The organism is Lentibacillus halophilus (assembly GCF_039522485.1).
Lineage (GTDB): Bacteria > Bacillota > Bacilli > Bacillales > Amphibacillaceae > Lentibacillus > Lentibacillus halophilus.
The window spans coordinates 109,377-167,047 of sequence record NZ_BAAADM010000055.1 but is presented as its reverse complement, the minus strand read 5'-3'; the positions used below and the strand labels follow the sequence as shown (position 1 = coordinate 167,047).

The window sequence follows — 57,671 nt, the reverse complement described above, 5'->3', positions numbered from 1 at the left end:
CAGTGGCATCCCGTAGGCTTTTTCCATATTCTCCATTTGAAACACCTGTTGTACTGGTCCGGCACCGTACAGTTCTTTGTTGATGAGAATGAGTTCATCGAAGTAATTTTCGACCTTTGATAAATCGTGGTGAACGACAAAAATGGTTTTTTTACGGTCTTGTAACTCCCGAAGTTTATTGATAATGATTTCTTCACTTCCTACATCAATCCCTACAAACGGTTCATCAAGAAAGAAATAGTCAGCATTTTGTGCTAATGCCCGTGCTAAAAATACCCGCTGTTGCTGGCCGCCGGATAACTCACCGATTTGTGATTGAGCAAATTCCGCCATGCCAACCTGTTCCAGACACTCCATAGCCCATTCTTTATCGGCTTTTTTCGGCCGATGAAACAGGCCAAGCTTCGGGTAAGTTCCCAGTAACACGGTGTCTTTGACGATAATAGGGAAGTCCCAATCGATATTGGATCGCTGTGGAACATACGCTATTTGTTTGCGCACCTTATTCAGCGAGCAGTCTCCAATAGTGATTTGACCACCGTCGTATGGAATCAATCCGAGCACAGCTTTCATCAATGTTGATTTGCCCGCCCCATTTGGTCCAAGGATGCCAATCAGATTGCCGGTTTTAAACGAAAAACTGACATTCTTGAGAACTTCCTTGCCGTAATAGGAAACGTGTAACCCATTTACGTTAATTGCCTGCTGCATCATTATTTTCCCCTCCTAAAAATAGTGTGTAATACAAACATCATTTTACGACTGATATAAAGTTTCCTATGTGCAACTTTTAGTTAGTATAGTACATTTTTAAGTGGAAGTAAACACATTTTTCAAATTTCTAATGGTTAGTTAATGCTGGAGGATGGCATTTGGTGAACGATGTTCTGATGAAACTGAAGAGAGGACGGTCGGCACATTGTAAAATAACGAACAATGTCGCACTGTTTGCTAACTGAAAAAATGTTTATGATGATAGTCATAATGTGACCGATAAGTGTCAAGTATGGAAGTTTAAACCATTCATCTGTGTTTCTTGTCTATAAACAAATGTGATAAACTATAAAACGTAACATAGAAAAGGAGAGAGACAACATGCTTTTAAAAAATGCAAAGCTGTATGGGCATGAAGGCAGATGGGATATTGCGATCAATCAAGGCATTATACAATCGATTACTTCCGCGGATCAAACGGCAACAATAGAGGATGAAACTCTGGATTTGCAAGGAAAAATGGTCTTGCCGCCATACGTGGAGCCACATATCCACCTCGACTATGTGCTTACTGCCGGTACGCCGAGATGGAACACATCAGGTTCGGTATTTGAGGGCATAGAAATTTGGGCCGAACGAAAACAATTAATACAAGAAACAAAAGAAGATATTAAAAAACGTGCGAAACAGGCCATCCGCATGCAGCTTAAACATGGTGTCCAGCACGTTCGAACACACGCCGATGTCAGCGATCCGTCTTTGACAGGTTTAAAGGCTCTGCTTGATGTGAAGGAAGAGGTTAAAGATTATATGGACATTCAGATTGTTGCCCTTCCTCAAGAGGGACTTTATACGAAACCGGAAGGCGAGTCATTGCTCATTCAAGCGCTGGAAATGGGAGCGGACGTTGTCGGCGGCATCCCGCATTATGAACTGACACGCGACGATGGCGTTCGTTCCGTTCATAAAATCCTCGATCTCGCGCAAGCATACGAAAAACGTGTCGACATTCATTGCGATGAAATTGATGATGACCAGTCCCGGTATTTGGAAGTGTTGGCCGGTGAAGCATGGAAACGAAAGATGGGGTCTCGTGTAACAGCCAGCCATACAGCAGCCATGGCCACCTACAGCAATGCTTACACCTATAAACTTTTCCAGACGCTGAAAAAAACCGGCATGCATTTTATCGCCCTGCCGAAAGCAAACCTGCATTTGCAGGGACGTTTTGATAGCTTCCCCGTTCAACGTGGCGTGACACGCGTGAAAGATATGCGTGAAGCGAACATTAACGTCTGTTTCGGTCTCGATTCCATTCAGGACCCCTGGTATCCGCTCGGTGACGGCAATTTGATGCGTGTCGTCGAGATGGGGTTGCACGCGTGTCATATGACCGATTATGAGCATATCGTAACGGCTCTTGACTTAATCACCATCAATGGTGCGAAAACACTTGGCATTGAGGATGGGTATGGTGTGGAAAAAGGCAACCGCGCCAATCTAATCGTCCTGGATACGGAATCCGAATATGAAGCGATCCGTACACAGGCACCGGTGTTGTATTCCATCCGGAATGGTGACATTATCGTCACAACTCAACCGTCTGAAACGACTATGGCTATTTAATTGGGGATTTCTTGATAACATTTCTAATGCCACATACTTAATGAGAGCAATGGAGAGATGCGACTCATTGTCGTGTCTCTCCATTTTTGTAATGGAAACGACGACGTAATCTTTTAATTCGTGGGTAAAACTTGATAAATAGGCATATATGTTTATTAACATTGGAAATTATCCAATAATTAAATTGAGCGATAATTAATGCAAGAATAGTGCTATATGCTCTTTATTCCTGTGGGATACTGATTTGGGTTGTACCAGCCCTTTTGTTATTATTAAATCTAGTTATTGCAAATTACTGGTTATTCCGACGTTAATCCTCGTCTGTGGATGATGGATGGTTTACTGGTAATTGCGCCATAATTGTCCCATGTCTTGTGCTATTAGGATCATAAAGGGCATGGCGATAAAAATACAAAGAATTTGGGGGGTTTCACTATTTTTACAAATAGTAAATTTAAGTTAGGATTGATAGCATTTGTTTTAATGCTTACGTTGTCGATGCTTTTAGCTGCATGCGGCGATGATGGTGAAGCGAACGGCGAATCGGATTCGTCAGGTGACGGCTCCGATAATGGCGAAGAATCAACTGAGGAGCCTGAGACTGAGGGGCCTGAGTTAGGTCAGAAAGAGCTCACCGAACCGTATGTTGCTTGGGCCAGAGAAACTGTCAGTACTGAGATGTTAAAACAATTGCTTGAGAAAGCCGGCTATACGGTTGAAAAGAAACAGGTTGAGGCCGGTGCCATGTTCTCGAGTATGGCTGATGGGTCTGCTGATTTCCAGACATCCACATGGTTGCCTGCGACGCACAAACCATACTGGGATAAATATGGTGATAAACTCGTTAAGGTGAATCAAGTGCTGGACGAAGCTCCATTGGCATTGACTGTTCCAAGCTACATGGACGATGTGAATTCCATGAAAGACTTGAAAGGAAACGAAGAACTTGGCGAATCTGTTGGATGGGAAATTACAGGCATTGATCCGGGCGCTGGCATTATGCAAAATACCCAGGATGCTTTCAAAGAATATGGACTGGAAAATTGGGAATTGCTGGAGAGTTCAGAAGCGGCTATGATTACTGAATTGAAGTCTGCCATCGAAAATAAAGAGCCAATTATCGTTCCACTTTGGAAGCCACATTGGGCGTTCGGTGTCATGGACTTGAAGATGCTTGATGATTCCAAGAAAGTCTATGGCGGGAAAGGTGACCAGATTTACACGGTCGCCCGCAAAGGGTTGAAAGAAGATGCGCCACGGGCTTACAAAGTTATGGAACAATATGATGAAAGCTACGATATGATTAACAAACTGATGCCTAAAGTCCATCAAGAGGACAAACCTGTTGAAGATGTTGTTAAAAACTACCTTGACAACAACCAGGATAAAGTGGACAAATGGCTAGACGGTATTCCAACCGAATAATCGATGACTGAAAACAGGGCTGTTGAATCAGCCCTGTTTTCGTTTACAGGGACTACGATATATGGAATAAATGAATCCCTTTCGTCCTGTGTTTTTATCAGGATTTTTGTGCCCATGAAAAGCTGCCGCCGAATACATCCCGGACGTCATGAACAACGACGAAGGCTCGCTCATCCACTGAATTAATGATGCGTTTCAGTTTCAACAGCTGGTATTTGCTAATAATGATGTACGCCATGTCAGCATTTTCTTTCATATAGCCGCCGTATCCCTCGAAAACAGTTGCACTTGTTCTCATATGTTGAACCACTTCATCAGTAATTTCCGGAGCATAAGCGGATATGATGCTGACAGCTTTACGTGTATCCAACCCTTCTATAATGAGATCTGTCGCTTTTTTTCCGACGAATAGCGATATAATCGTATACATGGTATTGAGCGGCCCTATAATAAACAGGCCTGACCCGACAATGATGGTGTCGAGCACAAAATTTGTTCGCGTTAAATCCCAGTCCAGGTTGTAATGAAGCATTCGGGCAATAACGCTTGTTCCTCCCATGGAACTGCCGGTGCGGAAGATCAGTCCTGTTCCAATGCCAATAAAAAATCCGGCAAATATGGCCGACACCAGCGGATCTCCCAGGGACTCACCAATCCCTTCTGTTATATAGATGAAGAAGGAGATGAGCGGTGACGTGACAATCGTTAGCATAACAGATCGTTTCGGAAGGACACGATACCCGATGAGAATGATAATGGATGCCAGTATGAAGTTCACGATACCGGGTGAAAAGCCGAATGCATAGTGGGCGATCACGGATATTCCGGTAAGGCCGCCATCAGCCAAATTGTTTGGAATAGCAAGAATCGTGAGTGCCAAGGCATACATAAGCGTGCCAACAATAATAAAAATGAGGTCCCTGAGGAGATGCGCCATGATTCCCCCTCCTTTTTCCTTAGTATTTCCATTATTTAAACGGTTTATTTGCCGTTTATGAATGATGGCTTATAACATGTGATATAGAGTTTACCGTTTCATTCGGTCTTACGCAAATAATTTAGGAACGGGATTCCTGATCTCGTTTTCCGTCCCTGAAAAGTGACGCTTTCGTCCAATGAGTGCCTATCTTGTCTTTGTTTAATGATCCGTTAAACAGGGTACAATCACAAAGAACACAATATGCCGCAGAAGGGAGTTGTGTCCACATGGCGGACTATACGATAAAATTGCTGAAGAAGGAAGAGATTGCTGACGAAACGATGGCGTTTCACTGGGAGATGCCGGACGATTTTTCATTTAAGGCCGGTCAATTCGGTGATTTTACATTAATTGAACCTTCCGAAACAGACGAGGAAGGAAATACGAGAGCTTTTTCGTTTGTGAAAGGGCCGTCCGAAAATGAGTTGGTGACGGCGACCCGCATGCGTGATTCGGCATACAAACGTGTGCTTGGGAACCTGGAACCCGGAAATGAAGTGAAATTGGATGCACCGCATGGTAATTTCACATTGCATAAAACCGAATCAACGCCGGCGGTATTTGTCATTGGCGGTATTGGGATAACGCCGGTGCGGAGCATGATTGCTGAAGCGCTTCATAAGCAAACCGATCATCCTATCACGCTTTTTTATTCGAATAAAACACCGGATAATGCCCCGTTTCTATCTGAATTGGAAGAGATGGCACAAAAACACGATCACTTTACATTAATCCCTGTCATGACAGGGGATGATATTGGTGAATGGAGTGGCGAAACGGGACACATCGATGAAGCCATGCTGAAAAGGCATGTAACGGATGTGGCTAACCCCATTTATTATTTGTCCGGACCATCCGATATGGTGCAGGATATGTATGAGTTGCTTGAAGATGCTGGCGCTAATGAGGATAATATTCGTATGGAAGAATTCTCCGGATACTAAAATAAAATAGTGTCTTTTATAGGAAAGCTCGCTTAGGATATTTCAGATGCAGGATCAATTGTTTGGCTCCTGCATCCGATATACAATACGCCGCTATACCTCATTCGGTTGTCGCATAAAAGGAGGGACATTTTGTGCGCCGATCATGCGGACGTAGGTAAAAAGCTGCCCCTTATGGTGAATTTCATGATCGATGGCGTTGGATAGCCAGTATGTACCCGGTGCCCGAACACTTTGGAACAAAATATAACCCTTAAGTTGAAAGTCAAAAATTGATTTAATTTCTTCTTTTGTATGTTCAGTATACCGTTCAACAATTGTGCGGACATCGGTCATCGTTTTATAATGATTTTCCGTGGCCGGTTCACTAAATTCTCCTTGCTTAATGCCTTGAATAAACATATCGGTTGACGTGACAATGTGAATCGCGAGTTCTCCGAGTGACATAGCCCCGTCCCATGGTCTGTAATCCACATCATCATCTGTTGTCTGTGCAAGCAAATCATCAAGTACCATGCGATGTTGCAGCCATCCCTGAGCCACATCATCCATACCACTGCTCATAGTAATCCCTCTTTTCAATTTGGTATTGGCTTAAGTATAACGTTTGTACTGGTCAATGCCTATTGTTTTGCACGGCCGGGATTTTATCTACTCGCGTCAGTATTCCCTAAGTGCTTTTCTTGCTAAATAATCGGCATGGGTGTTCTGTTTTTCTGGGATCCATTTCATGAAAACATGCGGGAAATGATCTGCTGCTTCCCGGAATTGGTTGAGAAAAGGAAGGAAAGCCCTGTTTTTTGTAAAATTCTTTTCCACAATGTCGGCAACGATCTTGGAATCAGATCGAAGTGAAATGATTTCGCCGTAAAAATAGTTGCTGCAAATCGTCATGGCACGTAAGACAGCATGAAATTCGGCCTCATGGTTGGACATTTTTCCTAATAAAAAAGAATGTTCGTACGTTTCACCATGTGCTTTGATGACAATACCGGCTCCGCTTAATCCTGGATTCCCCTTGGATGCGCCGTCTGTATAGACTTCTATCAATCTGCATCTTCCTTATTCGTATTTTAGGATATGTTTCGCTATCTTTCCCTTTTATCTTACCGTCTTTGTTCCGGAATGAAAAGATATGAATAACGTGGGAAGATACAACAAATAGTCGATAGAGTATGCTTCAGTCTGTCCCTGTTTGTCGGGGTATGCTATGATAATTATGTTGTAATTTTAAAAATCTGTAAACAACGGACATGGGATCAAGCACTGTCCGTTCGTCGTCTGAAGGAGTTTTGCAATCGTGGAATTGAATTTTGAGGAATCCTTGCCACTGCATGTTCAATTAAAGCATATTATAGAGAGACAGGTGGAAGACGGAGAGTTGACGGGCCAGATACCGAGCGAGCGCAGTTTTATGGAAGATTATAATGTCAGCCGGAGCACTGTTCGAGAGGCGATAAGTACCCTCGTCCGGGAAGGGGTTTTGGAGAAGCGGCACGGAACGGGAACGTTTGTATCCTTAAAACCAATTCATGAGTGGCTTGGCAATTTGAGCAGTACAACCGAGACGATTAAACAAATGGGCATGGAACCGGGGGCTACATTAATCACTTATTATAAAATGGTACCTTCCCCTGATATCCAGGAACAAACAGGGTTCGAGGAAGCGTATTTTATTAAACGCGTGCGTTATGCAGATGATATTCCGATCGGCGTTGAATGCCATTATTACCCTGTTTCGATCGGGGAAGCACTGGTGCAATATGATTTAAATGATACAACATTATACGAAATTGAAGAACAAGAGCTCGGTATTTGGTTTGCAGAGGCGAGCCAAATCATTGGTACAGCCGCCATCACTGAAGCGGATTCTATTTACTTAAATGTGCCCGCACACACCAATGTATTGCACGCCAAACGCATCATCAAAGATTTGGAAGGTCATATTATTGAACTGGAAAACGCTTATTACCGTAGTGATATGTATAATTTCAAAATTAATCTGTCACGAAAATTCGGCTGACGACGCTTCATAGACGGCATCAGCCCGTGACAGCTCCCAACCCTTGTTCTTCTCGGTATGGATTTTTACGCCGTGCGGAAAAGCATGGTGGAATCGAATCGAACAATTTATGAAAAAGTATAATAAGTCTCATTATATTTTCAAATTAAAAAATTAAGAAAATGGTTGAAATCATTTGGTTTATTATATACAATTAAATTAAATCGAATCACTGGTACGGACGTCATGATCTCGAAACGCTTTCATAACGACGTCAACTCTTGCCTATCGTTGGTTCGATGAATCGGCTTCATGATTCTGTGGTAGAGCCGGGAGAAAGACATTGGAAAAGGGGTTTTGCTTGTCAATCGGCTGTAAGCAGTTACCATTCGATTCATGAAATAAGCAGGGAAACAGGTTCTGTTCATTTCTTAGGGGGACAGATAACCTTTTCCATACGGTTGAAATAAGATTAAACAAAGGGGGATGGAATAATGAAAACGGAAGAAGAACTGAACAATGTGTCAGCAGCAAAAGACTCGCATCTTTGGAATGCCATGCATAAATACGACCCTGACGCTAAAGCCATGGTCGCAGAATCGGGGGAAGGGTCGTGGTTTAAAGATGAAGATGGAAACGAATACCTTGATGGGGTCTCTGGTCTTTGGTGTGTGAATATTGGGTATGGCCGGCAGGAAGTTGCTGACGCAGCTGGAGAACAAATCAAACAGTTGTCGTACTTTCCGCTCACCATGAACCATAAACCGGCTATTCGGTTGGCTAACAAAATAAGTGAATTGCTCGGTGCGGATTACCAGACCTTCTTCTCCAACAGTGGATCGGAAGCAAATGAAACAGCTTTCAAAATTGCCCGGCAGTATCACATTCAGACAGACAACCCGATGAAGTATAAAGTCATTTCCAGATACCGCGCTTATCATGGGGCAACCCTTGGTGCGATGAGTGCAACGGCTCAAGCTAATCGCCGCGTTAAATATGATCCGGCTGCTCCAGGATTTATGCATGTGGCACCGCCATACAGTTATCGCTCACTGTATCCAGGCACACCGGAAGAAAAAGACTTGGCCGCTGCAGATGAGTTGGAAGAGAAAATTAACTGGGAAGGCGAAGAAACTGTATCCGCGGTGATCATGGAACCGTTCATTTCAGGTGGGGGCGTCATTATTCCTTCCGTGAAATATATTGAACGTGTCTCGGAAATCTGCAAGAAATATAATGTTCTGCTCATTATGGATGAAGTCGTTTCCGGTTATGGACGAACAGGTAAAATGTTCGGGTTTCAACATGCGGAAAACGTGGAACCGGATATTGTAACACAGGCAAAAGGATTGACAAGTGGTTATTTGCCGTTGGGGGCAACCTCGGTTAAGAATGACATTTACAAAGTCTTTAAACAAGAAGGCAAAGATAATTTCTTCCGCCATGTATCTACGTATGGGGGTCATCCCGCAGCTTGTGCAGTGGCTCTGGAGAACATCAGAATCGTTGAAGAGGAGGATCTTGTCAATCGCGTCGATCAACTTGGTAAAACCAAACTGGCAGAGTTGCATGACCTAACGGAGCACAAAAATGTCGGTGAAGTTCGTCAAAAAGGCTTTTTGCTCGGTATTGAACTGGTTGAGGACAAAGAATCCAAAACACCATTATCCGAAAAGAAAGTCGGTGATGTTGTCGGTCAATGTAAACAAAAAGGACTGATTATTGGTAAAAATGGAGCCACCGTCCCGGGAGGCAATAACATCCTTATTATTGCACCACCATTTTCCAGCACCGAGGATGATTTGGATTTTATCACTAAAACGGTCAAGTCAGTCATTCATGGTTTGTAAATAACAATACTTGACTGCATAACAAATCACCCGGATGGGCGGGTCATGTATATGAATTATGAACGATTGAAGACCTTTATCACGGTTGCGGAAAGAATGAGTTTCTCAGAAGCGGCTAAGTTATTGTTTGTAACACAACCAACGATTACGTCACAAGTGAAAGCGCTCGAAGAAGAGTTGAACACGAAACTGTTTGAGCGAACGACGAAAAAAGTGGAGATGACGTCATCAGCGAAGGTTCTCTTGAAATATGCCAGGGAAATAGTGCAGATGAATGAATCGGCTCATAAAGAAATCACGCAAATGGAAAGCGATTCTTACGGTGAGTTAAGCATGGGTTGCAGCCTGACCATTGGGGACTATTTTCTGCCGTCATTCTTAAAGCGTTTTAAAGAGACTTATCCATTGATACAGGTTCAAGTAAGTATTGCCAATTCCCATTCCATTGGAAAACTCATTAAGGATCAATGGATTGATGTTGGATTGATTGAAACGCCAATTCAGGATGACCAGCTGCAAATAAATCCGTTTTTGGAAGATGAACTGGTTTTGATTGCTCCACCTGGTTATTTCTTGACCAATGAGCCATTGTCTTTGCAACAAATCCAGCAGGCTCCGATGATTTTTAGAGAGGAGGGGTCTGGGACACGTGCAGTTGTCAATGATTACATGGAACAAGCGGGGCTGACAGACAACAACTTGAACATTGTTCAGGAACTTGGAAGTACTGAGGCTATAAAAGCTGTTGTTGAATCGGGTTTGGGCGTTTCATTTCTATCAAAACATGCCATCCGAAAAGAACAGAGATTGGGGCTTTTGGATATCTATTCGGTTCATGGCCTGGAAATGAAACGGAACTTCTATATCGTTCACCGCGAACATCATGTGATGAAATCGACAACGGAATTGTTTCTGGACACACTGTGGACCATTGCTGGTAACTTGGAAAAAAGACACATGACCGATCCACTTGAAAAAATAGGGACACTGAACTCATAGAATTTATTTAGGAGGTATTAATAGTATGGTTAAACAAAAAGAGGAAATGAAGCAGGCAGCCAAGCAAAAACAAAAAATGACACCGAGTGAAGCCATCGTTGAAACACTTATCAAAGAAGATGTGAAAGAAGTTTACGGCATTGTCGGCTCAGCGTTTATGGATATGTTGGATTTGTTCCCGACCGCCGGTATTCGTTTCGTGCCGGTGCGCCATGAACAGACAGCCGGTCATATGGCTGATGCGCAGGAACGTGTTTCCGGCAAAGCAGGTGTTATTGTAGGTCAGAACGGCCCGGGTATTTCGAACATGGTCACGTCTGTTGCAGCGGCCAATCAGGCTCATAGTCCGATGGTTGTCATTTCTCCATCTGCAGGTAATCCGGCAAAAGGACTGGATGGATTCCAGGAAGCAGATCAAGTGTCGATGTTTAAAGACATTACAGTGGAAACGGTACAAGTTACACACACCAGCCGTGTTGCTGAACGACTGCGGACAGCTTTCCGTATTGCCTATGCTGAACGCGGCCCGGTCTTGTTTGATATTCCGCGTGATATGTTCTATGGTGAAATGGAAGACTATATCCTTGAACCGCATCAGTACCGTGTTGACAGAAAAGGAACGGGTGACCCAACCTATCTTGAACGCGCGGTTGACTTGCTGAAGAATGCCAAGAAGCCTGTCATTGTCTCCGGCCGCGGCACGGTTGATGCTGGTGGCATTGATACCGTTGTAAAACTGGCTGAATATCTGTCTGCTCCGGCAGCATGTGCATACATGCATAATGATGCGTTCCCAGCTGATCACCCGCTGGCGGTTGGTCCAATCGGCTATATGGGTTCTAAAGCAGCTATGTATTCGATGGAAGAAGCCGATGTCGTCCTGGCCATTGGTACAAGACTATCTCAGTTTGGAACGTTGCCTTGCTATGACATTGATTACTTCCCGAAGAGTGCAGACATCATTCAAATCGACATTAACCCGCGTCAAATCGGACGTACACATCCGGTTGAGGTCGGTATTATCGGCGATGCGAAGGCTGCCAGTGATGAAATCTATCGTCAGTTGCAAACCGAACTTCCGTCACCGAAAAAAGATGAAGATCGGATGAAGGCTGTCTCCAAGCGTAAAGAGGATTGGGAGCAAGAACTCGTCGATCTTGCAATGGAAGACGGTAATCCCATTAATCCACGCCGTGCGCTGTTGGAAATGACGAAAGCATTGCCTGAAAATGCGATCGTATCGTCTGATATCGGCAACGTATCTTCAACAGCAAATGCGTATTTGAAATTTACACAGCCACGCCGTCACATTGCTGCATTGACATATGGCAATACTGGATTTGCTTATCCTGCGGCTTTGGGTGCTCAAAGGGCAGAGCCTGACGCACCTGTGTTTGCCATTGTCGGCGATGGTGCTTGGGGCATGAGTCTGCACGAGGTCAGTACAGCGGTCGAGCAGAATATCCCAGTCGTTGCCTGTGTGTTTAATAACCAGTCATGGGCGGCGGAAAAGAAAAACCAAGTGGATTTCTTTGACGATCGTTATATCGGTTCCAATATCCAAGGACCGGACTTTGCGGACGTTGCCAAATCTATGGGAGCACTTGCTCATACCATTACGAAGCCGGAAGACATCGTTCCGGCCATTGAAGAAGCATTGAAACAACGCAAACCGGCTGTATTGAATATTTACGTTGATGGCACTCAGCTGGCACCACCTTTCCGTAAAGATGCTCTGAATATGCCAACACGTATCCTTGATAAGTATAAGCATCTTGATTACAGCGAATGGGGCAACTAAACCCGTTAAGGATAAATCTCTCTGGCGGCATGTGCTGCCAGAGAGATTTTAACAAGAAAGAAACGGAGTACCTCATCATGACAATGTAAGCGGTATCAACAGTGAGAGCTCATTACCCCATGATTCGTCAATATGTTGTCAATAGATATTTGATCACGCATGAATGGTATGTCATAGGAAATATGTTGAGCTTAAGTTGATTAAAAGCGGAAATACATTTGGAGGGAATAGTTGCATGAAGGAAAGGGAACAACTTACTAAAACGTTAAAACCTCATTGGGTATGGGCGATCGCTTTGGGATCAGCCATTGGTTGGGGAGCATTTGTTCAACCTTCCATTTGGATGGAAGGGTCTGGTCCACTTGGTGCCATTATTGGATTTGGTATTGGCTCTGTCCTAATGATGATAATAGCGGTCAGTTATGGTTTCCTGATTAAGCATTTTCCGGTATCAGGCGGTGAATTTGCCTACGCTTTTCTCGGTTTCAACCGCAATCACGCGTATGTGGCTGGTTGGTTTCTGGTGTTGGGCTATATTTGCATTGTTGCGTTGAATGCATCGGCGTTCTCACTGTTAATTAAATATATTGTGCCGAATATTGCTGAGCAGGGTTATTTATACAGCATGGCGGGGTGGGATGTTTATCTCGTCGAAGTTCTGATTGCAAGTGCTGCATTAGTGTTGTTTGCTTATATGAATGTTCGTGGCGGCAGTATTTCCGGTCGAATCCAGTTTGTATTTGTTGTATGCATGCTTGTAGGAGTTGCAATTCTGACCATCAGTGCGTTTTTCCTTCCGTCCACATCCGCTGACAATATGCAGCCATTATTTCAGCCGGGTGCATCGATGTGGTCAAGCGTAATCGTAATTGTAGCGATTGCACCATGGGCCTTTATTGGTTTCGATAATATACCGCAAGCGGCGGAAGAATTTAATTTCTCACCTGCAAAAGGGTTTATGCTGATTATATTGTCGCTCTTATTTGCTGGTCTCGTTTACATTGCCATGATTACCGCAACATCATTGGCAGCACCTTGGCAAGAGTTAACAAACCGGCAGTGGGGGACAGGCGACGCTATGAGTGGCATTTTGGGGAGCTTTGGCGTTTTTGTTCTCGGAATATCGCTGACCATGGGGGTAGCCACCGGTCTGAATGGTTTCTATGTAGCAAGCAGTCGTTTGTTATTTGCTATGGGGCGTGCAAAAATCATCCCAGGTATTTTTTCTAAGCTTCATCCCAAATTTGGGACGCCTTATGCCGGCATTATATTCACTTGTGCGGTATGTCTGATATCTCCCTGGTTTGGCCGGCAAGTTCTGACATGGATCGTTGATATGTCATCGGTCGGTGTTACCATTGCCTATATTTACACATGTGTTGTCGCTTACAAATTGTTTAAATGGTCGAATGAAAAGTCCTTGAGCGACCAATACCAATCGCTTCCATCTTTTGCTGCTCCAATCAAAAAAATATTCAGTCTGTTGGGAGCATTGATCGGGATGATGTTTATAGTGCTGTTGCTTATCCCGGCGTCACCAGCATTCATGGGGCTTCCATCGCTGATTGCCTTAATGATATGGATCGCACTCGGTACGATTTTCTTCATTTTCAAAGGACCTGAATTTAATAAGATTGAGTACCAAGAACTTGAACATCTGATTTTAGGGAAAAATGAAGATAGTGACGATGCCAAGGTAAGCGGTTGAAGACCTACATTGGACAGGTCCTCGATGGGTGTTTTCCCCAAATGAGAGACCTGTCCTCGTGTTTTTGAGCGGCTGTTTACATCGTTTGCAAAAGCAATTTTTTCAGAAGAGGGGAGAAGTGCTCCGTCAGCTCAGTGGCTGCTGGGACCATCATGCGGTCATGTCCGTAAATGCTCCGCATGAGATGGTCATCCTCTTCGCTTATTTCCCCCTCAGCAATAAACATACCGATAACGTTGATGTTTTTGCGGCGTGTTTCATAAACCGCTTGATTGGTGTCGATAATGCCGTTTTCTGTGTAATCCGAGGCTGCCGGTTGCCCATCGGAAAACACGAGCAGAAAGCGGTTTTTTTCATTGCGGGCTTCGAGCTCGGCGGCTGCTTTCCGGATGCTGAATCCGTCACGGTTATCTTCTTGTGCTTCCAGTTGCATAATGTTAGCTCCGTGTTTCTGATAAAGCGAATCATGGAACGAATGCACGATATGGGAATAATTTGGTTTATATTTGTCTTTGACTTCCGTGGCTTCTTCCCAAAAACCGATAATCGAATGCGGAATACCTAATTCTTTAAGCACGTCATGGAACAGAATGACGCTTTTTTTCGTTTCCTCCATCTTGTTCATCATCGACGCCGAACAATCAATCAGCAAAGTGAACGCCGCATCGATCTCTTTGGATTCATTATCCTTCTTATAAAAAAGTCTAGGAAAATCATCTGTCGCCGTCGATATCAATCGTTTTGACAGTCGCCCGGCGACGAGATTTTGACGCGCAGCTGTTTGTTTATGCGCCAGCACTTTTTCCATCGTTTTGGACAGACGTTGCCGGTAAGGAGCAATTTCCTCTTTGTACATCCGGTACTGTTTTTCTTGATCGTCAGACGGTGGTTCTGCATGTTTGATGACGTTCACGGCATGTTTGTTTTCATGACCGAATGGTTCCCCTGTTGCGGATGTGCCTTGCTGATTGGTGCGTTTCTCCATCGCTTCCATATTTGAATAGTCATTTTGCTCACTTTCTCCGGAGTCCCCTTGAATTGAGGCGGTTGCTTGATCACCTTCCTCTGTTTCACGTGCGCCTTCTCCCAACAGGCTGGACCGGGTGCCTTGCTCCAGCTCAAACTGCATGAAATTCTGTTTCTGCTCTGCGTTTTCATTTTCACTGTGCCAGGTGGAAAAGGACTCATCGAACGTGTTGCTGTCATCGTCGCTTACATCGTCTTCAAGACTGTCATTGGCCAGTGGATCGGTGCGTGTCAGTTCATCAAAAGCGGTTTCTGCGGTGTAATCAGCATAATTGGCAATTGGAACAATGAAATAGTTATGAACCATGTCCGGCATGGTTTCATCGATCCGGGCAACAACGGATTCCGCGGCATGAGCGGTCTCACGTGTATTATTGGTTTCATAGGCTCGAAAAATGGCTGATTTTATATTATCCAGCCGGTTTATTTGCTGCTTCGTCGCTCCCGGAAAGGAAGGATCCGGTTGATCGGATTGAATGAGCAGGCAAATGAGGCAGTAGAGCTCATCCATTGCATAGCCGCGCGTCACGTTCATCCTCAACTGTTGGGTGAAATAACGGCGTTGGTATTGTTGTCGAATGCGAAAAAGTTCCGCTGTGCCCGGACGTTCTCTTTTAACGATTTCTTCCAATCGTATATCTTCAAATAACGTGAACAGTTGTGATGCAAACTTTGGATGACGGGTTTTCGCTGCATGGTCCATGTATGCTTGCATCGCCGGGACAGTGGTATGATAAAGCGTACCGCGTGTCCGCAAAAGAATATCCGTTTTTAAACCGGTTTCCTGGGCTGCTTTGTTGCCAATGCCCCAATTGGCACTTGCTGTCAGGCGGCGGTTTTGGCTGTCGATAGCTGACCCGTAAGCATAGGCAAATCTCAGGTCGGGAATGCCTGTTAAAACGGCGGCCAAGTCCTGCATCTGCAGGAAAAGGCGAGTATCAATGGTTGTGTCGCGAAAACGATACATAGATATGCTCCTATCCGAATAATGTGTCAGCCATCGTAAGGACGAGTGTTTTTTCTCTGTCTTCTTCCAGTTTATCTGCGATGGCGCGACGGATGGCCCGTTTTGGCGGAATCATGGCACTTAAGTCGCACGCATCAAGCAGTGCACGTATGGAGGCTGCGTCTTCTGAAAGTTTGCCTTGGTCCACGGCTTGAATTAAATCACCGGACAACCGGACAAACAAATCAAGAATGGTGCCGTCTTGCAGCTGGCTGTCACTTTGGAGCAGTTGTTTCAATTGATCTCCCTGCACATACGGAATATCAATGACAACGAAGCGATTTTTCAATGCTTCATTTAATGGGACAGTGCCCACATAGCCTTCGTTTATAGCCGCAATGACCCCAAACCCTTGCTTAGCTGTAATGATTTCTTCGGTGAATGGATTTGTGATGGTGCGCCGGTAATCGAGCACCCCATTGATTAAAGGCAACGTTTCCGGTTTAGCCATATTAATTTCATCGATATAGAGAAATGTTCCGTTTTTCACGGCGTTGGTAACCGGTCCAGGAACAAATCGGATCACTTGTTTACCGTCTTCGTAATCAAGTGTCTTAAACCCCATAAGGCTTTCTGCGTCCAGATCAACGGAGCTGTTAATTTGAAACATGGACTGGTGAAACAGATGCGAGAGTGTTTCGGCAAATCGCGTTTTCCCCGATCCGGTCGGCCCTTTTAACAAAATATTTTTCCCCATGCTCAGCGCTGTAACAGCATCAATAAGCATAGCATCTTCAGGAGGTTTATACCCGCCGGCGCGAACAAGATCGGCAAAAGCAGGGGAATCGTGTCTGTTTTCGTTTAATAATTGTCTCGTCTCTTCTGGCAGCTGAGTCATAACCAAACTCCTTTCCGATCTCATTGTAACCTTTTCCCGGTTGATAAGAAAATGTCATGGATGACGTCATGAAAACCGTTCATCGTGACATCCTAAGTCAAAAGGGAAAGGAGGTTCTTAATGATGGAAAATAAATATGCGACTATGTCTGCTGAAACGATAAAAGAGCAGAGTCGTCGTTCCGGCTTGTCGTACAACGAAGCCAAAGCGTATATTGCTAAAACAACCGGAGGACGTGGCACAAACATCTACAGTGATACAGATGCTGAAGTCGTCAAACGCAAGAATCGGCAATCGAGGGTAAATAAACAATAGAACGTCTTCGGATTATATGATGGCATTGTTTGTCTGTCATAAGGTCAATTTACGGTGGAAAACGTAAGGATAACACTCAATGAGGGAGGTCGTGTATATGTCTGAGGAAAATAAAAATCGTAATAAAGACAAGGGCAAGCAAAATAATAAAAACCGATTCACGAGACAAAAGCCGGATCCGGATATGGAACTTGCAGAGGATACAGAATTCCTCAATTTGGAAAATAAGCGGAACAAACGGCATCGTTAAAGATAGGACAGGCTCATTACCCAAACAGGTAATGAGCCTGTTTTTTATACACATACGTTTAAAAACAGCCGTTTTCCCATCTAACCGGTTAATTTTTTTAAACGAGTGTATTAAATTTTCTAACAATTTGTAGTATAATATATTCAGTCAGACATTGAATGCGGTTACATAAAAATGGGCTGAAGGAGTTTTAGGTATGACAACGATCATAAGGAACGTTTTCATCGGTTTATCCAACAGTAAATTTTTAAATAGCCAGGCCAAAAAATGGGGGTTCTTCCTGGGTGCTGATAAGTTTGTCGCAGGTACGACCATTTCAGGTGTCGTGGAAACCGTCAAAGAATTAAATGCGAAAGGCATTAGCTGTACACTGGATAATTTGGGTGAATTTGCAGTCGATAAACAGGAAGCAACTGAAGCGAAAGCACATATTCTTGAAATTCTGAATGCTATTGATAACGAGCAGCTGGATTGTCATTTATCAGTGAAGTTAACGCAGCTGGGACTCAATTTGGATCAGCAATTTTGCATCGACACTATGAAAGATATTCTTGAAGTAGCAGAGCGGTATGATATTTTCGTCAATATTGATATGGAACATTATTCATATTATGAAATGACACTTGATGTGTTGGATGCGCTCCGCGAGCAATACAACAATGTTGGAACAGTTATTCAGTCCTATCTTTACAGGGCGGTAGATGATTTGGCCCGATTAAATAATGTTCGAATCAGAATTGTAAAAGGGGCCTACAAGGAAGATAGCGATGTTGCTTATCAGGATAATCAGGACATTGACCGTCATTTCATCACCTTGGCTAAACATCGGTTGTTGGGGGATACGTTCACGTCCATTGCGACGCATGATCATCGCATTATCAATGAACTGAAAACGTTTGTTGATGAGCACGGCATCAGTACGGATCGGTTTGAGTTTCAGATGCTGTATGGCTTTCGGAACGATATGCAGGAGAAACTTGCCAGGGAAGGGTATCCGTTCTGCACATACATTCCGTTTGGCCGTGACTGGTTCGGTTATTTTATGCGCCGTCTCGCTGAGCGACCGCAGAATATCAATCTGATGTTGAAAGACGCTTTGTACACGGAGGACAATACGTTAAAGACATGGCCTGTTATTGCGGGATCAGCGATTGCAGCCACTGCCGCTGTCGTATTTTGGCGCAGAAAGAGGTAGAGGTTTATAAAAAACAATATGACCACAAAATAGCCCCCGGATTCGTTATGATGCCGGGGGTCACTGACGTCAGACGCGATCATGTTTGATTTGACTTCGAAGCATTGGCTGGTTCGTGTTACACCGTGGCCTTCAGGCTGGAGCTGTCTGTTTCCTCGATAGGCACAATCCAACCAAATGGATCAATGATTTCACCGTACTGGATGCCAGTTAGGGTATTATACAGTTGTTTGGCAATAGCACCGGTTTCTCCTTGGTTAATATCAAGGTGATGCCCACTCCAAACAAGCTGTCCGATCGGGGAGATGACAGCAGCGGTACCTGCACCGAATGCTTCTTCCAGTTTGCCTTCCTGGTGGGCCTGGTACAATTCATCAATGGATAGTTTCCGTTCGTCAACAGGGATCTCCCAATGCTTGAGAAGTTCGATCACAGAATCCCTTGTGACACCTTCGAGGATGCTGCCGTTTAATGCAGGTGTAACGACTTTGCCGTCGATTTTGAAAAACACGTTCATGCTTCCAACTTCCTCGATATATTTCTTTTCCATGCCATCAAGCCAGAGAACCTGAGCGATTCCTTCTTCAGCCGCCTCTTGTGCTTTAAGACTGGCTGCATAATTTCCGCCGGTCTTCGCTTCACCTGTTCCACCTTTCACTGTGCGGACATAGTCGTTTTCAACGGCGATTTTTATTGGGTTGATTCCCTCTTCGTAATAAGCTCCTACCGGTGATAAAATAATCATAAATTTATAATAGCGTGATGGTGCCACACCGAGAAAAGGTTCGGTAGAGATAATAAACGGGCGAATATATAGGGACGTTCCCATTGCTTTGGGGATCCATTCCTTTTCCAACGATACCAACTGTTTGAGTGCCTTCAGTGCAAAAGCTTCGTCAATCGGCGGTATGCAAAGGCGATCGTTGGAATGATTCATACGCTTAAAGTTACGTTCGGGCCGGAAAAGCTGCGCATCGCCTTCCGGTGTAAGGTAAGCTTTCATCCCTTCAAAAACGGACTGCCCATAATGAAAAACCATGGACGATGGCTCCATTGTCAATGGTTCATATGGTACAATCCGTGCATCATGCCAGCCTTGTGCTTCTGAATAGTCCATAACAAACATATGGTCAGCAAATGTTTTGCCAAATTCAAGCTCATCATCACGCGGTTTTTCTTTTCGTGAAGAACAGAGATCTATTTGAATGGCACGTTCCTTTTCCATGTCCCCATCCCCTTGTGTAAAAAGTTGTTATCCATCTTAGAATATGATGGCTTTAAAAGCAAGCCTAAATTTTATTAGCCTTACTATTATCCTAACATGGCAGTAAAGAACTTCCCAAATGTTTTAATTTATGTTAAAATACTCAAATATTTGTGTATCGCTTCATTCATTAGAACACAAAAATATTGAACGATTCGTATATCGGGTCTATAATAGCTCGAAAGGAAAGGTGGTCTGAAGGATGGGAAAAGATTTACGCATTAAAAGTCAAGTGTTCAGTGATGATACAATGCGTGCCCCTAACCGTGCGATGTTAAGAGCGGTGGGTGTCACGGATGACGATTTTAAAAAGCCGATGGTCGGTATCGCCAGCACATGGAGTGAGGTGACACCATGTAACATTCATATTGACGATCTGGCAGTCAGTGCGAAAAAAGGGGCACAGGAAGCCGGGAGTACCCCGCTTATCTTCAATACTATCACCGTTTCTGACGGCATATCCATGGGGACCCAAGGCATGCGCTATTCGCTGCCGAGCCGTGATCTCATAGCTGATTCGATCGAAACGGTCGTAGGTGCTGAAAATCTGGATGGGTTTGTTTCTATCGGGGCCTGTGACAAAAATATCCCAGGCTGTATGATAGCGATTGCTAATGCGGATGTTCCGGCTGTATTTGTATATGGCGGTACGATTGCGCCAGGTTCCTATAAAGGGAAAGATATTGACATTGTGTCGGTCTTTGAGGGCGTCGGCAAACATAACAATGGAGATATCAGTGATGAAGAACTAAAAAACATTGAATGCAATGCTTGTCCCGGTGCCGGTGCATGCGGCGGCATGTACACGGCGAACACGATGGCATCAGCCGTTGAAGCTATGGGAATGAGTCTGCCCGGAAGTTCATCGAATCCGGCTGAGTCCGACGCAAAAGCCGAAGACTGTGCCGCAGCGGGCGAAGCTGTTTACAACCTTCTGGAACAAGGCATTTATCCGAAAGACATTATGACGAAAGAGGCATTCGAGAATGCAATGACAGTCGTGATGGCTCTTGGCGGTTCAACCAATGCCATTCTGCACTTGCTCGGAATGGCGCATGCGGTTGGAGCAGACGTCACCATCGATGATTTTAACCGCATGCAGCAACAAGTGCCGCATCTGGCCGATCTTAAACCGAGCGGTCAGTACGTCATGCAGGATCTGCACTATGCCGGCGGTGTACAAGCTGTCATGAAGCTGTTGTATGACGCGGGTTACTTGCACGGTGATTGCTTGACTGTCACCGGAAAAACCATTGCCGAAAATTTGGCGGACGCTCCGTCACTTTCCGAAGACCAGGAGATTATTGCCCCGTTTGACCATCCGAAACGGGCAGATGGTCCGCTTATTGTGTTGAAAGGCAACCTGGCGCCACGGGGAGCCGTCGCTAAAGTGTCCGGCGTGAAAGTAGCACGTCATACAGGGCCTGCCCGCGTGTTTGACTCCGAACAGGAAGCCATAGATGCGATCCGGCAAAACAAAGTGCAAGAAGGCGATGTGGTCGTCATTCGCTATGTTGGGCCTAAAGGAGGGCCGGGCATGCCGGAGATGCTGTCGGTTTCCAGTCTTCTTGTCGGCAAAGGGCTCGGAGAAAAAGTCGCTCTCTTGACGGATGGCCGTTTTTCCGGGGGAACCCACGGACTTGTTGTCGGCCACATTGCACCGGAAGCTCAGACGGGCGGACCGATTGCCCTGCTTCATGAAGGAGACAATGTGACGATCGATTCCGATAAAAAAGAAATAGTTGCTGAGGTTTCCGATGACGAATTTGCTGAGCGCAAAAAAGCATGGACAGCCCCGCCATTGTACAAAAAGGGCGTCCTTGGCAAATATGCCCATAACGTTTCTTGCTCTTCCCAGGGAGCTGTCACCGATTATAAAAACAGTGAGGATGACTAGCTATCCATCAGATAAAAATGACGTCAGCGCCGCCGCTGAGGTCATTTTTATTTGTAACAGAAATGACATAATTTTACCATCTTTATTGTGCGGCTGATGTAAACGTATACATGATTTTGGTGGTGTGGAAAGTATCGAAAAAATTCCAAAATGCTGTTGACTCTTTGTTAAAACCGTTATATGATATCAACAATATCAATTTTATCATGCAAATGAATTCGAAATAATGTTTGAATAATTGCAACTGTCATTGATTAAAATAATGTTAATTCGACGATGGGAATAAAGGAGCATGTTTGTGCGCTACCAGAGATCCGGGGTTGCTGGAAGCCCGGAAGTGCATGTTGTTCCGACATCTTCCTTGAGTGCCCTGTTGAACAGGACGCCTTATTAGGCAGGGCCGGGTGTTTGGTGACACCTGTTATCAAAACACAGCTGGCAGAATGGTCAGCTGATAAGATAGTATTCGTGAGGATGCTATAAATCTGGGTGGTACCGAGGAAAGATGACTCTTTTCTCCCCAATGATGACTGCAGGGGAGCAGTTTCCGGGGAAGAAAAGGGTCTTTTTTAATCTGTCAGCCCATAGGCGAGCCGGCAGATTATAAAGGGCGGAACAATGCCCGGCGATTCCAACTTTTTAAAGGAGGCGAGCACAGTGAGTGTAGAGGCTAAACGCGACATAAAAAACGAACAGAAAAAGGTAACCGGTTCGGATGTGCTGATTCAGGCGTTGGCAGCAAATGGCGTTGATACTGTATTCGGTTATCCGGGTGGTGCCGTTCTCCCAATCTATGATGCCCTGCACAGGAACGAGACGCCGTTCACCCATGTGCTGACTAGACATGAGCAGGGAGGCGCGCACATGGCTGAAGGCTATGCGCGAGTGACCGGCAAGCCGGGCGTTGTTTTGGCGACATCCGGACCCGGAGCAACCAACGTGATCACAGGCATCACCGACGCCATGATGGACTCACTGCCACTGGTTGTTTTCACGGGTCAGGTTGCTACCAATGTCATCGGATCGGATGCCTTTCAGGAGTCGGATGTGATGGGGATCACAACACCGATCACAAAATACAATTACCAAGTCCGGAATTTGGAAGAGTTGCCGCAAATTGTCAGTGAAGCATTCCACATAGCGTCAACTGGACGTCCGGGTCCAGTGGTGGTGGATATTCCAAAAGATATTTCACAAACAATCACAGCCAGTGACGTTAATCCATCGGCATCATGCAGTTTGCCGGGATATCAGCCGAATTGGAAGCCAAATCCATTGCAGATTACGAAATTGGCTGATGCGCTGAGTCGTTCCCAGAAGCCACTGATTCTTGCGGGAGCAGGTGTTGTTTTCAGTGAGGCATCGGATGCGCTGAAAAGATTCGCTGAGAGGCACCGTTTGCCGGTAACCAATACCTTGCATGGATTGGGAAGCTTTCCAGGAACTCACGAACTGTCGCTGGCCATGGCCGGTATGCACGGCAGTTATGCAGCGAATATGGCTATATATGACTGTGACTTGCTCATTAATATAGGTGCACGATTTGATGATCGTCTTACCGGTAATTTGAAACATTTTGCACCAAACGCGAAAGTTTCTCACATCGATATCGACCCGGCGGAAATCGGTAAAAATGTGGAAACGGAAATTCCGATAGTAGCAGATGCCAATGAAACGCTACAAGCACTGCTTGAAAAAGACATACAGGCTCATGATCACGATGAATGGATGGAGACATTGGATGAAAATAAGCAACAATATCCATTCTGGTACGACCATGCCGAGGACCGAATTTCACCGCAATGGCTGATCAAAGAAATATACCGTGAGTCAAACGGAGAAGCGATTGTTACAACGGACGTTGGTCAGCATCAAATGTGGGCGGCACAATACTATCCCTTTGATAAGCCAAACCGCTGGGTGACATCAGGCGGTCTGGGGACCATGGGCTTCGGTTTCCCTGCTGCGGTCGGTGCTCAGATCGGTGCACCGGATGACCTAGTTGTTGCTGTTGTTGGAGATGGCGGATTTCAAATGACCAGTCAGGAGCTGTCGGTCATCAAGGAACGGCAACTGCCTGTCAAAGTTATGATCGTTAATAATCAGGCACTCGGCATGGTGCGGCAATGGCAGGAAAGCTTTTATGAAGAAAGATATTCGGAATCCATTTTTTCAGAAAATCCGGATTTCGTTAAAATGGCTGAATGTTATGGCATTCGCGGCATGCGGGCGGAAAAAGAAGATGAATTGCCCGACGTGCTTACCAAAGCCTTCCAGCATGATGGACCGGTTGTCGTGGATTGCCGTGTTGTTGAAATGGAATGTGTTTATCCAATGATCGCTCCGGGCAAAGGGATTCATGAAATGATAGGGGTGACCAGATGAGACGCGTAATAACAGCGGACGTACAGGATCACAGCGGAGTGCTTAACCGGATTACCGGCATGCTCCATAAACGTCAATTTAATATTGAAAGCATTTCGGTCGGTAAATCAGAGCGGGAAGGCATATCCAAGATGACGTTTGTGGTCCATGTCAGCGACAGTCAAAAACTCGAACAACTTACAAAACAGCTAAATAAACAAATCGATGTTCTAAAAGTGAAAGACATTACCGATAAAGCAATGGTGGCACGGGAACTCGCTCTCATTAAAGTGGTCGGAAATGCCCAGGTACGTGCAGAAATACAGAGTGTTATCACGCCATTCCGGGCGTCATTAATCGATGTCGCCAGGGATAGCCTTACCGTACAGGTCACCGGGAAACCGGATAAAGTGGAGGCGTTGATTGCTCTGTTACGGCCATACGGAATTAAGGAATTGACCCGGACAGGTGTGACAGCATTCCTGCGGGGGCAACAACCGCAGGAAGTCACCGATCTGAACACCCATCTCGGATGACATCGTACATGTTGCAAAAATTTTAAGAATTATCGCTATAAACAAAGAGGAGGATGAACATTATGTCAAAAGTATTGTATGAAAAGGATATTCAAAAAGAGGTATTGCAGGAAAGAACTGTTGCGATTGTCGGTTATGGATCACAAGGACATGCGCATGCTCAGAACATGCGGGAGAGCGGCTATCATGTCATTATCGGACTGAGACCCGGCAAGTCACAGAAAAAAGCAGAAGCCGATGGATTTGAAGTCCTTTCCGTTGCCGACGCAGTAAAAAAAGCGGACGTTATTATGGTTTTGCTGCCTGATGAGCTTCAACCGGCAGTGTATGAAGAAAGCATTAAAGCGAATCTGAAAGAAGGCAATGCACTGGCGTTTGCACACGGATTTAATGTTCATTTTTCCCAAGTCGTACCGCCAGATAATGTGGATGTTTTTCTCGTTGCACCGAAAGGACCGGGTCATATTGTACGTCGTGAATTTGAAAATGGCAGCGGCGTTCCATCACTTTATGGTGTTTATCAGGATGTCACTGGCAATTGCCGGGAGATCGCCCTTGCCTATGCACAAGGCATTGGATCGGCGCGAGCAGGTATTCTAGAGACGAGCTATCAGGAAGAGACAGAAACCGACCTATTTGGTGAGCAGGCCGTGTTGTGCGGCGGGATGACGAGTCTCGTTAAAGCCGGCTTTGAAACATTGACGAATGCTGGTTATCAGCCGGAAGTAGCCTATTTCGAGTGCTTGCATGAAATGAAAATGATTGTTGACTTGATGTATGAAGGCGGATTGGAAAACGTGCGCTACTCCATCTCCGACACGGCACAATGGGGTGACTTTGTTTCCGGATCACGCGTTATTAATGATGAGACAAAAGAACGGATGCAGGAAATTCTTGAAGAGATTCAGTCCGGTGAATTTGCTAAAGGGTGGATCCTGGAGAACCAGGCAAACCGTCCAGAGTACAATGCCATTAATGCTAGGGAGAAGAATCTCCAAGTCGAACAAATTGGAAAGGAGCTACGTGAATTAATGCCTTTTGTTAAAAAGCCGCTGCAGCAAGAAGAGCAAAATAAAGAACAAAAGGATGTGGATGCCCATGTCACCAATTAAAATATTTGATACAACACTTCGGGATGGGGAGCAATCCCCCGGTGTCAACTTGAATAAGCCGGAGAAGCTGGAAATTGCCAAACAGCTGGAGCGCCTGGGTGTTGACCGAATGGAGGCAGGATTTCCTGCTTCCTCCCAGGGTGACTTTGAAGCGGTCAAAGCCATTGCGGAGACGATCACGGAAACGTCGGTGACCGGGCTGGCTCGTACGAACAAAAAAGATATCGATACAGCCTGGGAAGCGCTGAAATATGCAGAAGAACCACGATTGCATCTGTTTTTGGCGACATCGCCGATTCATATGACCTATAAATTAAAGAAAACGCCGGAACAGGTTGTGGAAAATGCTGTTGAAATGGTTGGTTATGCACGGGAGAAATTTCCACAGGTGGAGTTTTCGGCCGAAGACGCATCCCGTTCTGATTGGCCGTTTTTAGCTCACATCATCGAACAAGTTATTAATGCCGGCGCAACGGTTGTCAATCTTCCGGATACGGTCGGCTATACAACACCGGCTGAATATGGCGAAATGTTCCGGTATTTGCGTGAGACTGTCCCGAACATTGAACAAGTGGAACTGTCATGCCATTGCCATAACGATCTTGGCTTGGCTGTTGCTAATTCTATTTCCGCTGTTGAAAATGGTGCAACACAGGTGGAAGGCACCATCAACGGCATCGGGGAACGGGCCGGCAACGCGTCATTGGAAGAGGTGGCTGTTGCGCTGCGTGTCCGTTCTGATTATTATCCGTACAGCACCAATTTGAAGCTGGATGAGACGAAACAGACAAGTGATTTGATCGCAAAACTGACGGGTATGTATGTTCAGGCAAACAAAGCCGTCATCGGCCGGAACGCCTTCCAACACGAGGCAGGCATTCATCAGGATGGTGTATTGAAGAACAAACAAACCTATGAAATTATTACGCCGGAAATGGTCGGTGTCAAAGCGAACGCCCTGTTTTTGGGCAAACATTCCGGACGGCACGCGTTCAAGGATCGGGTCAGTGAATTGGGTATTGAGTTATCTGAAGAAAAATTGTCGGAAGCTTTCAAAATGTTCAAGGAGTTAACTGATCATAAACGAGAAGTGACCGATGATGATCTATATACTATATTGATGGAAATACAGACCGAAACAACAACCATCAATAAGTACGAGTTAGAAATGTTCCAAGTACAGTATGGCACAGCAAATATTCCGACGGCAACTATTTCTCTTACCACGCCAAACGGCGATACTGTACAGACGGCTTGCACCGCTCACGGTAGTGTTGAAGCATTATATCAAACGTTGGATTCGTTGATTGAAGAAGAATTGCAACTCACGGATTATCAGCTTAATTCTGTCGGACGTGGCAAGGATGCTCTTGCTGAATCCCATGTTCAGCTGACTGTTGACGGTGAAATGATGAATGGCAGAGGAACGGCACAGGATGTACTCGAAGCTTCCGTTAATGCCTTTTTAAATGCAGTGAATCGCTATTTCATCCAGCAAACCACACCAAACGTAAAAGAATCAGTTAAATAGAAGCCTATATGAATGGAATTTAAGCGCAAAGGAGGGGAAGCACATGAATAAGCACATTGTTCTGCTTCCTGGAGATGGTGTTGGCAGAGAAATTACAGAATCAGCTGCAGAAGTGCTGCAAGCGGTGGCCGGAGACTTCGGCCATACGTTTACCATGGAGGAGCAAGCCATTGGTGGAGACGCCATTGACAACGTGGGGACACCGCTTCCGGATGCAACGATTGACGCATGCCGGAATGCCGACGCCATCCTGCTTGGCGCTGTAGGCGGCCCGAAATGGGACGGAATGTCTGCTGATAAACGGCCGGAAAAAGGACTGTTAGGTATTCGCAAAGCATTGGAACTGTTTGCCAACTTGCGTCCGATTAAAGGTTTCCCATCATTGTTGCATGCATCTCCCTTGAAAGAAACTATTATTGAAGACAGTGATATCCTCATCGTGCGGGAACTGACAGGCGGTATTTATTTCGGAACGCCAAGTGAACGGAGAGACAACGGCAATAAAGTTGTTGACACGCTTGTCTATGAACGGGAAGAGATGGAACGAATCATTGATAAAGCGTTCCAGAGTGCCCGTCTCCGCCGTGGACATTTGACGTCTGTTGATAAAGCGAATGTATTGGAATCAAGCCGGCTTTGGCGTGAAATCGTTGAAGAAAAGAAAAACGACTATCCGGATGTGACGGTGGAACACATGCTGGTTGATGCAGCTGCTATGCAACTTATCACCCAACCGAATCAATTTGATGTCTTAGTAACAGAGAATATGTTTGGTGATATTTTAAGCGATGAAGCTTCCGTATTAACCGGTTCCCTTGGCATGCTACCATCAGCGAGCATTCGAACAGACGGTGTCGGTCTATATGAACCTGTGCACGGATCCGCTCCGGACATTGCAGGTTGTGACACGGCTAATCCGCTTGGAATGATTCTCTCGGCAGCTCTTATGCTTCGTCACTCGTTCGGAATGGAATCGGAAGCTTCTTCTATTGAACGGTCTGTCCGCGAATGTCTCGATCAAGGGTATCATACAGCAGACCTTGGCATGAACGGCGGTCAGGAAGTCGGTACACGACAAATGACGAAAGCTGTATTGGATCATTTGACGGTTAAACGTGTCACAGACGGCATTTAAAAATCACGGTCAGCATTGGGAGGTGAAACCATGGGGAAACCAAAAACCATTATTGAAAAAATATGGAATAAGCACATGGTCCATGAAGAAGAAGGCAAGCCGGATTTGATGTATGTGGATTTGCATTTGGTGCACGAAGTGACGTCTCCGCAAGCGTTTGAAGGACTTCGTTTGAACAACCGCGATGTGCGGCGTCCTGATTTGACGTATGCCACGATGGATCATAATGTTCCCACGAAAAACCGGGACGTTATCAATGATGGTATTTCGCAAAAACAAATGGACACATTGCGTAAAAACTGCAGCGATTTTGGTATCACATTGGCGGATATGATGCATCCTGATCAAGGCATTGTTCACGTCATTGGACCACAGTTGGGTATGACCCAACCGGGCAAAACGATTGTTTGCGGTGACAGCCATACGTCCACACACGGTGCATTTGGAGCACTTGCTTTTGGTATCGGAACAAGTGAAGTGGAACATGTTCTGGCAACTCAGACGTTGTGGCAGAAACGTCCACAGACATTGAACGTCCATGTGGAAGGTGACCTTGGCACAGGGGTTACAGCCAAAGACTTAATATTGGCAATTATTTCTAAATTTGGTGTGCGTTTCGGTACTGGTTATATTATTGAATATACAGGGGAAGCGATTCGCAACTTATCCATGGAAGGACGGATGACAGTCTGCAATATGTCGATTGAAGCCGGTGCAAGAGCTGGTTTGATCAGCCCCGATGAAACAACGGTCGAATTCTTACGGGGTAGGCCGAATGTACCACAGGGGGAAGCATTTGATGAAGCGGCTGAGCAATGGCTGGCATTAGCAACGGATGAAGGAGCTGACTACGACAAGACAGTCACGATCCAGGCGGACGAAATTGAGCCACAAGTATCCTGGGGCACCAATCCCGGTATGTGTGTACCTGTAAGTGGCAACACACCGACTGTTAGCCAGTCAGATAATCCGGATGAAATAGCTCATGCTTTGGAATATATGGGACTGGAAGAAAACCAACCTGTGCAATCGATTGCTATCGATCATGTATTTATTGGTTCATGCACTAACTCCCGCATTACCGATTTGCGTAAAGCAGCCGGCATCGTTAACGGCCAACAAGTGAATGAAGGTATCCGGGCCATTGTAGTACCGGGATCATTTGGTACTAAAGAACAAGCGGAAAAAGAAGGGCTCGATGTTATTTTCAAGGATGCCGGTTTTGAATGGCGTGAAGCCGGATGCAGTATGTGCCTTGCCATGAATGATGATATTGTTCCACCGGGTGGTCGGTGTGCATCCACATCAAACCGGAATTTTGAAGGACGTCAGGGCAATGGAGCACGTACGCATTTGGTCAGCCCAGAAATGGCAGCGGCAGCAGCCATTGAGGGATACTTTGTTGATGTGCGGAAATTTACAGCCAATGTATATAGTTAGGAGGTGGCAATCATGGAAGCCATTCAAGAGCATCAGGGAGTTGTTGTACCACTGAACCTGTCGAATGTCGACACTGACCAGATCATTCCGAAGCAATTTTTGAAACGGATTGAACGTACTGGATTTGGACAGTTTTTGTTTAACAATTGGCGTTTTGATGATGATGGCAACATAGAGGAAGATTTTGTACTGAATAAGCCGGCGTATCAAGACGGTTCGATTCTGTTGGCCGGGGATAATTTCGGCTGCGGATCATCCCGTGAACACGCGCCATGGGCCCTTTTGGATTACGGGTTCCGTGTTATTATTGCCCCCAGTTTTGCAGATATTTTTTATAATAATGCCATGAAGAATGGGATTATTCCAATTGAAATGGGCAAAGAACAACTTCAACAGTGGATGCAAAAGGCTGAACAGGCAGGGCTGAAGCTTAAGGTTGATTTAGACAAACAGATCGTCCATGACGATGTACGGGAAGTGCCTTTTGATATTCCGGCGTATCACCGAGAAAACCTGCTTAACGGTTATGATGAAATTGCACTCACACTGAAGCATGAAGACAAAATCACATCGTTTGAACAAGCAGCTCAATAATTGAAACAAAGCGCATGTGACAATAACGATACAAAAAACAAGGAGCGTGAGTCAGTTGGGAATTACGTGCTAAGTGACGTGGCTGATGCGGCAATGGACCGTTTAGCAACGGTTGTACACCGCACACCAATCATGAGATCAGAGACAACCAATAAATTAGTGGGAAAACACGTTTATTTTAAGATGGAAAACCAGCAGAAAACAGGTGCATTCAAATTTAGAGGCGCCAGTTTTAAACTGACACAGTTGTCGAATGAACAACTGAAAAAAGGGGTTATCGCAGCATCAGCCGGCAATCATGCCCAAGGTGTAGCAAATGCAGCATCCAAACTAAATGTGCGGGCAACCATTTTCATGCCGGAGAAAACACCTGTTGCTAAAATCAATGCCACTCGAGCCTATGGCGCAGACGTTGTTCTCACCGGGGAATCATTTCAGGAAGCGTATGAAGCTTCTCTGAAACGTCAAATGCAGACAGGTGCAGAGTATATTCATCCATTTGATGATTATGATGTTATGGCAGGTCAGGGCACCATTGCAACGGAAATGTTGCAACAGGAGGACCGAATTGATACGATTCTTGTCCCGGTCGGCGGCGGTGGCTTGATTAGTGGGATAGCAACTGCTGCCAAGCAAAAAAATCCGCATATTAAAGTGATTGGCGTCCAGGCGGCTGGTGCATCAGCCATGTATACAAGTTATTGTCACAGGCAGGTCGCCCGTCTTGACAAGGTATCAACAATTGCTGAGGGAATTGCTGTGAAAAAGCCAGGAGAGCGCACACTTCCGCTGATCAGAAGATATGTTGACGATATAATGACGGTCAGCGACGAAGAAATTGCAGCAGCCACGGTTTATATGCTGGAACGGAATAAAACGTTGCTCGAAGGAGCCGGTGCAACCCCATTAGCCGCATTATTCGCACACAACAGTAAAATTAAATCCGACCATTGCGGCATGGTTATGAGCGGCGGCAACATGGATATCAGCACCCTCCCTATGATCCAACAACTTGCCAGCAAACACCATCATTCAGCATAAATGGTAAAAAGGGACAGATTCTGTCTCTTTTTTTATTGCGCTATGTGCCAATCTTTTTATTTGCCAAATAATAGACAAGAAATCAAAAGGTCAGGTTCTTTAGTCGATCAATATGTGGTAAGGTGGTATGAAAAAAGAACAGGCAGACTGGTATAGTAAACAGTTCTACCTGTTCGCTGTTCTTGAAAACGGAAGGAGATAGGGTTGTCTGTACATCAAAAGCTGTTATTGAAAGCTACCTTCCATGAGCGAATCTTGAACCGGACGGCGGTCGGAAGGTTTTTCACGTTCTTGCAGTTCCTGATCAAGGATGTCTTTTTCCCCTTGGTAGCCAATCGCTATAAGCGCTTGAATATCAAATTCATCTGGTATATTTAACAGTTCACGTGCTTTGTCTTTGTAGAAACCGGCCATTCCATGGGTAATGAGGCCTTCCTTTGCTGCTTGCAAGGACAGGTAACCCCAAGCTGTACCGGCATCAAATGCATGTGTGGCGGTTTCTTTATCTGAGATGATCAGAGTGAGAACAGGTGCCCTTTCACACCATTTCCTATTTCCATCCATAACAAAGGAATGAAATGTTTCTCTGTCTTCTTTCGTGCGTGCTAAAATGAACCGCCATGGCTGTATATTTCCGGAAGAAGGTGCCCAACGGGCTGCTTCAAACACCCTTAATAACACATCTTCAGGCACGTCTTTATCTAAAAATGACCGGGGTGACCAGCGATTTATGTAGATTGGGTCAATATCGTGGTCCGCTTGGCGAAATTGTTGTATATCAGTCGTCTTCATTCGTATATCCTCCTCTTAAAAAATTCAGTAATTTAATATTATAATCATTTATAGTTTTAAAATCAACTGATTTGTTCGTGTGAGCGCGAAAGTCAATATGTTAACGAAAAAAGGCACTTAAAACGTTTATATAAGCGTTTAAGTGCCTTAGCGTATTCATGATGGAGCATATCGGGCTCGAACCGATGACCTCATCGCTGCCAGCGATGCGCTCTCCCAACTGAGCTAATGCCCCGTTGATTCCAAAATTCATTATAACCACTTACACGCAGTTTTTCAAGAGGAGAATTTAAAGTTTTAATTTTCTGTTATAAAAGAAACGATATCATATTCTCTCGGGCATAGTTGTTAAAAGATGTCGATAGTCAAAGCAAATGATAATCATACAAATCCAAATGCCAATTATTAATGAGTACCATTCATTTGCATTTATTCATCGCCGTAATCTATTCTGTATATAACTATCAACTATTAGTGAAAAAGAATTAGTTTGTGGTCAATCATTTTCTGATACAGAACAACAACCACTTACTATGATAAAATAAGCATAATAGAGAGGAGATGATTTCATGGATCTTGGACTCAGCAATAAATCGGTATTAATACTGGCCTCCAGTAAAGGACTTGGAAAAGCAACGGCGGCTCAGTTTGCTGAAGAGGGTGCACGGGTCTATTTAGCGAGCCGAAGCAAGGATGCGTTGCAGCAAGCAGCTGATGACATCACAAAAGAGACTGGTAACACGCATGTAGCTTATTCGGTTTGTGATATGACCGATTACGATTCCATCAAACAGGTGGTTGACTATGCTGCCCGAGAAAACGGTGGAATTGACGTGCTTGTGAATAATACAGGCGGGCCACCAGCGGGAACGTTTGATGACGTGGATGATCAGGCGTGGCAGCAGGCGTTTGAATTAAATTTATTAAGCTTTACGCGGACGATCCGGGAAGTGCTGCCGTATATGCGCAAGCGCGGAGGCGGTCGAATTGTCAATTTTGCATCCTCATCAATTAAACAGCCGATTGACAATCTGATTCTATCCAACACGTTCCGGGCAGGTATCACCGGCTTGTCGAAAAGTCTATCACAGGAATTGGCTGGTGACCGTATTTTAATCAACACGATGGGTGCGGGGCGAATTTCAACTGAACGGGTGCAATCACTTGATGCCATCAAAGCGGATGCACTGAACATGGAAATAAACGACTTAAAAGCATCAAATGAAAAACAAATTCCAATGGGACGATACGGTGAGCCAGAGGAATTTGCCAAGTTGGCCGTGTTTCTTTGTTCGGAAGCAAATACGTATATTACCGGACAATCGTTACTTGTTGACGGGGGCATGGTTAAAGCACTTTAGCTGACTGCCTGTTTTCTGTTTGGGGAAGGTTGTGCGGATTTATCCACTGATCAAAAAGGGGCAATGGTATGATGGCAGAATCGAATGTATGCATTGTTGGCAGCATGAACATGGATTTGGTGGTAACAACGGAAACAATGCCGCAGCAGGGCGAAACGGTCATGGGCAAAGACTTTTCCAAGAATCCAGGTGGAAAAGGTGCCAATCAAGCTGTGGCCGCATCACGAATGGGAGCAAACGTCCATTTTATCGGAGCGGTCGGTGATGATACATTTGGTCAAACGCTTCTCGATAATCTGACTAATGAAGGCATTCAAACCGGCGGCGTGGAAATTATACCGGAAGCGGCGACAGGCACAGCGACAATCATTCTGTCCAATCAGGATAATCGCATCATTGTTGCCCCGGGTGCCAATAACGGTGTGACACCGGAACTTGTTGAGCGTCACCGCCGTCTAATTGCTGGCAGTGATGTCGTGCTCCTGCAGCTGGAAGTGCCAATGGAGACGGTGGTGTTCTCCGTGGAAGAGGCAGCAAAAAGCGGAGTCCCGGTCATTCTGAACCCAGCGCCATACCAGCGACTGCCTGATAGTGTTCTTCAAGGCGTCCGCTGGTTGACACCGAATGAATTGGAGGCTACTGAGCTGGCCAACGACGCTCCCGATGAAACCGTTCGGGAAAAGTGGATTGTTACCCGCGGTGCTCATGGAGCCACTTTTATGGAAAATGGCCAGGAGAAGCCGGTGGATGGCTATACGATGAAGGTCAATGATACCACTGGCGCCGGGGACACCTTTAATGGTGCTCTTGCTTCAGCGCTTGGCGTCGATGCATCGATTGATCGGGCGATTCAAATGGCGAATGCGGCAGCTGCTTTATCCGTGACAAAAACCGGGGCACAGCATGGCATGCCAACAAAACGCCAAACGGAAATATTTTTACAAGAAAATCATTAATAAGATTCGGAGCAAGAAAAAACAGCTGAATCCGGAAGAAGAATCAACTGTTATTTTCTTTGGTGAATACAGGAAGTCTTTCCAAGTAAGTGATGTCTTTGCGTTCGGCAGCTTCCCCTTCAGCCAAAATAGCCGCCTTAGCGGAAATGGTCCCACCGGCCTTGGAGACAATTTCTTCCAATGCTTGGATGGACCCGCCTGAACTGATAACGTCATCAATCAGAGCAATGCGTTTATGGTTGATATGAGCAGCGTCTTCATCACTAAGGCAAAGCGTTTGTTTTTCTTGTGTCGTGATCGATGTGACTTCATGGACAAGCGGACTATGCATATAAGGCTTCACACTTTTTCGGGCGACAATGTAACGATCCATGTTCAGCTGTTTGGACAGCTCATGAACAAATGGGATGCCTTTTGCTTCAGCTGTTACAAGCAAATCTACTTCCGGTAAATGAGGAATGATTTTTTCCGCAGCCGCTGCAACGAGTTGCGTATCGCCAAGGATAACAAAACTGGCGATCTTCGTATCGTTATTGACCGGAATAACGGGAAGTTGCCGCTTAACTCCGGCTACGTGCAGTTCATAGGTTTCCAAAACGGACCACCTCTTTCATACTATTTTCTAATCAAAACAATGCCAACAGTAACTCCATAACGACACCGGAGAGCATGCCGAGAAACGGATCAGATACTGCGGTGACGACAAGGGTAACCCCACCGATAATGCCAGTTCCGGCTCCATCGGCGGTAAAAGCTGCAGCTGCGTTATCCGGAAGAGTAACAATGGCGCCGAGCACAAATAAAAATCCGGCAATGGACGCACTGGGAACGTACTTTCCGATTTTTGGCAACAACTTAAAAAACAGAATGACGGCCATCAATGCCATCATTAAGACACCGGCTAAGACGGCATGCGGCGCACTGGCTGTTGCGGAAATGACGACTTCCACAGGTCCGCCGCCAAATAAAGACGACCCCATATCTGCAAGACTGCTGATGATTGTAATGGTGTCAATATTTACGTCAGTCCCCGCAATGCCGGCGTTAATTTTGCCGAATGCAATATTCGCCCCAATGTTTAAGCAAACCATGGCAAGCGCCCCGCGTATGACGGATGGATTTAATAGTGGCTTATGCAGGCTGAATGTTTCATCGGCAGCTGTTTTGTCGGTATCCGTTTGTCCCTTTTGACTGATGTAATGGCCAATGCTTGCCACGATGACGGATATCGTGATCGTATAGACAAGGTCTTGAGTAGCGGCATAAACGATCAGAGCACTGCCGAATGATATACCGCCAGCAAGTCTGTCGTTTCGCATCATATCCCACGCAACTTTAGCGAGCATAACTCCGACACCCGCCATCATGCCATTGGTAATAACGGGACCGATCCAGTCAATGATTTGTTCCATAAGACCGAACATAGCGATGATAGCTAACAGAAGTGCCCCATAAAAGATCATCGATAATCGTTCTCTTATGTTGTTGCCCATCGTTCCGGCGACTGTTATCGTTTCCGCTTGGAAGGAAATAACGGCCACATTGCTTGTAAGTGTATTGCCAAATGCGCCAATGACAAATGCGATAGCAGTGGGCAAGGACGCAAACCCGAACGACATAGCCAAAAGACCTTGTGGAAGCCCGTTCAGAACGCCGCTGATGGCTGCAAGCAGATCTTTTATAATATCCATTGGTTCAAATGATACCTCCCTCTGGGCAATAAAAAAAGCCGCTCGGGATGAACGGCTCTTTCAAAATAAGAATGCTACCGTCCATAGAAGGATGGTTTCCGGCCATCCAGTAGAAACTCCCGGACCTTATTACCGGGATTATATGGTACATCGCTGTATACACGAACAATTCTATCATTTAAACTATTAATATTCAACTATATATATCTTTTCTGCAATATAATAGATTTAAACAGGTTATTATATAAATAAAAACGAATGAAATGGTTTCGTTTGTGTTTACAAATCAATGTATAGTAAACTGTGTTTATGGATTGAATTTTTCGAAAATGGAGAAGGGGGTAGTCGTGTGGTATTGCCATATAAGCACGAACCGTTTACAGATTTTAACGATGACCAAAATCGGGCTGATTATCAAGATGCTCTCAAATATGTGACGAGTGAACTGGGTAAGGATTATCCGCTCGTTATCGGTGGCAAAAAAATTTATACAGACGATAAATTGGTCTCCGTTAATCCTGCGAAAAAAGAGCAGGTTATTGGAAATGCATCCATGGCGTCGACTTCGTACGTGGAGAAAGCCATGGATACCGCGGAAAACGCATTTGGCGAGTGGAAGACGTGGACGGCCGAAGAACGTGCGGAAGTGCTTTTCAAGGCAGCTGCCATTGCCCGCCGCCGGAAGCATGAAATTTCTGCCTGGATGTCCGTGGAAGCGAATAAGCCGTGGGGGCAGGCCGATGCGGATACAGCAGAAGGTATAGACTTTATGGAATACTATGCTCGTCAAATGCTGCGTCTCGGCGAGGGGCGGGAAATCAATGACCGTCCAGGTGAAAACAATACATTTTTTTATCAGCCGCTTGGCCCGGGGGTTGTGATTCCACCGTGGAATTTCGCATTTGCGATTGTATGCGGAACAACGGTTGGACCGATTGTTGCCGGAAACCCGGTACTGATGAAGCCGTCGGAAAACACACCCGTTATTGCGTATAAACTGGTTGAAATTTTGGAAGAGGCCGGCCTGCCACAAGGTGTCCTGAACTTCCTACCAGGCCATCCGGAAGACATTGGCGACTATCTCGTCGATCATAAAGACACGCATTTCATTAACTTCACAGGATCTCGTGGCACTGGTACACGCATTTACGAGCGTGCATCGGTAGTACAGGAAGGTCAGACCCATCTGAAGCGTGTCGTTGCGGAAATGGGCGGCAAAGATACTATCATTGTGGATAATGATGCTGATCTCGATCTCGCCGCTAAGTCGATTGTCGATTCCGCATTCGGGTTTCAGGGACAGAAATGCTCAGCATGTTCCCGTGCTATTATCCACGAGGATGTTTATGATAACGTGCTGGATAAGGCTGTTGAAAAGGCCAAATTTATCACAGTTGGCAACCCGGGTGAAGAAAACATCTATATGGGTGCGGTTGTCAACCAGAAGCAGTTTGATAAAATTAAACATTATATTGACATAGGCAAGCGAGAGGGCGACCTTATCTTTGGCGGGGAAACAGATGATTCCCAAGGGTACTTTATTTATCCGACCATTATTAAAGACCTTGATCCGGAATCCCGGGTTATGCAGGAAGAGATTTTTGGTCCGGTTGTCGGTTTTGCCAAAGCAAAAGACTTTGATGAACTGCTGGACACCGCTAATAATACCGAATATGCGTTAACCGGTGCGGTGATTTCTAATAATCGTGCCCATTTGAACCGTGCCCGTCACGAGTTTGAGGTCGGTAACCTTTACTTCAACCGAGGCTGCACAGGGTCCATTGTTGGTTATCAGCCGTTTGGCGGATTCAAAATGTCCGGAACCGACGCCAAAGCCGGTGGACCGGATTATCTCCTGAACTTCCTGGCACCGAAAACCATCTCGGAATCATGGTAAGGACCGAATCTTGATAAAAATGAGCGACAGCTAAGTCTGCCGCTCATTTTTATCTCTGATTGCTATTGGATAAAGCTTTTATTGACAAATCCGGTGAAATCCGGTTTTTCTTTAAGAAATTCCAGGTTGTGGGAGGAATTGCCAAATTGCTGGATGACGTTTTCATTCACTTTATAAGTGAAGTTGGTACGTTTCCAGGCGTTTTCGATCACGCTTTTATCTAATGTTTGACCGGTAATGTCGGCAATGCCGTTGATGGTGATATCAATGGCTTCATCTGGATTCTGATTGATATACTTAACAGCCTCTTTATGGGCGTCAATCAGTTTTTGGGTACGCTCACTATTGTTTTCGGCCATTTTAGACGATGTGACGAATACGGCAGCTGGTAACGTTTCACCAAAGGATACGTCACTAGTTGGGATGACAACGTTGGCGTCAATCTTTTTTTCCATAACAGATGCCCATGGTTCGGGAGCTGTCGCAACGTCCACATCTCCTTTTTCGAACATGGACTTGTATCGTGCAGGTTCGCCGGTCACATGCTTCATGGACCCACCAATCCGGTCTGAGGTGATTCCTTTATTCTTCATGTACGTCTCAAATTGAACATCATGGGTGCATCCGACCCGGGGTGAGATGAATGTTTTTCCTTTAATGTCTTTCCACGACTTGATGCCGCTCCCGTCACGCGATACAATAACGGTTCCACCGGTTGATGAAGCGCCAATAATTTGAACGTCTACGCCGGATATGAAGCTATTCATAGCAGGTCCCGGTCCGACTAATCCGCCCTCTATGTCACCCGAAGCCAGTGCTTTCATAAACGTAGAGCCATTCGGAAACGTTTTGTACTCAACGTTGACATTGTCCCCAAGGTGATCTTTATACATTTCTTTTTGCTTGGCTACCATAGCTGGTGCGTGATTCAAGTTTGGAAAGTAGCCGATGGTAACCGTTTCTTTCTCACCAGCGCCTGAAGCTTGATCATCGCCTCCACAAGCTCCCAGAATAAGGAGCATTCCGACCATAAGAATTCCTGCAAATTTTTTCATCTTAAAAATCCCCTTTCAGATATTTTGATGATGCAAATTAAGAAAATGGGCTGGATAGCCATTTCTACTTACTTATTGCTGGCTTAAGCTGCTTCTTCCATACCCCAGCGTTTCAGAACTTTATTTTCAATGCGTTGGAAAACAAGCTGATCGACAATAGAACCAATGACACCGATGATGATCATGATGCCGATCACTAGACTCATATTATTAAAGTCCGATGCATAGCTGAGTGTGTACCCGAGTCCTGGACCTGTGCTCAGCATTTCTCCTGCCATTAATGCCCGCCAGCTGAACGCCCATGCCAGCCGGACACCGGTAACAGCGTGCGGAATAGAAGCAGGAACAATGACGTTCATGAACAGGTCCATGCCTGTTGATCCCATCGTTCGTGCGGCTTTCAGGTAAATCGGGGCAACATTTTTGATGCCAATGCGCATGTTCATCGTCATAACAAATGTGCCCCCGATAATCACGACGAAAATAATGGACGCTTCGCTAAAACCAAACCAAATAATCGACAATGGAACCCAGACAATGCTTGGAACGCTCTGCAAGGCCAGAATCATCGTGCCGAGTGTTTCATCAGCTGTTTTTACTTTGGCAAGCAGAACCCCAAGCAGCGTACCGATCACCAGTGAAACGGTCAGACCGATAAGGAGATGCCGGAAACTGGCCAACATATCATAGACAAGCGTCATGTCAGCAAACCCTTGAAAAATAGCTGATGCGACCGAAAGTGGGCTCGGTATCATGGAATCAGGCCAAAAATCGAGCAGGAAAGCTACCTCCCACATTAAAATAAGTGACATGAAAAATATAATGCGTTTAATGATTACCGGCATACCGCAACTCCTCATTCATGACGTTGTCAATTTCTGTTTTCAAAATGGCCATGACGTCTTCCTCCAAGACAGCCATATCTTTCTGCTGTCGTGGTCGATCCAAATTCACCGTGACATCCGATATAACCGTACCCGGTCTGGCGCTCATAATAATGATGCGATCGGATAGTTTGATAGCCTCGCGAATGCTATGCGTGACAAAAATGATTGTCTTTTTCGCTTCCAGCCAGATGTTTTCCACTTCATCCTGGAGCACCTGGCGTGTCTGCTCATCCAACGCCCCGAAAGGTTCATCCATTAATAGTAATTTCGAATTCATAGCAAGGGCTCTAGCAATAGCCACACGCTGTTGCATCCCGCCGGAAAGCTCATGCGGGTAATTTCCGGTAAATTGGCTGAGGTGGACCATCTTCAAGTATTGGGCAGCAGCGTGTTCCTGTTCTTGTTTATTCATGCTTTTGCGCAACGGAAACGTGACATTTTGTTTGACCGACATCCACGGGAATAACGCTGGTTCCTGGAAGACCATGCTTTTATCAGGTCCCGGTTCCATTATTTCTTTATCATCCAGATAAACCGAACCAAATGAAGGTGTTGACAATCCGGCCATCATGGACAATAACGTGGACTTGCCACAGCCGGATGGCCCCAGTAAGGAAACAAACTCCCCGTCTTCAATGGCAAGATTAATAGTTTGTAACGCTTGAATCGACTGTTCCCCATGACGAAAAAAGCTTTTGCTTACGTTATTAATGTCTAAATGCATCATAACCCTCCTTCTCCAGAAATCCTCATTATTTTTATCGGAAATATATGTTTTAAGTATTTTAGCATGGAAAAACAAAAAATCCAATAGGAAAATTGCCTATTATTTTTCATTTTCGAAAATGGATGATAGTGTAGTAGCTATGACATGCAATCATAGAGTGGTGGCGCTGGATAACAAGACAGGCTCCCGTCCATGCCGGACAAGGAGCCTGCCTTGGTTTCACTGATTGATGTTTTTCTTTATATTACGTCACTTATACGTTCGTTGTTTGCAAGGATTCCAGTGCTTGGTAAAGGTCTTGGATTAAATCATCGGCATCTTCAATTCCGACCGATACGCGTACCAGCTGATTGGTTAAACCGTAAGAACTGCGGATCTCTTCTGGAATATCAGCATGTGTTTGCGTTGCTGGGTAAGTGATAAAACTTTCCACACCACCAAGACTTTCCGCAAATGTGAATAACCGTAATAATTTTAGAAAGGGGAGAACGAGTTCTTCGTCTTTTAGCAAAAAGCTAAGCATGCCCCCTTTGCCTGGATACAAAACGTTTTCCACGAGTGGATGCAACTTAAGAAATTGGATAACGTGCTTAGCATTATGTTCGTGCTGACGCATGCGCAGTGCTAATGTCTTCATCCCTCTTATAACAAGCCAACAGTCAAATGGTGAAAGGGTCGCTCCGATGGAATTATGAAGGAAGGCAAGTTCTTCATTGATTTCTTGTCCTTTAGAGACGACGATACCGGCGAGTACATCATTGTGCCCAGCCAAGTATTTGGTAGCACTATGAATGACAATGTCTGCTCCTTGGTCAAGTGGACGTTGGATGAGTGGTGTATATAGCGTATTATCGACAATAAGACAGATATCATGTTTGTTTGCCACTTCCGCACAAGCGGTAATATCAATATGTTTCATCAATGGATTGGTTGGTGTTTCGATAAATATAGCTTTCGTATTTGGCTGAATCCATTCGCTCAATGTGCTGCAATCATCTCCGTTCCAATATGTAAATTGGAAACCGTGTTTTTGCTCTAAAATCTCAAAGTAGCGGTAAGAGCCCCCGTATACATCACGGCAAGTAATAATATGATCGTCTTTTTCAAAAAGGGAAAACACGAGTTGAATGGCGCTCATTCCAGAGCTGGTTGCAAAGGCCGTGTCACCACCTTCCAGCTTTGCCACTGCCGTCTCAAGAACATCTCGTGTCGGATTACCTGTTCGCGTGTAATCGTATCCATTGCTGTTTCCGATATCGTCATGACGGTATGCAGTGGATAAATAAATAGGTGAACTGATGGCGTTGAGTGTTTCATCTTTCTGATTTCCGATTTGCGGAAGAACTGTTTCATCATGTAACGGATGATCTGTCATGGGTATCGCTCCTTAAATGTCATTAAATAATTAAAAAACCCTCTTCCAAATAAGAAGAGGGTCAACAACCTTTATTGAACTCTTCTTATCTTCTAAGCATAACGCTTAGCTGGAATTGGCACAGTGCTCGATAAGCCTGTTGCCGAGGTATCAAAGGGCCAGTCCCTCCACCTCTCTGGATAAGAAAATAGCGGTATTCAATTAAAATGTAATGTTTAATTTACAGGTAATACGAGTCGTTGTCAATGAAGAATTGAAAAAAGACGGTGCATCCCATTTAAAAGATGTATATGCGGCTATCAAAGAAATAATCGTTCCACGGATGGCTTTTTTAAACTGAATCGTTAACCAGATGAACGAACTGTTGCTATTATTCCGATAAAAAGCCTTCTTCCAATTTAGCTTTTTCCGGAATTTCCTGTATAATAGGAAAGCGGACAAGGGGGAATGTTTATGAATAAAAAAGCGATGGTCATGGCATTTATTACAATTGTTATTTGGGGATCCTCATTTGCAGGTATCCGTGCCAGTCTGCATGGCGGTTATAGTTCCGGTCATCTCGTCCTTGTTCGATTTTTGATTGCTTCAGGCGCCTTTGTGTTGTATGCGCTTTGGCCTAGGACGAGATTCCGATTGCCAGCGAAGCAAGATGTGCTGAAGATTCTGGTTCTCGGTTGGATCGGCATTACAATTTATCATACCGGAATCACCTTTGGGGAACAGACGGTGACAGCTGGAACGACCGCGATGATTGTTGCATCGGCTCCTATATTCACAGCCATTATTGCTGTTTTTGCCTTAAAGGAGTATCCAAGTTTATTTAGCTGGATTGGTCTAGGTATCGGCTTCATCGGGATTTTTTTGATAACAGTCGGTTCAGCGGATGCTGCGTTTGCGATATCAGGTGGTGCGCTGCTGATTGTTGTGTCGGCGATAGCGACGTCAGCATTCTTTGTTTTTCAAAAAACATTATTGCCTAAGTATCGACCAGTTGAACTGACGGCTTATTTTACATGGGCCGGAACATTGCCTTTGTTGATTTTTTCACCTGGTTTACTGGAAACGGTTCAGAGCGCAACCCTGGAGGCACATTTTGCAGCGTTGTATGTCGGTATTTTTCCGGCAGCCATCGGGTATGTAACATGGGCGATTGCGCTTTCGTCCGGGAAGGCCGGCGCGGTTACTAGCATGATGTATATTGAACCGGTGTTTGCTATCCTTATTGCATGGGTGTGGCTGCAGGAGCTGCCGAGCCTATTGTCCATCATCGGCGGTTTAATAGCGCTTTCCAGTGTTATTCTCGTCAATATGTTTGAACGAAGACGCCGGCGGGCTGGTTAAACGGCACTAGCATGATACGAATGAAAAAACGCGAATCAGGCCTATGGCGGCAGGTTCGCGTTTTTGTGTGAATCGTATATGTGTAAGAGGACCTTTACGTTGTGAGCTGTTGCAAAAAGCCTTCTGCAAATTTTTCGCAATGCTCGATTTCCTGATCATCCGGTTCCAATTCGATTTTCAGCTTTTCGCTATATACTGTGGCATTTCGTTCTTCCGATTTGGATGCCAAGGTATCAAGAGCCGGCCCGTATATGTCGTAATAGGAATCACAGGATCCGAATGTCCCGACTAATTTGCCGGTAAGGTCCAGATCGTCCATGTCCTGATAAAAATCTTCCACCTCAAACGGAATGTCATCGTCCCACGAATAAGACCCCAAAAGGATGCCGTCATAATTGACCATTTCTTTGGCATCGATGGGATCAAGATCAAAGGACTTAAAATCAACATCGTGATTATTTGCCTTTATAGAATCACTTATCGTTTCTGCCATGATTTCTGTGCTGCCTGTCAGGCTAGCATATAGTACGAGGACTTTTGCCATGATTTTCAACTCCTTTTGTTCATTCCTTATTTACAGTTTACAACTAAAAGAGAATAAAATTCAACGAATATACCATTCATACATGAAATGGTTGCAAGATGGACAGTTTTATACGTTTATATGACGATAATGCAACACCAGTTCTTATTTCCCGGGTAATATTTTGTCGATGATTCGAACAGTTCATCCGATGTTCTGTTCAGTGAACGACACCAGTGTAAAAATGTCATTCACATGGTTGTGTGGTTTATATAGATATATGGCCGGATGTGCAAGCAATTTTTAAACAATTTTGAATATTAATTGACATTTTTAAATCATAGTTCCTATAATATAGTAACAAAACTACAACAATCACCATACATTATAAGAGAATTGTATCATCATACGTATAGGTATATACCAAAAACTGAGGAGTCGCTTGCGGGTAAGGATGGTACAAATATACTTTTAACAAAGCGTTAAGGCAGCATCCATTAGGGCTTATTGATTTTAGCGAGTTTTAGTAAGCGCTTACAAATATGCTTAGGGAGGGGTGTCCGATGCTGACTTTTCCAATTTCGGAGTTTCAGGAGCGATTAAAAAAAACGAAACAGCGCATGGTGAATGAAGGAATTGATTTGTTGCTTGTAACGGATCCGGCAAATATGAATTATTTATCAGGCTATGATGCATGGTCGTTTTACGTTCAACAGATGTTGATTGTCATGCTTGAGGAAGAACAACCCATTTGGGTGGGCCGCGGTCAGGATGCTAACGCAGCACGATATACAACGTGGCTTGATGATGACCACATTATTAGCTATGGGGACCATTATGTACAATCTGATGTAAGGCATCCTATGGACTTCGTGACAGATGTGCTCAGGGAACGAAAATATGGGCATAAAGCAATTGCTGTGGAGCTTGATGCCTATTATTTTACAGCAAGAAGTTATATGCAATTAATCAAAGGATTGCCCAGTGCCACGTTCAAAGATGGCACCAATCTGGTTAACTGGGTGCGGATCATTAAATCTGAGCGTGAGCTTTCGTATATGCGAAATGCTGCCAAGATTTCCGAAAATGCGATGCAAGCAGCGATTGACGCCATTAATGAAGGCGTTCGGCAATGTGATGTCGTGGCTGAAATATCCCATGCCCAAATCAGCGGAACAGAAGACTTTGGCGGTGATTATCCGTCCATTGTACCATTGCTGCCGACCGGGGATAAAACATCAGCATCCCATTTAACCTGGACGGATGAACGTTTTCAGGATGGGGATCCAGTTATTATTGAAATAGCCGGCTGTTATAAACGGTATCATTCTCCCTTGGCACGGACGGCCGTTATTGGACGCCCGGATGAGTCAATGCAGTATGTTTCCGATGTTGTCTTGGAAGGGATCAACACAGTGCTGGACACGGTGAAACCAGGAATGACATGTGAAGAGTTGGAAGGTATCTGGCGCAGTGTCATTGAAAAGAGCGGCATCAAAAAAGAATCACGTATGGGGTATTCGATGGGGGTGAATTACCCGCCTGACTGGGGAGAGCATACAGCGAGCCTTAGACCAGGAGATAAAACGGTATTGGAACCGAATATGACATTCCATTTCATACCTGGCATCTGGTTGAATCAAATGGGCGTTGAAATCAGTGAATCATTTGTTGTGACAGAAAATGGATGTGATGTATTGGCTGACTTTCCGCGGGATTTAATGGTTAAACCAAATATCCGTCTCGCGTGAAATCAAAACCGGGGGATATAGATAGGATGAATGTACAATCGATGTATTTGCGAACCCCAACAACTTGGTAGCACCCCGTATCGTTTAGCTTAAAAATGATACGGGGCGCTTCTGTTAATATGCTCTTTGTCTATTCAGGCCAAACGCTTTCATCAACCAGATTCGGTGGTTTTCTGCCACTCAACCCCGCTTTTAGATTTTTGGCTGCGAGTTCGGACATTTTCCGTTCCGTTTCGTATGTGGACGAGCCAATGTGCGGCGTCGTCACGGTGTTTTTCAATGCTAACAGTGGATTGTCCGGTTCGACAGGTTCATTCGCAAAAACATCAAGCCCGGCAGCAGCGATTTCTCCGCTCTGAAGGGCATCTACCAAATCCGATTCAACTATTGTATTTCCGCGTGATCCGTTAATGAAGATGGCATTGTTTTTCATCAACTGGAATTCCCTTTTGCCGATAAGTCCTTCCGTTTCAGAAGTGAGGGGTGTGATTAACAGAACAAAGTCCGATTCCATGAGTAAATTATCCAGTGACCGGTAGCCCGCCTGGTAGGTTGTTTCCACATCCGGCTTTCTGCTGCGGCTGTTATACAAAATATCCATGTCAAAGCCGAAATGAGCCCGTTTGGCAATGGTTTGTCCTATGCGTCCCATGCCGATGATTCCCAGTGTTTTGTGATGCACGTCTTTTCCGAAAAGATCATTATCGGATGATTCGGTGCCCCATTGTCCATTTTTTACAAAATGGTCCAATTCCGGAATGCGTCGTGCGGTTGCAACTAAAATCCCGAAGATGGTATCAGCTACCGTATCATTCAGTACGTCCGGTGTATTCGTTGCCATAATGTTTCGTTTTTTCAAAGCTTGAAGATCGAAATTGTTGTACCCGACGGACACATTGCTAACAATTTTCAAATGGGGAGCACGGCTCAGCATGTCATCATTTGCTGGAATATCAAGGCCGATAATCCCTTCCGCTTGTTCCCATTGTTTCAGAAATTCGTCGTCAGTTTCCGGGTCAATATCCCTGAAAAACCGAACATCATATGTCTTTTTCAATTCGTCGAGAACGGGTTTCATCACCCGATTAAATGCAATTATTTTTGTCATTGCGCTCCCTCCTCATTTTTTTCACTTGTACATCTAATATTAAAATAGGTGCATTGATTAATAAAGTCAATTTATGAAAAAATATTAAAACTATTTGACAATAACAAAAATTTGAATTATGTTAACGTTAACGTGCTGTCGACAATCGACATAAAAGCGGTTAACGGTCTGTGGAAAGGGGCGGTTGGTTTGCACCAACAAGACAGCAATGGAATGACAAGGAAATCATTAAGTGGATTTATTGCCGATCAGCTGAAGTCAAGGATTTGGAATAAGGAGATTCAGCTCGGTGAACGACTGCTGGAATCTGATCTGGCGTATGTATTTGATGTGAGCCGCAGTACGATTCGAGAAGCACTGATAAGCTTGGAAAGCGAAGGAATCGCCGTCAGTCATGCGCGAAAAGGGACATATGTTGCATCCTTCTCGCAGCAGGATATTGATGAAATCATTGAATTGCGCACCCTGCTGGAAAAGCATGCATTCGCACAAGCCTACTACTTCTTGGAAAAGCACCATGTAAATGATTTGCAAGCTGTCGTCGACCAGATGAAAACGAAGGCGGATGAGAGCAATTGGAATGCGTTGTTCAATCTTGATATGCAGTTTCATAACTATGTTGTCCGGATGTGCGGTAATTCACGGATGATTAACATTTACGATTCGCTCCAAGTGCAAATTAGAACATACCTCATGCATATTGATCAATACTATTCCAGTTATCACTCATTCTATGATGAACATAAACAGCTGTTACAGGCATTAGTTTCCAATGACGTGAATAAAGTGAAAAGGGGAGTGAGACATCATATAAAATATGTTGAAACGAAATTGCTCGGCAAACGAAACAAAGAATTTGAGGAGGTATAACAAATGACTAAATCATTTGCTCAAGTAAAAACCGAATTACCGGGACCAAAGGCGAAGGAACTGCTTGAGCGTCGGCATGACATTGTACCGCATGGTGTCGGCTATGGCGCCCCAACATTCGTGGAATCCGCAAAAGGCGCTTTGCTTAAGGATGTTGATGGGAATCAGTTTATTGATTTTGCCGGTGCTATTGGTGTCAACAACGTAGGACATAGTCATGATAAGGTTGTCGATGCGTTGCAGGATCAGGTTGCCGATTACATTCATCCAGGGTTTAATGTCATGATGTATGACCCGTATATAGCATTCGCAGAAAAACTAGCCGCATTGGCACCGGGGCGTTTTGATAAAAAAGTCATGTTTCTGAACAGCGGGGCAGAGGCGAACGAAAATGCTGTTAAAATTGCCCGTAAATATACGGGAAGACAGTCGATCGTTTCCTTTACCGGCGGGTTTCATGGGCGCACGCTTATGACAATGTCAATGACCGGCAAAGTAAAACCGTATAAATTTGAATACGGCCCGTTTGCACCCGAGATATACCACGCCCCTTTTCCGTACAACTACCGTAGACCGGAAACAATGAGTGAGGACGCATATGCTGACTATTTGCTGCAGCAGATAGAAGATTTTTTCATTACGGAAGTGGATCCGAGTCAGGTCGCAGCGTTTATTATGGAACCGGTACAAGGGGAAAGTGGATTTATTATCCCGAATAAAACATTCGTAAACGGGGTATATGACCTATGTAAGCGGCATGGCATTCTGTTCATTGCCGATGAAATTCAGACTGGTTTCGGGCGTACCGGAAAGTATTTTGCCATGGAGCATTATGGTGTGGAACCTGATTTGGTTACCATCTCCAAATCGATGGCCGCCGGTTTGCCGATCAGTGGGATTATTGGACGCCAGGACGTGATGGATAGCGCGGCACCTGGTGAACTTGGTGGCACATACTGTGGCAGTCCATTAGGCTGCAGCGCCGGTCTGGCTGTTCTTGAAGTGATGGAAGAGGAAAATTTGAATGATCGTGCCCTCACCATCGGTCATAAGGTCATGAACACTTTTCAAAAGATGTATGACCGGTTTGACGTTGTCGGTGATTATCGCGGACTTGGTGCTATGTGTGCATTGGAATTCGTGAAAGACCGCAACAGCAAAGAACCGGCCAAAGAATTGACCGCTCAGGTGCTACAGGAAGCACGGTCAAGAGGTTTGATTGCCCTGAAAGCCGGTGTGCATGACAATGTTGTGCGTCTTCTCATGCCGCTTGTGATCACTGATGAGCAGCTGGAAGAAGGACTGACTATACTGGAAGAGTCGCTTGAAGCGGTACTTGCCGGTGAAAAAGTCAAATAGAAACATAGTCATCTTAGAGACCGTCTAATCAAATGATAGACTAGGGAGACATATAGTACAAAGTCGTTGCTGTATGGTATGGAAAAACTAATTTTTACAAGGAGTGTGACTGAAAATGGCAGTAAAAACAGAGCATTATTCAATGAGTATCGCAGGGAAGTGGGTTGGTGATGAACTCGACACACTGGATGTTACCAATCCGGCGAACGGTAAAAACATCGGCACGGTCCCGAACGGCGGTGAAAAAGAAGCGGATCAAGCTGTGCAAGCTGCTCATGAAGCATTTGCATCATGGTCGGAACGGACGTCGCATGACCGGGCCGGTTACTTAAAGAAACTGCATCAGCTCATGCTGGAAAATCAGGAAGAACTTGCTCAGACTATGACGTTGGAAATGGGTAAGCCGATTAATGAATCTCGTGGGGAAGTGAATTATGCTGCATCGTTTATAGAATGGTTTGCAGAAGAAGGTAAACGTATTTATGGCGAAACGGTACCAACGCACAAAGAAGGCAAACGTCTTCAAGTTTGGAAAAAACCGGTCGGGGTTGTCGCAGCCATCACGCCATGGAACTTTCCGGCCGCTATGCTGACACGGAAAATGGGGCCAGCACTGGCAGCTGGATGCACCGTCGTCATGAAACCGTCGAGCGACAGTCCGCTGACAGCCGTCAAATTGATGGAACTATGCGAACAAGCCGGCTTTCCAAAAGGTGTCGTTAACCTTGTCACTGGTTCGTCGTCCAAATTTGCCAACGTGATCATGTCCAATTCCAACGTGCGTAAAATTACGTTTACCGGTTCAACCGACGTCGGCAAAATTTTGATTAAACAAAGTGCCGAACATGTGAAAAATTTGTCGCTTGAGCTTGGCGGGCATGCGCCGTTGGTCGTTCTTGACGATGCTGATGTTGATCTGGCAGTCAAAGGGACTGTGGCTTCCAAATTCCGTAATGCCGGACAGACGTGCATTTGTGCCAACCGTATTTATGTGCATGAAAAGGTTTATGATACGTTTAACGACAAACTCGCCAAGGCTGTGGAAAACCTGAAACTGGGCGATGGCCAAGATGAATCGGTTGATGTCGGTCCACTTATTAACCAGGATGGACTGGATAAGGTGAAGCGCCACATGCAAGATGCGGTTTCCAAAGGAGCCACAGTCGTTACCGGAGGCGAACCGAACACAGAAGGCGGCGGTGTTTTCTATGAGCCGACGGTTGTGAAGGATATTGACGAATCGATGGTCGTTATGCAGGAAGAAACGTTCGGCCCTGTTGCTCCGGTCCAAAAAATTACCAGTGATGAGGAAGCGGCCCGATTGGCCAATGATACCCCGTATGGTCTGGCAGCCTATGTCTTCACTGAAAATGTTGCCAGAGGCACGAAGTTGATTGAAAAGCTTGATTTCGGTATCGTCGGTTGGAATGATGGTGGACCGTCTGCCCCTCAAGTTCCGTTTGGCGGCATGAAAGAAAGCGGGATCGGGCGTGAAGGCGGACACGAAGGAATCGATGCCTTTATTGAGTCTCAGTATGTTTCCATTGGATTGGAATAACGCACCAGCAGCTGTTGCTGTCAAACCGGGCGTGGCATCATTAAGCACGCTAGCCCGAAAAAAATGGTTTGAAGGAGGGATGTCGCTTGCCTGCACACTCCCTCACGCAGCGCAACGTCTGGGAGGCAAAAAAACGAATTGGCTCCAGTGCGGCCGAGACGCCGTTGATTTACTCGCCGGTTTTGTCGGATATGACTGGGTCTCGTATATATTTGAAACTGGAAAATATAAATGAGAGTGGTTCGTTTAAAATCAGGGGAGCATTCAATAAGATACGATGTCTGACTCAAGAAGAACAGCAACGCGGTGTGACAACATTCTCCACCGGCAATTTCGGTGTAAGTGTCGCAACCGTTGCCAATCAATTGGGGATTAAGGCAGTTATATGCCTGTCTAAACGGGTTCCCAAGGCTAAAGTTGATGTATTGAAACGCACTGGCGCACATATTGAAGTAATCGGTGAATCGCAGGATGACGCAGAAGAACACTGCTATCATCTTGAACGGGAACAAGGTCTTACCGTTGTTCATCCATTTGATGATCCGTTTATTATTGCCGGGCAAGGCACTATTGGATTGGAAATATTGGATGAATTGCCGGAAGTGGATACGGTGATTGGCGGTCTTTCCGGGGGCGGGTTGCATTCTGGCCTTGCCAAAGCGCTCAAACCAGCTGATTCCCGTATTCGTCTCATCGGTGTATCAACGGCGAAAGGCCCGGCAATGTATGAAAGTATCCAAGCTGGAAAGCCGGTTATGGTTAAAGAACGGGACACCCTGGCGGACAGTCTCTTGGGCGGAATCGGCCTCAACAATCAGTATACCTTCAGCATGGTGCAGCAGTATGTTGATGATATGGTACTGCTTGAGGAAAAAGACATTGCAAAAGGGATGGCCTTTATGCTTGAGACACACCGAATGGCAGTCGAAGGTGCAGCAGCTGCGGGTATCGGTGCCATTTTGCATAAGCATATCCAGCCGGGATCTCATACGGTTGTTGTTATCAGTGGCTCCAGTGTTGATACATCAACCATATGTGCTGTTGCACAAAACGATCAATCATTGGGATGGAACGGTTCATAATATCTGAAGGGAAACCGCAACACAGAACAACAATAGATATTAATAGAATATCTAAATGTTAAGCGTTCGGCTTCTTGGAACGAGAGCAGAAGCCGAACGTTTTACTAATGAACAGGGAGGGGTTTTCTTATGGATAGTATGTTATATAATGATCAACTTGTTAAGCGAGATCGTATCATTGACATTGAGGATCGCGGCTATCAATTTGGAGACGGTGTTTACGAAGTCATTGGTGTTTATGACGGGCAGCCGTTTCTGTTGGATGACCATATGCATCGGCTGCAGCGGAGTGCCCGTGAAATCAGGTTGACGCTACCGTTTGAAGTAAACTCGTTGAAAACGAATTTGCAGAAGTTGATTGAAGCAAATGGACTGAACGAAGGGGTCATTTATTTGCAAGTATCGCGTGGCGTAGCACCACGATTGCATGATTTTCCCGGCGGCAAAACACAAGCTGTCACCATTGCCTATACACTGGAAGAAGAACGGAAGACAAAATTGGAAGACAATGGTGGAACGGCCATGCTGACCGAAGATATCCGCTGGCTTCGCTGTGATATAAAAACCCTCAATTTGCTTCCGAATGTCCTTGCCAAGCAGGAAGCCGTGGAAAACGGTGCTGTCGAAGCCATCTTGCACCGTGGTGATACGGTAACGGAAGCGAGTGCCTCCAACGTGTTCATCGTCAAGAACGGTGAACTTTATACCCATCCGGCTAATAATTATATTTTAAACGGGATTACGAGACAAACGATAATACAGCTATGTGGCGAACTTGGATTGAACGTACATGAAGAAGCTTTTACTGTTGAGACGTTGCTGAAGGCGGATGAAGTATTTATTTCTGCCACCAAAATGGACATTGCGCCCATTGTAGAAGTTGATGGCCGGACAATCGGCAAAGGAAAACCAGGCAGCGTCACACGACAACTGGTGAAATCTTTCCGTGCACTGTATGATAAAAAGAAAGCATAACTGACAAACAGGGAGATGATGGTTTGGCTCACCTACCGCAATGGGTCTGCCGTGGTCCGACGAAAGCGGAAGTGAATCTTGCCAATTTCAGGGAGAATGTCAAGACATTCAGACGTATAGCCGATGACGCCGGTACGCTCCTTATGGCTGTTATTAAAACAAATGCTTATGGCCACGGACTGGTTCCAATTGCTCATGCTGCTATTAAAGCCGGCGCTGACCGTCTTGGTGTAACAACAATGGAAGAAGGGGTCCTGCTCCGTGAAAATGATATCGATGCTCCCATTCATCTTTTGAGCCCGATCATTCCGGAACAAGCAGAAGACACTGTCACCTATGATCTGACCGCTTCCGTTTCCTCCTGCGAACAGGCCAAGGCGATTCATACAGCAGCCATTAGTCAGCAAAAAATCGTACCGGTTCACCTGAAAGTTGATACCGGACTGCACCGATTCGGCATTGCCCCGGAATATGCGCTGGATTTTTGCCGTTGGTGTTATCATCTTTCTGGGTTATATTGGGAAGGGATCTATACACACTTTTCCACTGCGAATAATAAGTACCGGAAAACAACAGAGGCACAATTCACGTTGCTCATGGATACCATAACCGGATTAAATGACTATGGTTACCATTTTCCGATCCGGCATGCGGGAGCGTCAACAATTGCTTTGAGAAGGCCGGATATGCATTTGGATATGATCAGACCCGGTATTGCCTTGTTCGGATATACACCTGACATTCAACATCAGGCGTTGACGTCGATACGTCCGGTTATGTCTCTTAAATCGCGGATTTTGCAGGTGCGGAGCTTACCGCCCGGCACACCGGTTGGATATGGGGGGAGCTATATCACCACTGAGCGTGAGACGTTGGCCGTTGTCCCGGTCGGTCACGGGCACGGTTATAAGCGGGCACTCTCCAATAACGGGGAGGTGCTCATCCGTGGCATGCGGGCAGCCATAGTCGGAGAGATTTCATTGGATCAATTGATCGTTCGCATCACTCATATTAATGGCGTTAGTGAAGGCGATGAGGTGGTCTTAATAGGTGAGCAAGGAGCGGATGAGATTTTCGCTCGTGAAATAGCGGAACATGCACAAACCATTGTGGACGATGTTTTGTCGAGTCTGATGGAACGTGTGTATCGCGTTTATAAATGAAAAAGCGGACATAAATGACTTGGGACGTGTTTATTTGAAGAAGGGATGATTGTACGTGAGTCATCAAACGATTACCCTTGTTGCTAGATGATGAATTCATAATGACAATTTAAAGATGGTGACGCCCGAAAACCTGCTTTTCTTAAATGAAAAAGCAGGTTTTCATTTAAGCGATGGTGTAAATGGAATGGGATCTATACAATAACATCATGCGGATGTTTTGATAAGCATTCGTCATATCAGTTCATGGAGCTTGGACTCTTGGTCAATTGAACGTAAAGCCAACGTTTTCAATTCCTCTTGCTGCTGACGTTGGCTATTTTTTAAGACATGTAATTGATTGTTGATTTTAGTTGATTGTTCCATGTTTTGGCCAATTTGGTTTTTATTTTCATTAATGAGATTCTTGTTTTCTACGATGAGTTCGGAATTTTGTACAATCTGTTTTTCATTTCTGTCGATTTTTTCTTCCAGCCGTTTAATATCATTCGTTAAATTCATCTGCACCGATTGTAATTCGTCTTTGGTAGCCATGCTCGCTTGTATCGATTGTAATTCATCTTTAGTGGTCATGTTCGCTTGTAGCGTTTGTAACTCGTCTTTGGTAGCCATGTTTGTTTTAATGGTTTGCAATTCATCGAGTATTTGTTTAATTACTTGCTCGCTCATTTCGTTCCACCCTCCTTTGCCTCTTTCTATTTGCTTAAAAAAAGTATACCATCAAACAAGGTCATAAACAACGTTGCCAATTATTCGCAAGCCGCTTCAAATGTCCATTTTATGAATGATTTGATATGCAAAATCACATTTCGTCTTGGGTTATACGAAATAGACCGGCATGTATGAGGGTGGAAATAACATTTTCATTATTTTGTGTCTCAATGGCAATGTCATGTATAGTAAAATAAGATGATATAATGAAGGAGGATAATCGGATGATTCATCATCTGCAGGATACGGTAACATTGAATAATGGAGTGGAGATGCCCGGATTTGGATTGGGTGTTTACAAAGTCGAGGACGGGCAAATAGCTGCGAATTCCGTTGAAGCTGCACTGAAGAATGGTTACCGCAGCATTGATACAGCTTCCTTTTATCAAAACGAACGTGGTGTTGGACAAGGCATCCGAGCATCTGGAGTACCAAGAGAGGACATTTTTGTCACGTCCAAGGTTTGGAACGATGAGCAGGGTTATGACCAAACATTAAAGGCGTTCGAGACGAGCCTGGAAAAGCTTGGTCTTGATTATTTGGATCTTTACTTAATCCATTGGCCTGTGCATGGTATGTATCAGGAAACGTGGAAGGCAATGGAAAAATTATATGAAACAGGAAACGTCCGGGCCATTGGTGTCAGTAATTTTCATATCCATCATTTGCAGAATTTGATGCAGGCCAGTCATGTAAAGCCGGTCATTGATCAGGTTGAATATCATCCGCATCTGACCCAGGAAAAGCTAAAAGCATTTTGTGACTATAAGAATATTCAGCTGGAAGCATGGTCGCCATTAAAACGGGGGCGCATTTTTGATGAGCCGGTGATTGCCAACATGGCTACAAAATATAGCAAAACCCCCGCCCAAATTATTTTGCGCTGGAATATTCAGAATCATGTTGTGACTATTCCAAAATCTACACACGAGCAACGCATTAGGGAGAATGCGGATGTGTTTAATTTTTCTTTGACAGATGAGGAAATGGGTCAAATCAGCAACTTAAACATAAACGATCGCGTGGGTTCCAATCCGAACAGTTTTGATAAAGTATGACGATAAGGGGGAACGGGAAAAGCTTCCGTTCTCTTTTTATTGGTTGTTTTTCAAGTTTAGCGTTTCACCAGAGCTAAATATCGTCTGTGAAACAAGTTAAACGATTTCAATACAGGAAGAAACATGGTATAATATAAAATCGTGAGCCGAGACTCTATCACTTATTATACCATGACTGTCATAAAGGGGTTTTAATATTGTCGCCAGAACAGATTGGTTTTACACTGCTTTACCTTGGTGTCTTTCTACTTATCGGTAAATGGATTCGCGTTAATATAAAATGGACTCAAAAACTATTTTTGCCCTCGTCGATCATTGGCGGATTTCTAGCATTACTGCTCGGCCCCCAGGTGCTGGGCAACATTTTAGAAAATGTCGTTGACAGTGGTTCGTTTTTGACGAATGGGCTTATACCTGAACACGTGATAGATGTATGGACAACATTGCCGGGACTTATGATCAATGTTGTTTTTGCATCCCTGTTTCTTGGTACCACTATTCCTGGTGTCCGAAAAATTTGGCGCTTGGCCGGAGCACAGCTTTCGTTCGGCTGGACCATGGGCTGGGGACAATACGTGTTAGGCATACTGCTCGCTCTCCTTGTATTATCGCCTGTTTTTGGACTCCCGCCGATGACCGGTGCTTTAATTGAAATTGCCTTTGAAGGCGGGCACGGTACAGCAGCAGGCATGGGAGAGACGTTTAAGGATCTTGATTTTGCCGAAGCATATGATATGGCTATCGGTTTAGCAACGGTCGGTTTGCTTTCCGGAGTCATCGCAGGCATTATTTTAATCAATTGGGGTGTCAGACGAAAAAAGACAGAAGTCATTAAGGATGTCAAAGGCTTCTCGGATTTGAGAAAACGAGGAATTATGGAATTTCAAAACAGAGAACCAGCTGCTAATATGACGGTCAGGACCGAATCGATCGAACCACTTTCCTTGCATTTCGCTCTGATCGGACTTGCTATATTGGTCGGATACCTTATACTGCAAGGTCTGATTTGGCTGGAAAGCGTCACTTGGGGCGCGGCTACAGATTCGGAATTTATGACGTATATACCCCTATTCCCTTTAGCTATGATAGGTGGTATTATCATCCAGATTGTTTTTAGTAAAATCGATCAAAATCATATAATGGACCGGCCGATGATTACCCGCATCCAGGGATTTGCACTGGACATATTAATCGTAACGGCTATTAGTACGATTTCACTTGATGTCATTGGCGATCATATTATTCCATTTCTGCTGCTGGCAGCATTAGGGATATGTTGGAATGTGTTCGGTGTGCTTGTGTTAGCACCACGCATTATTCCGTCTTATTGGTTTGAACGCGCCATGGGTGATTTTGGGCAGTCCATGGGGGTCACCGCAACGGGGCTGCTACTTATGCGTGTTGTTGACCCGGAAAATGATTCACCGGCATTTGAAAGTTTTGGATACAAGCAGTTGGTCTTTGAGCCGCTTCTCGGTGGAGGACTTGTGACGTCACTGTCCGTACCATTAATTTTTGAGTTTGGCCCAATTCCATTTCTGATCATTTCAGCCGTCATGTGCCTTCTCGGATTACTCCTCGGGTTGCTGTACTTTGGCAGGAAGAAAAAAGCATAAAAGTTACGTTAAAATAATGGTTTAAAGTGGAAAAACCTCTCATTTCTTTTTCAGGGAATGAGAGGTTTTTAATTATCTGCCTTTGTATCCTTTCCTGAAAATTTCCTGTACGGGGTGGGTCGTTACATAGGCATCAGGATCGATATCAAGGATGATTTTTTGAAAAGGAATGATTTCGTACTTGCTGATAACGAGATACAAAACTTCCTGGTTTGACCGTGTG

At 45.0% G+C, this 57,671-nt stretch carries 51 protein-coding genes, 1 tRNA gene and 2 riboswitches (1 of these 54 only partly in view); of the genes, 33 read left to right on the top strand and 19 right to left on the bottom strand.

What is annotated here, in order from left to right:
• Positions 1-711 carry the 5' portion of a metal ABC transporter ATP-binding protein gene (locus tag ABDZ72_RS13565; protein WP_343754220.1) on the bottom strand. Its footprint begins 24 nt before the window's first position, so 711 of the gene's 735 nt are visible here — the first part of the coding sequence; the start codon lies at positions 709-711; its stop codon lies beyond the left edge, outside the window.
• Positions 712-1,095: 384 nt separating this feature from the next.
• On the opposite strand from ABDZ72_RS13565, the gene codA reads away from it, so the two are divergent.
• Both codA and ABDZ72_RS13555 read left to right on the top strand, forming a co-directional pair.
• A complete protein-coding gene (gene codA / locus ABDZ72_RS13560) occupies positions 1,096-2,340 on the top strand; it encodes a cytosine deaminase (RefSeq protein WP_343754053.1) in 1,245 nt (414 codons plus the stop codon).
• Between the two features lie 483 nt (positions 2,341-2,823).
• Positions 2,824-3,765: a glycine betaine ABC transporter substrate-binding protein gene (locus ABDZ72_RS13555; protein ID WP_343754051.1), complete on the top strand. Its 942-nt coding sequence runs from the start codon at positions 2,824-2,826 to the stop codon at positions 3,763-3,765.
• A 97-nt stretch (positions 3,766-3,862) separates the two neighbouring features.
• On the opposite strand, the gene ABDZ72_RS13550 is transcribed toward ABDZ72_RS13555, so the two are convergent.
• Positions 3,863-4,702 (bottom strand): YitT family protein, encoded by an 840-nt coding sequence (locus tag ABDZ72_RS13550; RefSeq protein WP_343754049.1) that lies wholly within the window; start codon positions 4,700-4,702, stop codon positions 3,863-3,865.
• Positions 4,703-4,971: 269 nt separating this feature from the next.
• Between ABDZ72_RS13550 and ABDZ72_RS13545 the strand changes: the two genes are divergently transcribed.
• Complete coding sequence (locus ABDZ72_RS13545) at positions 4,972-5,688, top strand: FAD-dependent oxidoreductase (protein ID WP_343754047.1); 717 nt, start codon at positions 4,972-4,974, stop codon at positions 5,686-5,688.
• Positions 5,689-5,781: 93 nt separating this feature from the next.
• On the opposite strand, the gene ABDZ72_RS13540 is transcribed toward ABDZ72_RS13545, so the two are convergent.
• The gene (locus tag ABDZ72_RS13540) at positions 5,782-6,252 is read right to left on the bottom strand and encodes a DinB family protein (protein ID WP_343754045.1); all 471 of its coding nucleotides are present in this window, start codon (positions 6,250-6,252) and stop codon (positions 5,782-5,784) included.
• A 96-nt stretch (positions 6,253-6,348) separates the two neighbouring features.
• A complete protein-coding gene (locus ABDZ72_RS13535) occupies positions 6,349-6,738 on the bottom strand; it encodes a reverse transcriptase-like protein (protein WP_343754043.1) in 390 nt (129 codons plus the stop codon).
• A gap of 250 nt (positions 6,739-6,988) precedes the next feature.
• On the opposite strand from ABDZ72_RS13535, the gene ABDZ72_RS13530 reads away from it, so the two are divergent.
• The 5 genes from ABDZ72_RS13530 to ABDZ72_RS13510 all read left to right on the top strand — a co-directional run bounded on the left by ABDZ72_RS13530 (position 6,989) and on the right by ABDZ72_RS13510 (position 14,048).
• Entirely contained in the window at positions 6,989-7,711 is a 723-nt protein-coding gene (locus ABDZ72_RS13530) for a GntR family transcriptional regulator (protein ID WP_343754041.1), read from the top strand.
• A gap of 473 nt (positions 7,712-8,184) precedes the next feature.
• The gene (locus ABDZ72_RS13525; protein WP_343754039.1) at positions 8,185-9,540 is read left to right on the top strand and encodes an aminotransferase; all 1,356 of its coding nucleotides are present in this window, start codon (positions 8,185-8,187) and stop codon (positions 9,538-9,540) included.
• A gap of 45 nt (positions 9,541-9,585) precedes the next feature.
• A complete protein-coding gene (locus ABDZ72_RS13520; RefSeq protein WP_343754037.1) occupies positions 9,586-10,539 on the top strand; it encodes a selenium metabolism-associated LysR family transcriptional regulator in 954 nt (317 codons plus the stop codon).
• Between the two features lie 25 nt (positions 10,540-10,564).
• On the top strand, positions 10,565-12,340 hold the full coding sequence (xsc, locus tag ABDZ72_RS13515) for a sulfoacetaldehyde acetyltransferase (protein WP_343754035.1): 1,776 nt from the start codon (positions 10,565-10,567) through the stop codon (positions 12,338-12,340).
• Between the two features lie 235 nt (positions 12,341-12,575).
• Positions 12,576-14,048, top strand: coding sequence for an APC family permease (locus ABDZ72_RS13510; RefSeq protein WP_343754033.1), 1,473 nt, complete (start codon positions 12,576-12,578; stop codon positions 14,046-14,048).
• Positions 14,049-14,124: 76 nt separating this feature from the next.
• Here the strand turns inward: ABDZ72_RS13510 and ABDZ72_RS13505 are convergent, their stop codons facing one another.
• Both ABDZ72_RS13505 and ABDZ72_RS13500 read right to left on the bottom strand, forming a co-directional pair.
• Complete coding sequence (locus tag ABDZ72_RS13505; protein ID WP_343754031.1) at positions 14,125-16,041, bottom strand: vWA domain-containing protein; 1,917 nt, start codon at positions 16,039-16,041, stop codon at positions 14,125-14,127.
• 10 nt (positions 16,042-16,051) lie between these two features.
• The gene (locus ABDZ72_RS13500; protein WP_343754029.1) at positions 16,052-16,918 is read right to left on the bottom strand and encodes an AAA family ATPase; all 867 of its coding nucleotides are present in this window, start codon (positions 16,916-16,918) and stop codon (positions 16,052-16,054) included.
• A 120-nt stretch (positions 16,919-17,038) separates the two neighbouring features.
• Here ABDZ72_RS13500 and ABDZ72_RS13495 point away from each other — a divergent pair, with 120 nt between their 5' ends.
• The 3 genes from ABDZ72_RS13495 (at position 17,039) to ABDZ72_RS13485 (ending at position 18,678) form a co-directional block, all read left to right on the top strand.
• On the top strand, positions 17,039-17,233 hold the full coding sequence (locus ABDZ72_RS13495) for a hypothetical protein (RefSeq protein ID WP_343754027.1): 195 nt from the start codon (positions 17,039-17,041) through the stop codon (positions 17,231-17,233).
• A 97-nt stretch (positions 17,234-17,330) separates the two neighbouring features.
• On the top strand, positions 17,331-17,483 hold the full coding sequence (locus ABDZ72_RS13490; protein ID WP_343754025.1) for a hypothetical protein: 153 nt from the start codon (positions 17,331-17,333) through the stop codon (positions 17,481-17,483).
• A gap of 196 nt (positions 17,484-17,679) precedes the next feature.
• Positions 17,680-18,678 (top strand): proline dehydrogenase family protein, encoded by a 999-nt coding sequence (locus ABDZ72_RS13485; RefSeq protein WP_343754023.1) that lies wholly within the window; start codon positions 17,680-17,682, stop codon positions 18,676-18,678.
• A gap of 118 nt (positions 18,679-18,796) precedes the next feature.
• Here the strand turns inward: ABDZ72_RS13485 and ABDZ72_RS13480 are convergent, their stop codons facing one another.
• Positions 18,797-19,903 (bottom strand): branched-chain amino acid aminotransferase, encoded by a 1,107-nt coding sequence (locus ABDZ72_RS13480; RefSeq protein ID WP_343754021.1) that lies wholly within the window; start codon positions 19,901-19,903, stop codon positions 18,797-18,799.
• A gap of 241 nt (positions 19,904-20,144) precedes the next feature.
• Between ABDZ72_RS13480 and ilvD the strand changes: the two genes are divergently transcribed.
• The 9 genes from ilvD to ilvA all read left to right on the top strand — a co-directional run bounded on the left by ilvD (position 20,145) and on the right by ilvA (position 31,592).
• A complete protein-coding gene (gene ilvD / locus ABDZ72_RS13475) occupies positions 20,145-21,839 on the top strand; it encodes a dihydroxy-acid dehydratase (protein ID WP_343754019.1) in 1,695 nt (564 codons plus the stop codon).
• 657 nt (positions 21,840-22,496) lie between these two features.
• Positions 22,497-24,224 (top strand): biosynthetic-type acetolactate synthase large subunit, encoded by a 1,728-nt coding sequence (gene ilvB / locus ABDZ72_RS13470; protein WP_343754017.1) that lies wholly within the window; start codon positions 22,497-22,499, stop codon positions 24,222-24,224.
• A complete protein-coding gene (gene ilvN, locus ABDZ72_RS13465) occupies positions 24,221-24,739 on the top strand; it encodes an acetolactate synthase small subunit (RefSeq protein ID WP_343754015.1) in 519 nt (172 codons plus the stop codon). The genes ilvB and ilvN overlap by 4 nt, the downstream gene beginning before the upstream one ends.
• 62 nt (positions 24,740-24,801) lie before the next feature.
• Complete coding sequence (gene ilvC / locus ABDZ72_RS13460) at positions 24,802-25,851, top strand: ketol-acid reductoisomerase (RefSeq protein WP_343754013.1); 1,050 nt, start codon at positions 24,802-24,804, stop codon at positions 25,849-25,851.
• Positions 25,838-27,382: a 2-isopropylmalate synthase gene (locus ABDZ72_RS13455; RefSeq protein WP_343754011.1), complete on the top strand. Its 1,545-nt coding sequence runs from the start codon at positions 25,838-25,840 to the stop codon at positions 27,380-27,382. The genes ilvC and ABDZ72_RS13455 overlap by 14 nt, the downstream gene beginning before the upstream one ends.
• A gap of 43 nt (positions 27,383-27,425) precedes the next feature.
• Positions 27,426-28,517 (top strand): 3-isopropylmalate dehydrogenase, encoded by a 1,092-nt coding sequence (gene leuB / locus ABDZ72_RS13450; RefSeq protein WP_343754009.1) that lies wholly within the window; start codon positions 27,426-27,428, stop codon positions 28,515-28,517.
• A gap of 30 nt (positions 28,518-28,547) precedes the next feature.
• On the top strand, positions 28,548-29,957 hold the full coding sequence (leuC, locus tag ABDZ72_RS13445; protein WP_343754007.1) for a 3-isopropylmalate dehydratase large subunit: 1,410 nt from the start codon (positions 28,548-28,550) through the stop codon (positions 29,955-29,957).
• Between the two features lie 12 nt (positions 29,958-29,969).
• Positions 29,970-30,551 (top strand): 3-isopropylmalate dehydratase small subunit, encoded by a 582-nt coding sequence (gene leuD, locus ABDZ72_RS13440; protein WP_343754005.1) that lies wholly within the window; start codon positions 29,970-29,972, stop codon positions 30,549-30,551.
• Positions 30,552-30,644: 93 nt separating this feature from the next.
• Entirely contained in the window at positions 30,645-31,592 is a 948-nt protein-coding gene (gene ilvA, locus ABDZ72_RS13435; protein ID WP_343754218.1) for a threonine ammonia-lyase, read from the top strand.
• A 225-nt stretch (positions 31,593-31,817) separates the two neighbouring features.
• Here ilvA and ABDZ72_RS13430 read toward each other — a convergent pair whose 3' ends face one another.
• Both ABDZ72_RS13430 and ABDZ72_RS13425 read right to left on the bottom strand, forming a co-directional pair.
• Entirely contained in the window at positions 31,818-32,384 is a 567-nt protein-coding gene (locus ABDZ72_RS13430; protein ID WP_343754003.1) for a nitroreductase family protein, read from the bottom strand.
• A 162-nt stretch (positions 32,385-32,546) separates the two neighbouring features.
• A tRNA-Ala gene (locus ABDZ72_RS13425) sits at positions 32,547-32,619 on the bottom strand.
• A gap of 334 nt (positions 32,620-32,953) precedes the next feature.
• On the opposite strand from ABDZ72_RS13425, the gene ABDZ72_RS13420 reads away from it, so the two are divergent.
• Positions 32,954-33,745 (top strand): SDR family oxidoreductase, encoded by a 792-nt coding sequence (locus tag ABDZ72_RS13420; RefSeq protein ID WP_343754001.1) that lies wholly within the window; start codon positions 32,954-32,956, stop codon positions 33,743-33,745.
• Between the two features lie 68 nt (positions 33,746-33,813).
• Positions 33,814-34,701, top strand: a complete 888-nt coding sequence (gene rbsK, locus ABDZ72_RS13415; RefSeq protein ID WP_343753999.1) for a ribokinase — start codon at positions 33,814-33,816, stop codon at positions 34,699-34,701.
• A gap of 43 nt (positions 34,702-34,744) precedes the next feature.
• Here rbsK and ABDZ72_RS13410 read toward each other — a convergent pair whose 3' ends face one another.
• Both ABDZ72_RS13410 and ABDZ72_RS13405 read right to left on the bottom strand, forming a co-directional pair.
• Positions 34,745-35,296 (bottom strand): phosphoribosyltransferase family protein, encoded by a 552-nt coding sequence (locus ABDZ72_RS13410; RefSeq protein WP_343753997.1) that lies wholly within the window; start codon positions 35,294-35,296, stop codon positions 34,745-34,747.
• 31 nt (positions 35,297-35,327) lie between these two features.
• Complete coding sequence (locus tag ABDZ72_RS13405; protein WP_343753995.1) at positions 35,328-36,392, bottom strand: NCS2 family permease; 1,065 nt, start codon at positions 36,390-36,392, stop codon at positions 35,328-35,330.
• A 64-nt stretch (positions 36,393-36,456) separates the two neighbouring features.
• A riboswitch (purine riboswitch) is annotated at positions 36,457-36,558 on the bottom strand.
• Between the two features lie 183 nt (positions 36,559-36,741).
• Here ABDZ72_RS13405 and pruA point away from each other — a divergent pair.
• On the top strand, positions 36,742-38,289 hold the full coding sequence (gene pruA / locus ABDZ72_RS13400; RefSeq protein ID WP_343753993.1) for an L-glutamate gamma-semialdehyde dehydrogenase: 1,548 nt from the start codon (positions 36,742-36,744) through the stop codon (positions 38,287-38,289).
• A 62-nt stretch (positions 38,290-38,351) separates the two neighbouring features.
• Here the strand turns inward: pruA and ABDZ72_RS13395 are convergent, their stop codons facing one another.
• The 4 genes from ABDZ72_RS13395 to ABDZ72_RS13380 form a co-directional block, all read right to left on the bottom strand.
• A complete protein-coding gene (locus tag ABDZ72_RS13395) occupies positions 38,352-39,344 on the bottom strand; it encodes an ABC transporter substrate-binding protein (RefSeq protein WP_343753991.1) in 993 nt (330 codons plus the stop codon).
• Between the two features lie 83 nt (positions 39,345-39,427).
• On the bottom strand, positions 39,428-40,189 hold the full coding sequence (locus ABDZ72_RS13390; protein ID WP_343753989.1) for an ABC transporter permease: 762 nt from the start codon (positions 40,187-40,189) through the stop codon (positions 39,428-39,430).
• On the bottom strand, positions 40,173-40,955 hold the full coding sequence (locus tag ABDZ72_RS13385; protein ID WP_343753987.1) for an ABC transporter ATP-binding protein: 783 nt from the start codon (positions 40,953-40,955) through the stop codon (positions 40,173-40,175). The genes ABDZ72_RS13390 and ABDZ72_RS13385 overlap by 17 nt, the downstream gene beginning before the upstream one ends.
• A 256-nt stretch (positions 40,956-41,211) precedes the next feature.
• Positions 41,212-42,333, bottom strand: coding sequence for a PLP-dependent transferase (locus ABDZ72_RS13380; protein ID WP_343753985.1), 1,122 nt, complete (start codon positions 42,331-42,333; stop codon positions 41,212-41,214).
• Between the two features lie 82 nt (positions 42,334-42,415).
• Positions 42,416-42,519: riboswitch (SAM riboswitch) on the bottom strand.
• Positions 42,520-42,786: 267 nt separating this feature from the next.
• Between ABDZ72_RS13380 and ABDZ72_RS13375 the strand changes: the two genes are divergently transcribed.
• The gene (locus ABDZ72_RS13375) at positions 42,787-43,674 is read left to right on the top strand and encodes a DMT family transporter (RefSeq protein ID WP_343753983.1); all 888 of its coding nucleotides are present in this window, start codon (positions 42,787-42,789) and stop codon (positions 43,672-43,674) included.
• Positions 43,675-43,768: 94 nt separating this feature from the next.
• Here the strand turns inward: ABDZ72_RS13375 and ABDZ72_RS13370 are convergent, their stop codons facing one another.
• On the bottom strand, positions 43,769-44,218 hold the full coding sequence (locus ABDZ72_RS13370; RefSeq protein ID WP_343753981.1) for a flavodoxin domain-containing protein: 450 nt from the start codon (positions 44,216-44,218) through the stop codon (positions 43,769-43,771).
• A gap of 542 nt (positions 44,219-44,760) precedes the next feature.
• Here ABDZ72_RS13370 and ABDZ72_RS13365 point away from each other — a divergent pair.
• Positions 44,761-45,948 (top strand): M24 family metallopeptidase, encoded by a 1,188-nt coding sequence (locus tag ABDZ72_RS13365; protein WP_343753979.1) that lies wholly within the window; start codon positions 44,761-44,763, stop codon positions 45,946-45,948.
• Positions 45,949-46,078: 130 nt separating this feature from the next.
• Here ABDZ72_RS13365 and ABDZ72_RS13360 read toward each other — a convergent pair whose 3' ends face one another.
• A complete protein-coding gene (locus ABDZ72_RS13360; protein ID WP_343753977.1) occupies positions 46,079-47,056 on the bottom strand; it encodes a 2-hydroxyacid dehydrogenase in 978 nt (325 codons plus the stop codon).
• A gap of 189 nt (positions 47,057-47,245) precedes the next feature.
• Between ABDZ72_RS13360 and ABDZ72_RS13355 the strand changes: the two genes are divergently transcribed.
• The 6 genes from ABDZ72_RS13355 to alr all read left to right on the top strand — a co-directional run bounded on the left by ABDZ72_RS13355 (position 47,246) and on the right by alr (position 54,063).
• Positions 47,246-47,926 (top strand): GntR family transcriptional regulator, encoded by a 681-nt coding sequence (locus ABDZ72_RS13355; RefSeq protein WP_343753975.1) that lies wholly within the window; start codon positions 47,246-47,248, stop codon positions 47,924-47,926.
• A 3-nt stretch (positions 47,927-47,929) separates the two neighbouring features.
• The gene (gene gabT, locus ABDZ72_RS13350; protein ID WP_343753973.1) at positions 47,930-49,285 is read left to right on the top strand and encodes a 4-aminobutyrate--2-oxoglutarate transaminase; all 1,356 of its coding nucleotides are present in this window, start codon (positions 47,930-47,932) and stop codon (positions 49,283-49,285) included.
• 115 nt (positions 49,286-49,400) lie between these two features.
• Complete coding sequence (locus ABDZ72_RS13345) at positions 49,401-50,843, top strand: NAD-dependent succinate-semialdehyde dehydrogenase (protein WP_343753971.1); 1,443 nt, start codon at positions 49,401-49,403, stop codon at positions 50,841-50,843.
• Positions 50,844-50,929: 86 nt separating this feature from the next.
• Complete coding sequence (locus ABDZ72_RS13340) at positions 50,930-51,925, top strand: pyridoxal-phosphate dependent enzyme (protein WP_343753969.1); 996 nt, start codon at positions 50,930-50,932, stop codon at positions 51,923-51,925.
• A gap of 129 nt (positions 51,926-52,054) precedes the next feature.
• On the top strand, positions 52,055-52,900 hold the full coding sequence (dat, locus tag ABDZ72_RS13335; protein ID WP_343753967.1) for a D-amino-acid transaminase: 846 nt from the start codon (positions 52,055-52,057) through the stop codon (positions 52,898-52,900).
• A gap of 23 nt (positions 52,901-52,923) precedes the next feature.
• Entirely contained in the window at positions 52,924-54,063 is a 1,140-nt protein-coding gene (gene alr / locus ABDZ72_RS13330; protein ID WP_343753965.1) for an alanine racemase, read from the top strand.
• 234 nt (positions 54,064-54,297) lie between these two features.
• Here the strand turns inward: alr and ABDZ72_RS13325 are convergent, their stop codons facing one another.
• Entirely contained in the window at positions 54,298-54,732 is a 435-nt protein-coding gene (locus ABDZ72_RS13325; protein ID WP_343753963.1) for a hypothetical protein, read from the bottom strand.
• 266 nt (positions 54,733-54,998) lie between these two features.
• Between ABDZ72_RS13325 and ABDZ72_RS13320 the strand changes: the two genes are divergently transcribed.
• Entirely contained in the window at positions 54,999-55,832 is an 834-nt protein-coding gene (locus ABDZ72_RS13320; RefSeq protein WP_343753961.1) for an aldo/keto reductase, read from the top strand.
• 197 nt (positions 55,833-56,029) lie between these two features.
• The gene (locus tag ABDZ72_RS13315; protein WP_343753958.1) at positions 56,030-57,448 is read left to right on the top strand and encodes a sodium/glutamate symporter; all 1,419 of its coding nucleotides are present in this window, start codon (positions 56,030-56,032) and stop codon (positions 57,446-57,448) included.
• A gap of 72 nt (positions 57,449-57,520) precedes the next feature.
• On the opposite strand, the gene ABDZ72_RS13310 is transcribed toward ABDZ72_RS13315, so the two are convergent.
• Positions 57,521-57,649, bottom strand: a complete 129-nt coding sequence (locus ABDZ72_RS13310; RefSeq protein WP_343754216.1) for a DUF2179 domain-containing protein — start codon at positions 57,647-57,649, stop codon at positions 57,521-57,523.
• Between the last annotated feature and the right edge of the window lie 22 nt (positions 57,650-57,671).

Coding starts and splice junctions, on each gene's coding strand:
- ilvN (WP_343754015.1), top strand. CDS start 24,221: ATGAGACGCGTAATAACAGCGGACGTACAGGATCACAGCGGAGTGCTT.
- ABDZ72_RS13500 (WP_343754029.1), bottom strand. CDS start 16,918: ATGACTCAGCTGCCAGAAGAGACGAGACAATTATTAAACGAAAACAGA.
- ABDZ72_RS13360 (WP_343753977.1), bottom strand. CDS start 47,056: ATGACAAAAATAATTGCATTTAATCGGGTGATGAAACCCGTTCTCGAC.
- ABDZ72_RS13495 (WP_343754027.1), top strand. CDS start 17,039: ATGATGGAAAATAAATATGCGACTATGTCTGCTGAAACGATAAAAGAG.
- ABDZ72_RS13520 (WP_343754037.1), top strand. CDS start 9,586: ATGTATATGAATTATGAACGATTGAAGACCTTTATCACGGTTGCGGAA.
- ABDZ72_RS13540 (WP_343754045.1), bottom strand. CDS start 6,252: ATGAGCAGTGGTATGGATGATGTGGCTCAGGGATGGCTGCAACATCGC.
- ilvC (WP_343754013.1), top strand. CDS start 24,802: ATGTCAAAAGTATTGTATGAAAAGGATATTCAAAAAGAGGTATTGCAG.
- ABDZ72_RS13490 (WP_343754025.1), top strand. CDS start 17,331: ATGTCTGAGGAAAATAAAAATCGTAATAAAGACAAGGGCAAGCAAAAT.
- ABDZ72_RS13525 (WP_343754039.1), top strand. CDS start 8,185: ATGAAAACGGAAGAAGAACTGAACAATGTGTCAGCAGCAAAAGACTCG.
- ABDZ72_RS13380 (WP_343753985.1), bottom strand. CDS start 42,333: ATGACAGATCATCCGTTACATGATGAAACAGTTCTTCCGCAAATCGGA.
- ABDZ72_RS13550 (WP_343754049.1), bottom strand. CDS start 4,702: ATGGCGCATCTCCTCAGGGACCTCATTTTTATTATTGTTGGCACGCTT.
- ABDZ72_RS13455 (WP_343754011.1), top strand. CDS start 25,838: ATGTCACCAATTAAAATATTTGATACAACACTTCGGGATGGGGAGCAA.
- ilvD (WP_343754019.1), top strand. CDS start 20,145: ATGGGAAAAGATTTACGCATTAAAAGTCAAGTGTTCAGTGATGATACA.
- codA (WP_343754053.1), top strand. CDS start 1,096: ATGCTTTTAAAAAATGCAAAGCTGTATGGGCATGAAGGCAGATGGGAT.
- leuB (WP_343754009.1), top strand. CDS start 27,426: ATGAATAAGCACATTGTTCTGCTTCCTGGAGATGGTGTTGGCAGAGAA.
- ABDZ72_RS13555 (WP_343754051.1), top strand. CDS start 2,824: ATGCTTACGTTGTCGATGCTTTTAGCTGCATGCGGCGATGATGGTGAA.
- ABDZ72_RS13545 (WP_343754047.1), top strand. CDS start 4,972: ATGGCGGACTATACGATAAAATTGCTGAAGAAGGAAGAGATTGCTGAC.
- dat (WP_343753967.1), top strand. CDS start 52,055: ATGGATAGTATGTTATATAATGATCAACTTGTTAAGCGAGATCGTATC.
- rbsK (WP_343753999.1), top strand. CDS start 33,814: ATGATGGCAGAATCGAATGTATGCATTGTTGGCAGCATGAACATGGAT.
- ilvA (WP_343754218.1), top strand. CDS start 30,645: ATGGACCGTTTAGCAACGGTTGTACACCGCACACCAATCATGAGATCA.
- leuD (WP_343754005.1), top strand. CDS start 29,970: ATGGAAGCCATTCAAGAGCATCAGGGAGTTGTTGTACCACTGAACCTG.
- ABDZ72_RS13505 (WP_343754031.1), bottom strand. CDS start 16,041: ATGTATCGTTTTCGCGACACAACCATTGATACTCGCCTTTTCCTGCAG.
- ABDZ72_RS13370 (WP_343753981.1), bottom strand. CDS start 44,218: ATGGCAAAAGTCCTCGTACTATATGCTAGCCTGACAGGCAGCACAGAA.
- ABDZ72_RS13390 (WP_343753989.1), bottom strand. CDS start 40,189: ATGCCGGTAATCATTAAACGCATTATATTTTTCATGTCACTTATTTTA.
- ABDZ72_RS13395 (WP_343753991.1), bottom strand. CDS start 39,344: ATGAAAAAATTTGCAGGAATTCTTATGGTCGGAATGCTCCTTATTCTG.
- ABDZ72_RS13485 (WP_343754023.1), top strand. CDS start 17,680: ATGACAACGATCATAAGGAACGTTTTCATCGGTTTATCCAACAGTAAA.
- ABDZ72_RS13385 (WP_343753987.1), bottom strand. CDS start 40,955: ATGCATTTAGACATTAATAACGTAAGCAAAAGCTTTTTTCGTCATGGG.
- ABDZ72_RS13320 (WP_343753961.1), top strand. CDS start 54,999: ATGATTCATCATCTGCAGGATACGGTAACATTGAATAATGGAGTGGAG.
- ABDZ72_RS13405 (WP_343753995.1), bottom strand. CDS start 36,392: ATGGATATTATAAAAGATCTGCTTGCAGCCATCAGCGGCGTTCTGAAC.
- gabT (WP_343753973.1), top strand. CDS start 47,930: ATGACTAAATCATTTGCTCAAGTAAAAACCGAATTACCGGGACCAAAG.
- ABDZ72_RS13375 (WP_343753983.1), top strand. CDS start 42,787: ATGAATAAAAAAGCGATGGTCATGGCATTTATTACAATTGTTATTTGG.
- ABDZ72_RS13365 (WP_343753979.1), top strand. CDS start 44,761: ATGCTGACTTTTCCAATTTCGGAGTTTCAGGAGCGATTAAAAAAAACG.
- ABDZ72_RS13420 (WP_343754001.1), top strand. CDS start 32,954: ATGGATCTTGGACTCAGCAATAAATCGGTATTAATACTGGCCTCCAGT.
- leuC (WP_343754007.1), top strand. CDS start 28,548: ATGGGGAAACCAAAAACCATTATTGAAAAAATATGGAATAAGCACATG.
- ABDZ72_RS13510 (WP_343754033.1), top strand. CDS start 12,576: ATGAAGGAAAGGGAACAACTTACTAAAACGTTAAAACCTCATTGGGTA.
- ABDZ72_RS13430 (WP_343754003.1), bottom strand. CDS start 32,384: ATGAAGACGACTGATATACAACAATTTCGCCAAGCGGACCACGATATT.
- xsc (WP_343754035.1), top strand. CDS start 10,565: ATGGTTAAACAAAAAGAGGAAATGAAGCAGGCAGCCAAGCAAAAACAA.
- ABDZ72_RS13480 (WP_343754021.1), bottom strand. CDS start 19,903: ATGGAAAAGGAACGTGCCATTCAAATAGATCTCTGTTCTTCACGAAAA.
- ABDZ72_RS13345 (WP_343753971.1), top strand. CDS start 49,401: ATGGCAGTAAAAACAGAGCATTATTCAATGAGTATCGCAGGGAAGTGG.
- ABDZ72_RS13325 (WP_343753963.1), bottom strand. CDS start 54,732: ATGAGCGAGCAAGTAATTAAACAAATACTCGATGAATTGCAAACCATT.